The 57,671-nt window shown below is 70.2% G+C and carries 48 protein-coding genes and 1 pseudogene (1 of these 49 cut by a window edge); 35 read left to right on the top strand and 14 right to left on the bottom strand.

Going from position 1 to position 57,671, the window contains the following annotated elements; genetic code table 11:
- The 9 genes from AB0O76_RS14320 to AB0O76_RS14280 form a co-directional block, all read left to right on the top strand.
- On the top strand, positions 1-565 hold the 3' portion of the coding sequence (locus AB0O76_RS14320) for a cytochrome P450 (protein WP_365489599.1). 635 nt of this gene lie to the left of the window's left edge; 565 of the gene's 1,200 nt are visible here — the last part of the coding sequence; its start codon lies beyond the left edge, outside the window; it ends in the stop codon at positions 563-565.
- 38 nt (positions 566-603) lie between these two features.
- Positions 604-1,518, top strand: coding sequence for a putative sugar O-methyltransferase (locus AB0O76_RS14315; RefSeq protein ID WP_365489596.1), 915 nt, complete (start codon positions 604-606; stop codon positions 1,516-1,518).
- Between the two features lie 55 nt (positions 1,519-1,573).
- Positions 1,574-2,830, top strand: a complete 1,257-nt coding sequence (locus AB0O76_RS14310; RefSeq protein WP_365489593.1) for an FAD-dependent oxidoreductase — start codon at positions 1,574-1,576, stop codon at positions 2,828-2,830.
- A 15-nt stretch (positions 2,831-2,845) separates the two neighbouring features.
- Entirely contained in the window at positions 2,846-3,994 is a 1,149-nt protein-coding gene (locus AB0O76_RS14305; protein WP_365489590.1) for a nucleotide disphospho-sugar-binding domain-containing protein, read from the top strand.
- A 10-nt stretch (positions 3,995-4,004) separates the two neighbouring features.
- Complete coding sequence (locus AB0O76_RS14300; protein ID WP_365489587.1) at positions 4,005-4,823, top strand: class I SAM-dependent methyltransferase; 819 nt, start codon at positions 4,005-4,007, stop codon at positions 4,821-4,823.
- Positions 4,810-5,424 (top strand): dTDP-4-dehydrorhamnose 3,5-epimerase family protein, encoded by a 615-nt coding sequence (locus AB0O76_RS14295; protein ID WP_365489585.1) that lies wholly within the window; start codon positions 4,810-4,812, stop codon positions 5,422-5,424. The genes AB0O76_RS14300 and AB0O76_RS14295 overlap by 14 nt, the downstream gene beginning before the upstream one ends.
- Positions 5,421-6,467, top strand: a complete 1,047-nt coding sequence (locus tag AB0O76_RS14290; RefSeq protein ID WP_365489584.1) for an NAD-dependent epimerase/dehydratase family protein — start codon at positions 5,421-5,423, stop codon at positions 6,465-6,467. Before AB0O76_RS14295 ends, AB0O76_RS14290 begins: the two co-directional genes overlap by 4 nt.
- Positions 6,460-6,690, top strand: coding sequence for a ferredoxin (locus AB0O76_RS14285; protein WP_365489581.1), 231 nt, complete (start codon positions 6,460-6,462; stop codon positions 6,688-6,690). The genes AB0O76_RS14290 and AB0O76_RS14285 overlap by 8 nt, the downstream gene beginning before the upstream one ends.
- Before the next feature lie 118 nt (positions 6,691-6,808).
- Complete coding sequence (locus tag AB0O76_RS14280) at positions 6,809-7,927, top strand: DegT/DnrJ/EryC1/StrS family aminotransferase (protein WP_365489578.1); 1,119 nt, start codon at positions 6,809-6,811, stop codon at positions 7,925-7,927.
- Positions 7,928-8,018: 91 nt separating this feature from the next.
- Here AB0O76_RS14280 and AB0O76_RS14275 read toward each other — a convergent pair whose 3' ends face one another.
- From AB0O76_RS14275 to AB0O76_RS14245, 7 genes are all read right to left on the bottom strand, one after another.
- Positions 8,019-8,954, bottom strand: a complete 936-nt coding sequence (locus AB0O76_RS14275) for an isocyanide synthase family protein (RefSeq protein ID WP_365489798.1) — start codon at positions 8,952-8,954, stop codon at positions 8,019-8,021.
- A 128-nt stretch (positions 8,955-9,082) separates the two neighbouring features.
- Complete coding sequence (locus AB0O76_RS14270) at positions 9,083-10,402, bottom strand: cytochrome P450 (RefSeq protein WP_365489575.1); 1,320 nt, start codon at positions 10,400-10,402, stop codon at positions 9,083-9,085.
- 116 nt (positions 10,403-10,518) lie between these two features.
- Complete coding sequence (locus AB0O76_RS14265; RefSeq protein ID WP_365489572.1) at positions 10,519-11,502, bottom strand: Gfo/Idh/MocA family oxidoreductase; 984 nt, start codon at positions 11,500-11,502, stop codon at positions 10,519-10,521.
- Positions 11,499-12,896: an NDP-hexose 2,3-dehydratase family protein gene (locus AB0O76_RS14260; protein WP_365489569.1), complete on the bottom strand. Its 1,398-nt coding sequence runs from the start codon at positions 12,894-12,896 to the stop codon at positions 11,499-11,501. The genes AB0O76_RS14265 and AB0O76_RS14260 overlap by 4 nt, the downstream gene beginning before the upstream one ends.
- Positions 12,897-12,974: 78 nt before the next feature.
- Positions 12,975-14,279, bottom strand: a complete 1,305-nt coding sequence (gene rfbH / locus AB0O76_RS14255; RefSeq protein ID WP_365489566.1) for a lipopolysaccharide biosynthesis protein RfbH — start codon at positions 14,277-14,279, stop codon at positions 12,975-12,977.
- A gap of 31 nt (positions 14,280-14,310) precedes the next feature.
- A complete protein-coding gene (rfbB, locus tag AB0O76_RS14250; protein ID WP_365489563.1) occupies positions 14,311-15,294 on the bottom strand; it encodes a dTDP-glucose 4,6-dehydratase in 984 nt (327 codons plus the stop codon).
- Positions 15,295-15,394: 100 nt separating this feature from the next.
- The gene (locus AB0O76_RS14245) at positions 15,395-16,459 is read right to left on the bottom strand and encodes a glucose-1-phosphate thymidylyltransferase (protein WP_365489560.1); all 1,065 of its coding nucleotides are present in this window, start codon (positions 16,457-16,459) and stop codon (positions 15,395-15,397) included.
- A 346-nt stretch (positions 16,460-16,805) separates the two neighbouring features.
- Between AB0O76_RS14245 and AB0O76_RS14240 the strand changes: the two genes are divergently transcribed.
- The 7 genes from AB0O76_RS14240 (at position 16,806) to AB0O76_RS14210 (ending at position 26,910) form a co-directional block, all read left to right on the top strand.
- Complete coding sequence (locus tag AB0O76_RS14240) at positions 16,806-19,811, top strand: BTAD domain-containing putative transcriptional regulator (protein ID WP_365489557.1); 3,006 nt, start codon at positions 16,806-16,808, stop codon at positions 19,809-19,811.
- A 349-nt stretch (positions 19,812-20,160) separates the two neighbouring features.
- Positions 20,161-21,477 (top strand): NAD(P)/FAD-dependent oxidoreductase, encoded by a 1,317-nt coding sequence (locus tag AB0O76_RS14235; protein WP_365489555.1) that lies wholly within the window; start codon positions 20,161-20,163, stop codon positions 21,475-21,477.
- A gap of 8 nt (positions 21,478-21,485) precedes the next feature.
- Positions 21,486-22,679 carry a Glu/Leu/Phe/Val dehydrogenase dimerization domain-containing protein gene (locus AB0O76_RS14230; RefSeq protein ID WP_365489552.1) on the top strand — a complete coding sequence of 398 codons (1,194 nt, stop codon included), beginning with the start codon at positions 21,486-21,488 and terminating at the stop codon, positions 22,677-22,679.
- Complete coding sequence (locus AB0O76_RS14225) at positions 22,657-23,517, top strand: aldolase/citrate lyase family protein (protein WP_365489549.1); 861 nt, start codon at positions 22,657-22,659, stop codon at positions 23,515-23,517. The genes AB0O76_RS14230 and AB0O76_RS14225 overlap by 23 nt, the downstream gene beginning before the upstream one ends.
- A gap of 34 nt (positions 23,518-23,551) precedes the next feature.
- A complete protein-coding gene (locus tag AB0O76_RS14220) occupies positions 23,552-25,102 on the top strand; it encodes a tryptophan halogenase family protein (RefSeq protein WP_365489547.1) in 1,551 nt (516 codons plus the stop codon).
- A gap of 93 nt (positions 25,103-25,195) precedes the next feature.
- Positions 25,196-25,714, top strand: coding sequence for a flavin reductase family protein (locus AB0O76_RS14215; protein ID WP_365489544.1), 519 nt, complete (start codon positions 25,196-25,198; stop codon positions 25,712-25,714).
- Positions 25,711-26,910, top strand: a complete 1,200-nt coding sequence (locus AB0O76_RS14210) for a DegT/DnrJ/EryC1/StrS family aminotransferase (protein ID WP_365489541.1) — start codon at positions 25,711-25,713, stop codon at positions 26,908-26,910. Before AB0O76_RS14215 ends, AB0O76_RS14210 begins: the two co-directional genes overlap by 4 nt.
- A gap of 44 nt (positions 26,911-26,954) precedes the next feature.
- Here AB0O76_RS14210 and AB0O76_RS14205 read toward each other — a convergent pair whose 3' ends face one another.
- Positions 26,955-28,262, bottom strand: a complete 1,308-nt coding sequence (locus AB0O76_RS14205; RefSeq protein ID WP_365489537.1) for a glycosyltransferase — start codon at positions 28,260-28,262, stop codon at positions 26,955-26,957.
- Between the two features lie 253 nt (positions 28,263-28,515).
- On the opposite strand from AB0O76_RS14205, the gene AB0O76_RS14200 reads away from it, so the two are divergent.
- The 6 genes and pseudogenes from AB0O76_RS14200 to AB0O76_RS14175 form a co-directional block, all read left to right on the top strand.
- A complete protein-coding gene (locus AB0O76_RS14200; protein ID WP_365489534.1) occupies positions 28,516-29,811 on the top strand; it encodes an FAD-binding oxidoreductase in 1,296 nt (431 codons plus the stop codon).
- A gap of 215 nt (positions 29,812-30,026) precedes the next feature.
- Positions 30,027-30,812, top strand: coding sequence for a hypothetical protein (locus tag AB0O76_RS14195; protein WP_365489531.1), 786 nt, complete (start codon positions 30,027-30,029; stop codon positions 30,810-30,812).
- The gene (locus AB0O76_RS14190; protein ID WP_365489528.1) at positions 30,809-31,513 is read left to right on the top strand and encodes an HAD-IA family hydrolase; all 705 of its coding nucleotides are present in this window, start codon (positions 30,809-30,811) and stop codon (positions 31,511-31,513) included. The genes AB0O76_RS14195 and AB0O76_RS14190 overlap by 4 nt, the downstream gene beginning before the upstream one ends.
- A gap of 343 nt (positions 31,514-31,856) precedes the next feature.
- Positions 31,857-33,311, top strand: coding sequence for a cation:proton antiporter (locus AB0O76_RS14185; RefSeq protein ID WP_365489525.1), 1,455 nt, complete (start codon positions 31,857-31,859; stop codon positions 33,309-33,311).
- 160 nt (positions 33,312-33,471) lie between these two features.
- Positions 33,472-33,987 carry a lytic polysaccharide monooxygenase auxiliary activity family 9 protein gene (locus tag AB0O76_RS14180; RefSeq protein ID WP_365489522.1) on the top strand — a complete coding sequence of 172 codons (516 nt, stop codon included), beginning with the start codon at positions 33,472-33,474 and terminating at the stop codon, positions 33,985-33,987.
- Positions 33,988-34,170: 183 nt separating this feature from the next.
- Positions 34,171-34,386: pseudogene (locus tag AB0O76_RS14175) on the top strand (carboxymuconolactone decarboxylase family protein); the annotation flags it as partial.
- Between the two features lie 10 nt (positions 34,387-34,396).
- On the opposite strand, the gene AB0O76_RS14170 reads toward AB0O76_RS14175, so the two are convergent.
- Entirely contained in the window at positions 34,397-35,227 is an 831-nt protein-coding gene (locus tag AB0O76_RS14170; protein WP_365489795.1) for a PPK2 family polyphosphate kinase, read from the bottom strand.
- Positions 35,228-35,522: 295 nt separating this feature from the next.
- Here AB0O76_RS14170 and AB0O76_RS14165 point away from each other — a divergent pair, with 295 nt between their 5' ends.
- From AB0O76_RS14165 to AB0O76_RS14125, 9 genes are read left to right on the top strand one after another with little or no spacing between them, the layout of a single operon-like run.
- Positions 35,523-35,855, top strand: coding sequence for a hypothetical protein (locus AB0O76_RS14165; protein ID WP_365489519.1), 333 nt, complete (start codon positions 35,523-35,525; stop codon positions 35,853-35,855).
- Between the two features lie 40 nt (positions 35,856-35,895).
- Positions 35,896-36,738 (top strand): caspase family protein, encoded by an 843-nt coding sequence (locus tag AB0O76_RS14160; RefSeq protein ID WP_365489516.1) that lies wholly within the window; start codon positions 35,896-35,898, stop codon positions 36,736-36,738.
- 11 nt (positions 36,739-36,749) lie between these two features.
- Complete coding sequence (locus AB0O76_RS14155; RefSeq protein WP_365489513.1) at positions 36,750-38,075, top strand: ABC transporter substrate-binding protein; 1,326 nt, start codon at positions 36,750-36,752, stop codon at positions 38,073-38,075.
- The gene (locus tag AB0O76_RS14150; protein WP_365489510.1) at positions 38,072-39,052 is read left to right on the top strand and encodes a sugar ABC transporter permease; all 981 of its coding nucleotides are present in this window, start codon (positions 38,072-38,074) and stop codon (positions 39,050-39,052) included. Before AB0O76_RS14155 ends, AB0O76_RS14150 begins: the two co-directional genes overlap by 4 nt.
- 24 nt (positions 39,053-39,076) lie before the next feature.
- On the top strand, positions 39,077-39,889 hold the full coding sequence (locus AB0O76_RS14145) for a carbohydrate ABC transporter permease (protein ID WP_365489507.1): 813 nt from the start codon (positions 39,077-39,079) through the stop codon (positions 39,887-39,889).
- A 28-nt stretch (positions 39,890-39,917) separates the two neighbouring features.
- Complete coding sequence (locus AB0O76_RS14140; RefSeq protein WP_365489504.1) at positions 39,918-43,187, top strand: alpha-mannosidase; 3,270 nt, start codon at positions 39,918-39,920, stop codon at positions 43,185-43,187.
- A 14-nt stretch (positions 43,188-43,201) separates the two neighbouring features.
- On the top strand, positions 43,202-44,899 hold the full coding sequence (locus AB0O76_RS14135; RefSeq protein WP_365489792.1) for a hypothetical protein: 1,698 nt from the start codon (positions 43,202-43,204) through the stop codon (positions 44,897-44,899).
- Entirely contained in the window at positions 44,896-45,753 is an 858-nt protein-coding gene (locus AB0O76_RS14130) for an ROK family protein (RefSeq protein ID WP_365489501.1), read from the top strand. Before AB0O76_RS14135 ends, AB0O76_RS14130 begins: the two co-directional genes overlap by 4 nt.
- A gap of 42 nt (positions 45,754-45,795) precedes the next feature.
- Positions 45,796-46,821, top strand: coding sequence for a LacI family DNA-binding transcriptional regulator (locus AB0O76_RS14125; RefSeq protein WP_365489498.1), 1,026 nt, complete (start codon positions 45,796-45,798; stop codon positions 46,819-46,821).
- A gap of 27 nt (positions 46,822-46,848) precedes the next feature.
- Here the strand turns inward: AB0O76_RS14125 and AB0O76_RS14120 are convergent, their stop codons facing one another.
- The 4 genes from AB0O76_RS14120 to AB0O76_RS14105 all read right to left on the bottom strand — a co-directional run bounded on the left by AB0O76_RS14120 (position 46,849) and on the right by AB0O76_RS14105 (position 51,898).
- On the bottom strand, positions 46,849-47,658 hold the full coding sequence (locus tag AB0O76_RS14120) for a transglutaminase domain-containing protein (protein ID WP_365489495.1): 810 nt from the start codon (positions 47,656-47,658) through the stop codon (positions 46,849-46,851).
- Positions 47,659-47,767: 109 nt separating this feature from the next.
- Positions 47,768-49,564, bottom strand: a complete 1,797-nt coding sequence (locus AB0O76_RS14115; protein ID WP_365489492.1) for an acyl-CoA dehydrogenase — start codon at positions 49,562-49,564, stop codon at positions 47,768-47,770.
- 75 nt (positions 49,565-49,639) lie between these two features.
- On the bottom strand, positions 49,640-50,578 hold the full coding sequence (locus AB0O76_RS14110; protein WP_365489490.1) for a carbohydrate kinase: 939 nt from the start codon (positions 50,576-50,578) through the stop codon (positions 49,640-49,642).
- Positions 50,579-50,614: 36 nt separating this feature from the next.
- Positions 50,615-51,898 (bottom strand): oligosaccharide MFS transporter, encoded by a 1,284-nt coding sequence (locus AB0O76_RS14105; RefSeq protein WP_365489487.1) that lies wholly within the window; start codon positions 51,896-51,898, stop codon positions 50,615-50,617.
- A 105-nt stretch (positions 51,899-52,003) separates the two neighbouring features.
- On the opposite strand from AB0O76_RS14105, the gene AB0O76_RS14100 reads away from it, so the two are divergent.
- The 3 genes from AB0O76_RS14100 (at position 52,004) to AB0O76_RS14090 (ending at position 54,990) form a co-directional block, all read left to right on the top strand.
- A complete protein-coding gene (locus AB0O76_RS14100) occupies positions 52,004-53,389 on the top strand; it encodes a glycoside hydrolase family 32 protein (protein WP_365489484.1) in 1,386 nt (461 codons plus the stop codon).
- A 171-nt stretch (positions 53,390-53,560) separates the two neighbouring features.
- On the top strand, positions 53,561-53,968 hold the full coding sequence (locus AB0O76_RS14095; RefSeq protein ID WP_365489481.1) for a hypothetical protein: 408 nt from the start codon (positions 53,561-53,563) through the stop codon (positions 53,966-53,968).
- A gap of 20 nt (positions 53,969-53,988) precedes the next feature.
- Positions 53,989-54,990 carry a hypothetical protein gene (locus AB0O76_RS14090; RefSeq protein WP_365489478.1) on the top strand — a complete coding sequence of 334 codons (1,002 nt, stop codon included), beginning with the start codon at positions 53,989-53,991 and terminating at the stop codon, positions 54,988-54,990.
- 659 nt (positions 54,991-55,649) lie between these two features.
- Here the strand turns inward: AB0O76_RS14090 and AB0O76_RS14085 are convergent.
- Complete coding sequence (locus AB0O76_RS14085) at positions 55,650-56,249, bottom strand: hypothetical protein (protein ID WP_365489475.1); 600 nt, start codon at positions 56,247-56,249, stop codon at positions 55,650-55,652.
- A gap of 647 nt (positions 56,250-56,896) precedes the next feature.
- Between AB0O76_RS14085 and AB0O76_RS14080 the strand changes: the two genes are divergently transcribed.
- Positions 56,897-57,298, top strand: coding sequence for an NPCBM/NEW2 domain-containing protein (locus tag AB0O76_RS14080; RefSeq protein ID WP_365489472.1), 402 nt, complete (start codon positions 56,897-56,899; stop codon positions 57,296-57,298).
- The last annotated feature ends 373 nt before the right edge of the window (positions 57,299-57,671 follow it).

Genomic DNA, 57,671 nt, shown 5'->3' with positions numbered 1-57,671 from the left:
CATCGAAGCGGTGGACGGGGAACGGCTCTCCGACATGGAGGCGGTGCGCACCGGCATCGGCATCCTCATGGCGGGGCACGAGACCTCGCTGAGCATGATCTCCAACGTCTGCTTCCTCCTCCTCCAACAGCGGGAGCTGTACGAGGAGTTGTGCGCCCACCCGGAGCGCATCGACGCGGCGATCGAGGAGATGCTGCGCATCGTCCCGCTCCGGTCGGTGGGCAGCTTCCCCCGGCGGGCGACCGAGGACGTCGAGATCGGCGGCGTACTCATCAGGACGGGCGACACCGTCATCTTCCAGCGCGCGGCCGGCGACCGTGACGAGCGCGTCTTCGACGACCCGGAGACCATCAGGTTCGACCGGGGCCGCAATCCGCACCTGGGCTTCGGCCACGGCATGCACTACTGCCTCGGCTCGGCCCTCGCCCGCTCCGAGCTGCGGGTGGTGCTCGAAGGGCTCACCGACCGGCTCCCCACGCTGCGCCTTGCCGTACCCGCCGAGGACGTCCCGTGGAAGCCCGGCCTGATCGCGCGTGCGCCGGAGGCCCTGCGCGTCGACTGGTGAACCGTCCCGGAAGCCCACACCCCCCGAAGAGGAATGACATGACTACGCACCCACGCGTCAACGAGCTCTGGAAGTACATCGGCGAGAACCAGGTCAACGGCCAACTGGTCGACGACCTCACCGACTTCAAGACCAGCCAGGTCAACTACCGGCTTACCTCCTTCGACGTGCAGACCAACGGCGTCCGGTACCTCAAGACCCTCATCTACAACCTCGCGTCCCAGCTGAGTCCGGAGAACTGGGACCGGCTGCGCCGAATCGAGAACCGCGAGGTGGGAAACCCGTTCTCGGTCACCTACGACGGCGAGATGGTCTGCCTCGACTACCTGCGTGCGGTACTCGATCTCGAATTCATCGAGAAGAACGTGGACTTGGCGGGCGCGGACGTTCTCGAGATCGGGGCGGGGTACGGCCGTACGTGTCATTCGTTCCTCTCGAACCACAAAATTTCGTCATACACGATCATTGACCTAGAGACCACGATGGAGGTATCCCAGCGCTATCTGCGGACCGTCCTTGACGACGCGGACTTCGCGAAGATCACGTTTATTCCGGTAGGTGAAATCGAAGGCGCCCTCGATGACGCCACCTTCGATCTGGCCATCAATATCGACTCGCTCGCCGAGATGGACGCCGATACCGTCCGGTACTACCTGGGACTCATCGACCGGCACTGCCGGAACTTCTATGTGAACAACCCGGTCGGCAAGTACATGGACAAGAGCCTGGACGGCCACGCGCGCGGCGAGCAGGCCATCGCCAGGGCGATGAGCCCGGGACTCCTGACGGACGTCATCGACGTCAACGACAACCGTGCCGTGGCGGCGAAGGCCCCCGAGTTCACGGCCGCCTACCGCCCCCATGACGGCTGGACGTGCGCCGCCGACGAATGGGCCGTTCCCTACACCTGGTACTGGCAGGCGCTGTTCCAGAAGCAGCAGCCGAAGCACTGAAGGCGCATCGCGCAAGGGGAGTTGACCGGTGACGAACGATTCGAGCGGAGGCGATATGGAGGCACGTCGGACGACCTGCGCGATCGCGGGTGCCGGGCCTGCCGGGATGATGCTGGGGATGCTGCTCGCCCGGGCGGGCGTGGAGACCGTGGTCCTGGAGAAGCACGCGGACTTCCTGCGGGACTTCCGCGGGGACACCGTGCACGCGTCGACATGGCGGCTCATGGAGGAGCTCGGACTCCACGACGCGTTCGTGAAGTTGGCGCACCAGCGGATCCATCACATTCAAGTCGAGACCGACGACGGCACGTACAAGCTCATGGACTTCCGCAGGCTGCCGGGCAAATTCAAGTACATCACCTTCCTGCCGCAGTGGGACTTCCTCAACTTCCTTGTGGAAGAGGCGGAGAAGTATCCGAACTTCCGGATCCTGCGCAACAGCGAAGTGACGAGCGTTATCGAGGACGGTGACCGGGTCACCGGGCTTCGCTACCGCGACGCCGAGGGTGAGCACAAGCTGCGTGCGGACCTCACCGTGGCCGCCGACGGCCGACGGTCGGCGCTGCGCGAGACCGCGGGCCTGAAGTCACGCGTCTTCGGCTCGGGCATGGACATCCTGTGGTTCCAGCTGTCCAAGAAGCCCGGCGACCCGGGCGGCATGGTGGGCAGGCTCTCCGACGGTCAGCTGGTCGTGCGCATCGAACGGCAGACCCACTGGACGGTCGCGTACACGGTCCGCAAGGACGGATACGACGAGGTGCGGGGGCGCGGTCTCGACTGGTTCCGCAAGAATCTGGCCGAACTCACCCCGTTCCTGGCCGACCGGGTCCACGAAGTGGAGTCCTGGGACGACATCAAGGTCCTCGACGTACAGATCGACCGCCTCGACCGCTGGTGGCGTCCCGGACTGCTCTGCATCGGAGACGCCGCCCACACGATGTCGCCGATCATGGGCGTCGGGATCAACCTCGCCCTGCAGGACGCCGTTGCCGCCGCCAACCGGATCGCCGAGCCGCTGCGCGACGGCAAGCTGACGGACGAGCACCTGGAGAGCGTGCAAAAGCGCCGCACCATGCCGACCGTGGGCACCCAGCGCATGCAGCGCTTTCTGCAGGGCCGCTTCCTCGAGCCGTGGGTCCGCGGCGAAGGCAAGTCCACCACCCCCCGCCTGCTGCGCATCCTCAAGCGCCTGCCCGCCCTCCAGGCGGGACCCGCGCGGACCATGGCGATCGGCATGCGCCCCGAACACCCCATTCCGGCGCTTCGCAAGCAGCCGGCCCTTCACCGCCCCACCGCCACGAACGGAGAGTGACACATCGTGCGTGTAATGATGACGATTACCCCTGGTACCGGGCACACCTACCCCATGGTCCCGCTGGCCTGGGCCCTGCAGATGGCGGGCCACGAAGTGCTCGTCGTCTCGTGCGGCCCCGGTCTCGAGATGGGCAAGGCCGGTGTGCGCACCGTGGACGTCTCCCCGGGGCTGTCCCTGGGGCAGATGCAGGGCAAACTCGCCGCGAACCACCCCGAGTTGGGCGCCAAGCTGGCCCAGGAGGCCCTGGACGCCAACTATCTGGACATCATCGGCGCCGCGGTCGCCGCAGCGCTCAGGCTGCAGCCGCAGATGGTCGAAGGGATGATCCGCACCGCCGAACAGTGGCGGCCGGACGTCATCGTGCATTCCCCGCTGCTCGCCCCCGGCCTGGTCGCCGCGGCCAAGCTCGGCATCCCCGCGGTGCAGCACGAGTTCGGCTTCGTACGGCCCTCCGGAAAGATCATGCGCAACGCCTACCCGGACCTCTTCGAGAAGCACGGTGTGGAGCTGCCCGAGGTGCAGGCCACCATCGACATCACACCGCCGAGCATCCAGGCGCCCGAGCCCGACTCCTGGATGATGGGATTCGTCCCGTACAACGGCAGCGGTGCCCTGCCCGAGCCCATCTTCGACTTCCTCACCAACGCGCCCGCCAAGCCGCGCATCGCCATCACGCTCGGCAGCGGACCCGCCCCCGAGGAAGCCGCGCTGATCTTCCGTCAGGTCCTGGAGATGGCGCCGAAGACGGACGCCGAGTTCGTCATGGTCGTGCCCACGGTCGACCTGGAGCCGTTCGGGCCGCTGCCCGACAACGTCCGCTCCTTCGGCTGGGCGCCGTACAGCTCGCTGATGGCCCACTGCTCGGCGGTCATCCACCACGGCGGCCCCGGCTCGGCGCTCGGCGCGATCGCCAACGGCGTCCCGCAGGTCATCCCCGACTTCAAGGGCCTGGCCCGGCCGCTCATCGCGGACACGATGGTCCAGCGCGGCATCGCCCGCGTCGTGCCCCCGGAGGAGATCGGCAAGGACCTCGTGGAGTCGCTGCTCGCGGACAAGGCGCTGCCCGCCGCCACCGACGAAGTACGCGAAGAGATCAAGAACATGCCGAAGCCGCACGAGATCGTCGACCGACTGGCCGCGCTCGTCGAGGCGGGGAAGTAGGGCGCACCGGATGACGATGTACACGACCGGGACCGAGTGGCAGCGTGCGGTGGAGTCCGCACGCACCATCTACGACATATCGCCGCTGTACGAGGCGATCTATCTGGGCCGGGGCAAGGACTACGAGGCCGAGGCCGGCACCGTCGCCGAGCTCGTCAGGGCCCGCAACCCCGAGGCGCGGGACCTGCTCGACGTGGGCTGCGGGCCCGGCAACCACCTGCAGTACTTCGCCGCGGCGTTCGACCACGTGGAGGGGGCCGACCTCGCCGATGCGCAGCTCGCATCCGCGCGCAGCCGCCTGCCGGACGTGCCGGTGCACCGGGCTGACATGCGGACCTTCGACCTGGGCCGTCAATTCTCGGCAGTGACCTGCCTGTTCAGCGCCATCGGCAACATCAGCGGCACGGACGAACTGCGGGCCGCCGTGCGCAGCATGGCGCGGCATCTGCGGCCCGGCGGCGTCCTGGTGATCGAGCCGTGGTGGTTCCCGGAGACCTTCACCGCGGGACACATCGGCAGCGACACCTTCGAGCACGAGGGGACGACGATCTCGCGCGTTTCGCACTCCGTGCGGCGCGGGGACAGCAGCCACATGGAGGTCCACTACGTCTTCGCCCGGCCGGGCGAGGGCATCTGGCACTTCGCCGACGAGCACACCATGGCCCTGTTCCCGCGCACCGAGTACGAGACGGCGTTCGCCGACGCGGGGCTGAAGGCCGAGTTCCTCGACCTGGGCAACTCGGGTCCAGGAGTCTTCGTCGGCACGCTCGAATCCGGCACCCTCGAATCCGGCACGCTCGAAGGGAGCTCCCGTGATGGACGTTCGTGAGCTGAAGATCGCCGGCGCCTTCCACTTCGTGCCGCAGAACTTCGCCGACGCCCGGGGCCATCTGGCCTCGCCGTACCAGGAGGCCGCCTTCAAGGAGGCGACGGGCCACGCGCTGTTCCCGATCCGCCAGACCAACCACAGCCAGTCACGCCGGGGCGTGGCCCGCGGCGTCCACTTCACGACGACACCGCCGGGCATGGCCAAGTACGTCCACTGCTCGCAGGGCAGCACCCTCGACATGGTGGTGGACGTGCGGGTCGGCTCCCCGACGTTCGGGCAGTGGGAGTCCATCGTGCTCAACGCCGAGCACCCCAGCGGGATTTACCTCCCCGTCGGCGTCGGGCATGCCTTCGTCGCCCTGGAGGACACGGTCATCACGTACCTGCTGTCCGAGGGATACAAGGCGGAGAACGAAAAGGCGGTCTCCGTGCTCGACCCGGCCCTCGGCCTGCCCGTCTCGGACGACGAGAACCTCATCCTCTCCGAACGGGACCGGGTGGCACCCACGTTGGCCGAGGCGGCCGAGCAGGGGCTGCTTCCCGACTACGAGACCTCGCTGAGGGTGGAGAGGTCGCTGTACGAGAAAGGAGCGGACGCATGACCGCAGGACACGACGAACAGGCGCAGCAGCGGCCGCTGGTGACCGTCCTCGGCGCTTCCGGATTCGTCGGCGCGGCGGTGACCCGTGAGTTCGCGCGCAGGCCGGTGCGGCTGCGCCTTGTGTCCAGGAGCCGCGCGGTGGTCCCGCGGGACGCCGTCGCCGACATCGAGGTGCGCACGGGGGATCTGACCGAACAGGCGGCGCTCGCCGACGCGGTCGAGGGATCCGACGTGGTGATCCATCTGCTCGCGCACATGTCGACCGACGCCAACTGGCGTGGCGCGGGCTCCGCCGCCGAGAAGGTCAACGTCGGCACGATGCGCCGCCTTACGGAGATCCTGCGCCCGGGTCCTGACGGCCGTCCGGTCACCGTGATCTACGCGGGGACGGCGAGCCAGGTCGGCCTGTCCGCCACGACCCGCGTCGACGGCTCCGAGCCGGACGAGCCGCAGAGCTCGTACGACCGTCAGAAGCTGGCCGCCCAGCGGGAGTTGGAGGCGGCGACCAGGGCGGGGCACGTGCACGGATTCACCCTGCGCCTGCCGACCGTGATCGGCTGCGTGCCCGGCCGTGAGGGGTCCAAGGGTGTGGTGGCCGCGATGATCGGGCGGGCGCTCGCGGGCGAGTCGATCACGATGTGGCACGACGGATCCGTACGCCGTGACCTGCTGCACGTCGAGGACGTGGCCCGGGCCTTCGCCGCGGCCGTCGACCACGGACACGAACTGGTCGGCCGCCACTGGATGATCGGCAGCGGCCGTGGCGAGCCGCTCGGCGCGGTCTTCGACCGGGTCGCCAAGCTCGTGTCGGTCCGCACCGGCCGGCCCCCGGTGGACGTCCTGACGGTGCCGCCGCCGGAGTACGCCGAGCTCGGCGACTTCCACAGCATGGAGATCGACTCCTCGGCCTTTCGCGGCGTGACCGGCTGGCTCCCGCGACTGACCCTGGAGGAGGGCCTGGAACGCACGGTCGACGATCTGCACCGGTCGGCGCCGAGCGCGCCCGCGGCCGCGAACAGCGCGGGGGGAAGCGGAGATGACTGACCGGACCTGGCGGATCGAGGTGAACCGGCGGGCCTGCGCGGGCACCGGGCTCTGCCTGGGCACGGCGTCCGGGCACATGCGCCTCGTCGGGGGGCGGGCCCGTCCCGTCGAGGCGCTCGTCGCCCCGGACCAGAGCGTGGCGGACGCCGCCGCGACCTGCCCGATGGAGGCGATCACCCTGCGCGACGCAGCGACCGGCGAGCTTCTCGCCCCGGTGCGTTGATCGTGCGACCGACCGGAGCACGGCGGCCCGGCCGCCGTGCTCCGCACCGCCGGCCACCGAGGGCGTCCCGGCGAACACACATCACCGGCCCACAGGGCGAGTGCGGAGGCGAAAACTCATGACCATGTCCGTCTGGGCTTACCAGGACGAGTACGCGGCCGAACGCGACGACATCCTCGAAGCGGTCGACTCGGTGTTCTCGTCCGGGCGTCTGGTGCTCGGCCCGAGCGTGGAGAACTTCGAGGCGGAGTTCGCAGGCCATCACGGCGCCGCGCACTGCGTCGGCGTCGACAACGGAACCAACGCGGTGAAGCTGGCGCTCGAGGCGCTGGGCATCGGCGCGGGCGACGAGGTGATCACCGTGTCCAACACGGCCGCGCCCACCGTCGTCGCGATCGCGAGCACCGGGGCCACCGCGAAGTTCGTGGACATCGACCCGGCGACGTACTTGATGGACACCACGCAGATCGCGTCGGCGATCACCGAGCGAACGCGGTGCATCGTGCCGGTCCACCTGTACGGGCAGTGCGTGCCGATGGCGCCGGTCGCGGAACTGGCCGCGGCCCACGGCCTTGCGGTCGTGGAGGACTGCGCGCAGGCCCACGGCGCACGCCAGGGCGGCAGGATGGCGGGCACCTTCGGCGACGCCGCCGCGTACTCCTTCTACCCGACGAAGGTCCTCGGCGCGTACGGCGACGGGGGAGCGGTGCTGACCTCACGGGCGGACGTCGACCGCAACCTGCGGCGGCTTCGCTACTACGGGATGGAGGAGCGCTACTACGTCGAGGCGCTGCCCGGCCACAACAGCAGGCTCGACGAGGTCCAGGCGGAGATCCTGCGCCGCAAGCTGCGGCGGCTCGACGGCTACATCGCCGCCCGGCGCGCGGTGGCCGACCGCTATGCCGATGCGCTTGCCGACACCTCGCTCGTCCTGCCGGCCACGGCCGAGGGCAACGACCACGTGTACTACGTGTACGTGGTCCGCCACCCCCGGCGCGACCTCGTCATCGAGCGGCTGCGCGAGCACGACATCGAGCTCAACGTGAGCTACCCGTGGCCGGTGCACACCATGGCCGGGTTCGCGGGCACCGAGTCGGCGGACGTCTCGCTGCCGGTCACCGAGCGGTACGCCAAGGAGATCTTCTCGCTCCCGATGTACCCCTCGCTCGGCGTCGAGCGGCAGGACCAGGTCATCGACGCCCTGCGCAAGGTCCTCGACGAGGTGGACTCCATCTGACCCGGCAGGCCGCCCGAAGCCCGAAGAGCGGGTGCCCTGTTCACCACGGTGAACAGGGCACCCGCTCTTTGTCGTCCCGAGGGCGCTCGCGTCACACGGCGACGGGCACGTCGTCGGCCCCGTCGAGGGCCTCGAAGTGGCTCGGGCGCCCGTCCCGCTGGACCTCACGGCCGATCTGCTCCGCCTCCGTGCGGTGCATCAACTCCCAGCCGCCGTCCGCCCGGCGCAGCGGCACCGAATGCCACGGCGTGGTCCACGCGTCGGCCGCCCCGAGCAGCCGGATACCGAACTTGGCCTCGCCTCGGTTCTGCGGGTGGATGGAGAGACGCACCGTACGCGGGTGGTGCTCGGCGATCAGCTCGCCCCAGGCCCGGCTGCGCCGGATGACCTCGTAGGCGCGCTTGCGGGCGTCGCGCTGCAGGGCGGAACGCGTCCCCTCCCAGCCCGCGGTGTCCTCGACCATGAAGCGGGTGATGCCGCGATACATCCGCAGCGTCGAGTCGTCGACCTTGACCTCGGCCCGCAGGTCCTCGATCGTCGGCGCGTAGCGGTCGGTGGTGGCCATGCGCTTCTCGTCGTACGAAAGGGTCGTGCCGTAGACGTCGCGCAGGTCGAAGGTGGCCAGGTGCTCGGCCATTCCCTCACTGCTGATCATGTCGCGCAGCGCGTCGCCGTACGCGTCGATGTGCTCGTCGGGGACGCCGATGACATCGCCGAAGATGTGCCCGTCGGAGCAGATCAGGACGCGGGCGCCCGGTGCGTACACCTTCTCGATCCGGGCGCACAGCGAGTCCAGGAAGCGCAGGGCGAGCAACTCCCCTTGGTCCGGGAGGTGGTTGAAGACCTTCGCGGTGTTGGGTGATTTGCACGGGAAGCCCGGCAGGGTGAACAGCACCGGTTCACCTCGGCCGACGAGGCCCGATATCTGAAGGAGCTGTTCGGGGAACGCGTCGGTGGTGTCGAGGTCGGCGTCGGCCTCGACGGTACGCCGGTGCGGAAGCAGCAGGGACAGGATCTCGTGGGTGATCCGCCGGGTCTCGGCGGATTCGGACTCGAAGAGGGAAGAGGACGTAGAGGACGTAGAGGACGCAGAGGACACTGTGTGCTCGCTTTCTGGGGCTTGTGTGCTGGCTGAGAGGAGCGGTGCGGATCCGGTCAATGCCGCACCGGGCAGCCAGCGGCGGGCGGCGGATCCTGCGGCCCGTAGGCGACGGGAAGTTCGTTGACGCCGCGGGCCAGTACGGCGGAGATCCAGACCAGCGAGTCGTCGTCGACGGCGAACCGCAGCTGCGGAAGGCGGGTCAGCAACGCCTTGATGGCGATCTGGAGTTCGATCCGGGCCAGTGAGGCGCCCGGGCAGAAGTGGATGCCGTGGCCGAAGGCCAGATGGGGGTTGGGGCTGCGGTCGAGGTCGAGGGTGTCGGCGTCGGGGAAGCGCTCCGGGTCGCGGTTGGCGGCGCTCAGCGAGACGATCACCGAGTCGCCTGCCGGGATGCCGGTGCCGTGCAGGTCCGAGTCCTCGGCGAAGAACCGCCAGGTGGTCAGCTCGAACGCGCTGTCGTAGCGGAGGAGTTCCTCCACGGCACGCGTCGGCAGGCCCGGGTCGTCCTGCGCAGAGCCGTCGAACGCGGCGCGCAGCCGCCGGAGTTGCTCGGGGTGGCGCAGCAGGGCGATGAGCGAGGTGGTGATCTGGTTGGTGACCGGCTCCTGTCCCGCGACCAGGAGCTGGAAGACGATCGAGTCCGTCTCCTCCTTGCTGATCGTGCCCTCGTCGCGCGCCGTGACCAGCGCGGTGAGCAGGTCGTCGCCGGGGTTGCGGAGCTTCTCCTCGGTCACCTCCGCGATATAGGCCTGCAGACCGCGCAGCCGCCCCTCGTAGGCGGGGCGCCCGGGGTCGGAAGGACCGACGGGCTGCACGACCTTGCCCCAGTCGCGGTCGAAGCGCCGCGCCAGGTCGGCCGGAAGGCCGATGACCTCGGCGAGCACCCGGAAGGGGAAGTGGGCGGCGAACGCGTCGACCACGTCGACGACACCGCTCACCGGCGCGTCGGCATCGGGGCTTTTGACCGCCGCGTCGAGCAGTTCCGCCGCGATCTCCTCGATCCGGCCGCGCATCCGCTCCATGGCACGCGGCGCGAAGGCCTCGGTGACCAGGCGCCGCATCACGGTGTGCTTCGGCGGGTCCTGGTGCAGCAGATGCGCCTGGAGCTGCGAGTGCTGCGGCTCGGGCATGATCGCCGCGCGTGACCGCCAGGCGTCGTTGCCGAGGTCGTGGTTCTTGCCGAGACGGTCGTCGTTGAGCGCTTGGTGGGCCGCCGCGTAGCCGGTGACCAGCCATGCGTCGACGCCGCTGGGGAAGTGCACCCGGTGCACGGGGCCCTCGTCGCGCAATTTCCTGTAAAGGGGATAGGGGTCGGTCTTGTACTCCGGGCCGTAGAGGGGCAACGGCTCGGGCAATGGCTCGGGAAGAGACATGGGTGTGCTGGTTCCTTCCGGGTGGGGCGACCTGCCGCGGACGTGCGGCGGCCGAGACTGTGTGTGGGGGGAAGGAGGGTTGAACGGGGAAGCAGGGGAGGGCAGCTGACGGACCCTCAACCGCCGGCGTGCCGCCTGATCTCGTCGAGGAGTTCGGCCTGCCGGAGGGTGCCGTCGTCCGGCGTGGTTCCTGAACGCACCGCCGCCACCCACGCGCGCAACGTGCCGACGACCTGGTCCTCCGCGTCGAGCCGTACCCCCTCGTTGCCGGAGGCGTGCTGCAGGCGCACCAGCGGGCGATGGTCCGCGGGCGGGGTGAACGCCTGGTCAAGGACGATGCGGCCCTCGCTGCCCCAGAGTTCGTACGTCGACGCGTACGCCTGCTCCAGGCCGAACGACAGATGGGCGAAGACCCCGTTCGACGTACGAAGGAGCGCGGCACCGGAGGTGTCGACCTCGTACCCGGCGGCCCGCGTCAGTGCCGCGCCGCACACGGTCAGAGCGTCACCGAGCAGATGCAGCGCGGCACGCACGGGGTAGACGCCCACGTCCCACAGCGCCCCGCCGCCCAGGTCCGCCCGGTAGCGGATGTCGTCGGCGGGCCGCGGCGGCACCGCGAACACCGCGCGCAGAAACCGGAGTTCACCGATGGACCGCTCGGTGTGCACGAGTCTGCGCACCGCCGCGTGCTGGCCGTGGTGGAGGAACATCACGTTCTCCATGAGCACCAGGCGGCGGTCGCGGGCCTCTGCGAGCAGCTGCGCGGTCCGCTGCGCACTCGTGGTCAGCGGCTTCTCCGCGAGGACATGCTTGCCCGCACGCAGCGCCGCGGCGATCCACTCCCCGTGCAGGGCGGCGGGCAGCGGGACGTACACCGCGTCGATGTCGTCGCGGGCGAGCAGCGCCGCGTACCCGTGCACGGGTACGCATCCGTGCAGGGCCGCGAACTCCCGTGCGCGGCCCGCGTCCCTGCTGGCGACCGCGGTCAACTCGGTCTCGGGCAGGGCCGCCAGAGCGGGCATGAGGCGTCGGCGTGCGACGGAGGCGCAGCCGAGCACACCGACCCGTAGCGGAGCCGCCCCGGTGGGGGCGGCCGTCATGCGGTGGGCGCGATCGTACGGAGACAGGCGAGCAACGTGCGTGCCTGTACGTTGAGGTAGTGGCCGTGCTGCACGAGCGACGCCAGCTGATCGGGCGTCACCCAGTGGAACCCGGCGGGGGGATCCGTCGGCGCCTGGGTCTCGTCGGCAAGCACGACCCGGTAGCGGCTCTCGGCGTTGAGGAACCGCCCGCCCTCCTCGGAGTGCACCGCCTCGTACAGCACATCGGACGCGGTGGCGGTGACGACGGTGCCGAGGAACGCGGGGCGCTGCTCCTCGGGCAGGTGCGCCACATTGCCGGGGATGCACTGCACCGTCGGCCCGAGCTCTACGGTGTCGAGGAACCCGCCCTCGACCCGGGCCGCCACAAGCACGTGCAGCACACCGCCGAACCGGCGGGCCACGAACGCGATCTCCCCGGTGTCCACGGGCTCGAACAGCGGCTGCGTCCAGCGCGCCACCTCACGGTTGCCGGCCTCCACCGAGAGCGCCACCACCCGGAAGAACCGCTGCTCGGCATGGGATATCGCCCACTCCGAGCGCTGCCACCCGGGAACGTCGCGCAGCGCGCCCCGCTCCGCGGTGACGACGTGCCGGCTGCGCTCCGAGCAGAACCAGGACATCAGGTCGGCGTCCGGGCGCAGTGCGCTGCTCTCCGCGCCCGCGCTGCCCGGCATGCAGGCGAGCACGGTGCGCGAGTCCATGTTGACGACGTTGTCCCACCGCAGCAGCTCGTTGAGCTGGCCCAGGCTGAGCCAGCAGAAGTCCTCGTGGTCGGGGACGTCGCCGATGGCCTCGACGATCACATTGCGGTTGCTCTTGCGGTAGAACCAGGAACCGTGCTCCGACTGCAGCACGTCGGTGAGGACCCGGCCCCGGTCGGGCTGGGTGAAGTACTCCAGGTACCGCACGTCCGAACCCTGGTGCACCTTGGTGTAGTTGCTGCGGGTGGCCTGGACGGTGGGGGAGAGCTGGAGCAGGTTCGGGTTGCCCGGCTCCATCTTGGCCTGCATGAGGAAGTGCAGGACTCCGTCGAACTCCTTGGCGAGGATGCCGAGGATGCCGACCTCGGGCTGCCGGATGATCGGCTGGTGCCACTCTTCGGTGCCCTCGTCGCCGGACACCGTGACGTGCAGCCCTTCCACGCTGAAGAAGCGGCCGCTGCGGTGCACGAGATTGCCCGTACCCTCCTGGAACGTCCAGGCGTCGAGCGCGGAGAACGGGATGCGCTCGGTCCGGAAGGCGTGCGCCGCGCGCCGCCCGCCGAGCCAGTGCGCGAAATCGCCCGTGGGCAGCATCGTGCCCGGCGATGCCGTCGAGAGCGCGAGGCGGTCGGCGAGGGTGTGGTCGATCCGCCGGACCAGGGGAGGGCCGGAAATCTGTAGGGATTGCATGGGGAGGACTCCTGACGTCCCTGGCAGATGGAGCGCGGCACGGGGCCTGCGCGGGTCGCGTGGTCGTGTGGTCGCGGGTCAGCCGTGCGTCGCGGTGAACTCCCGGATCGACTGGACGACGTACGCGAGCATCTCCTCGGTCAGACCGGGATAGACCCCGATCCAGAACGTCTGCTCGGTGATGATGTCGCTGTTGGTGAGGTCCCCCGAGATGCGGTGCTCGGCGCCGATGTAGGCGGGGTGGCGGGTGAGGTTGCCAGCGAAGAGCCGCCGGGTGCCGATCTTCCGGCCTTCCAGGAAGTCGACAAGATCGGCACGGCTGTAGGGCGCGTCGGGTTCGACGGTGAGGGCGAAGCCGAACCAGCTCGGGTCGGATCCCTCGGTGGCGCGGGGCAGCACCAGATGGGGCACGCCGTCCAGGCCGTCGCGCAGCTGGCGCCAGTTACGGCGCCGCGCGGCGCAGAACTCGTCGAGCCGGCCGAGCTGGCTAAGACCCAGGGCCGCCTGGAGATCGGTGCCCTTCAGGTTGTAACCGACGTGCGAGAAAATGTACTTGTGGTCGTAGCCGGCCGGCAGCGTCCCCATCTGGTAGTCGAACCGCTTGAGGCAGCGGTTGGTCTCCCCGGGCTCGCACCAGCAGTCCCGCCCCCAGTCGCGCAGTGACTCGACGAGCCGCGCGAGGACGAGGTTCGACGTCAGTACGCAGCCGCCCTCGCCGGTCGTCAGATGGTGGGCCGGGTAGAAACTGACGGTGGACAGATCACCGAAGGTGCCGGTGAGCCGCCCGTGGTGGAGGGAGCCGACCGCGTCGCAGTTGTCCTCGATCAGGAACAGGTCCCGCTCTTCGGCCAGTTGGGCGAGCTCGGCGGCCTCGAAGGGGTTGCCGAGCGCGTGGGCGATGAGGATGGCCCGGGTCTTGGGGCTGATGGCCTGCCGCACCCGGTCCGCGGTGGTGTTGTACGTGCCGAGGTCCACGTCGACGAAGACCGGGACCAGACCGTTCTGCAGGATCGGGTTCACGGTGGTGGGGAAGCCCGCGGCGACCGTGATGACCTCGTCGCCAGGACGCAGCCGGCTCTCCTCCAGCTGCGGCGACATCAGGGCGGCCACCGACAACAGGTTCGCGGACGAGCCGGAGTTGACCAGGTGCGCCTTGCGCCGGCCCATCCAACGGGCGAAGGACGACTCGAACTTGCGGGAGCTGCGCCCCGCCGCGATCCGCATGTCGAGCGCGGCCTCCACAAGGGCTTCCCGGTCCTCCGCGGCGAGGACGGCGCCGGACGGCCAGATCTCGGTGACGCCCGGGACGAACGGCTTCAGGTCCTGGGCCTCCTGGTGGTACTTGCGCACCGACTCCAGGATGAGTTTCTTGTGCTGACCCATGGGATCGTCCTCTCGTGGCGTGCGGGGCATGTCAGCGGCCTTCCGTATCGCCGTACTTGGACGCCTTCCACCAGGCCGGGTTCTCGCGGTACCAGGCGACGGTGGCGGCCATGCCCTCCTCGAAGCCGATGCGCGGGGCGTACCCGAGCTCCTCGCGGATCTTGGTGTCGTCGAGGGCGTAGCGGGCGTCGTGGCCCTTGCGGTCCGTGACGTGCCGGATGGCGGAGCGGTCGGCGCCGCACAGTTCGAGCAGCAGGTCGGTCACCGCGAGGTTGGTGCGTTCGTCGCCGCCCCCGACGTTGTAGATCTCGCCCGCCCTGCCGCCCTGAAGGACGAGGTGCACGGCCCGGCAGTGGTCGTCGACGTGCAGCCACTCCCGCACGTTCAGGCCGTCCCCGTACACCGGCACCTGCAGGCCCTCCAGGAGATTGGTGACGAAGAGGGGGACGAGCTTCTCCGGATGCTGGTGGGGCCCGAAGTTGTTGGAGCACCGCGTGATCGACAGGTCCAGGCCGTGGGTGTGCCAGTACGCGCGGGCGATCAGGTCGGACGCGGCCTTTGACGCCGCGTACGGGGAGTTGGGCTGAAGGGGCCACTCCTCGGTCCAGGAGCCCTCGGTGATGGAGCCGTACACCTCGTCGGTCGACACATGCACGACCCGCTCGACCTTGCTGGCGATGCAGGCCTCCAGCAGGGTCTGGGTGCCGCCCACGTTGGTGCGGACGAACGGGGCGCCGGACTCCACGGAACGGTCGACGTGCGACTCGGCGGCGAAGTGCACCACCGCGTCATGCCCGGGCAGCACGTCCATCAGGGTGTCCCGGTCGCAGATGTCGCCGTGGACGAAGTCCAGACGCGGGTCGTGCGGGGGGAGGTTGTCGCGGTTTCCCGCATAGGAGAGGGCGTCGAGGGCGGTCACGCGGGCGCCCTCCCAGCCGGCGTAGCCATCGTTCAGGAGAGTGCGTACGAAGTGCGAGCCGATGAATCCGGCCGCGCCGGTCACCAGGATCCTCATGCCGTCCTGCCTTCTTGAGTGGGTCGTCGCGGTCGTCGCGGTCGTCGCGGTCGTCGCGGTCGTGGCGCTCGTCGCGGTCGTCGCGAGGTGCGGCAAGGCATCAGACGGCCACCTCGACCCCGGCGTGGTCGCCGATGACGATCCGGTGGCGCGGGTTCTTGTCCGCGGCGGTCACCGACGCCGCACGCCCGATCAGCGAACCCCCGATGCCGTGCACGCCGGTGACGCTCGAACCGTCGAGGACGATGGAGTCGCGCAGGCCGGTGTCCCGCAGTACGCAGCCGCTGCCGACCGAGGTGCAGGGCCCGATGCTGCTGTCCTCGACCAGGGTGCCCGCGCCGATGACGACGGGTCCCTCGATACGGGAGCGCACCACGCGGGCGCCGCTCTCCAGGACGACGGCGCCGATCAGTTCGCTGTCGACCACGTCCGCGTCGCCGGTGTCGGGCCGCAGGCCTTCGAGCACCTTGCGGTGGCATTCGAGGACCTCCTCGACGTCCCCGGTGTCCTTCCAGTAGCCGTCGTACTCGATCGCCTGGACCGAGGTGCCGCGCCCGACGAGCTCCTGGACGGCGTCGGTGATCTCCAGCTCGCCGCGCGGGCTCGGCCCGATGGCGGCGATCGCGTCGTGGATGACGGAGGTGAAGAAGTAGACGCCGATCATCGCGAGGTCGCTGCACGGCTCCTGCGGTTTCTCGACAAGCGCCAACACCCGTCCGTCCTCGTCGAGTTGGGCCACTCCGAAGGCGCGCGGGTCGGGCACCTTGTGGACCAGGATCTGGGCGGCGGGGCGCCGGGCGCGGAATCGGGCGGCGGCGTCCGCGATCCCGTTCAGCAGCATGTTGTCCCCGAGGTACATCACGAAGTCGTCGTCGCCGAGGAAGTCGCGTGCCGTCGTGACGGCGTGCGCGAGACCCCGGGGCGCGTCCTGGCGCAGATAGGTGATGCGGACGCCGAACCGGGAGCCGTCACCGATGGCCGCGGCGATCTGCTCGCCGCGATCGCCGGTCACGATCCCGATCTCGGTCACGCCCAGGTCGCGGATGTTCTCCAGGACATAGGCGAGTACGGGCTTGTTGGCGATGGGAATGAGCTGCTTGGGCATGGAGTGGCTGAACGGCCTGAGGCGAGTACCGGACCCGCCCGAAAGCACCAGTGCCTTCATGAGAGATTCTCCCGGCTTTCGGCGATCTTGCGTAGGGCGGTGGCGCATGCCGCATCGACCTCGGCGCGGAGGTGGGCGGGAGCGCTGCGGAGGGTGTCGGCCGGGGGGTGGGGCAGCGAAGGAAGCGCGTGCCCGCCCGGGATGCTCATGCGGCGTGGAGGCGAGGATTCTCGTCCACGGCTGGGCGCAGATCACCGACGATGGCCGAGTATTCTTGGCGGCCCGCTTCTCCGTCAAGAACGTTCAAGTTCAGCCCGGAGCGGCCCCAACAGCCTTGAACGGCAGGCCAGTTGGTTGTTCGACCTTCATCTTCCCGGGCCGCGCCCTTCCCGTAGGGTGATCGACCATGATGGCCGCACGGGGGGGTGCCGTCCGGTTCGGTGTCCTGGGGACGCTCGAGGTGTGGGACGGGGAAGACAAGCTGCGCCTTGGCGGCCAGCGGTCGCACGGTGTGCTGGCCGCTCTGCTGCTCGAGGCCAACCGGATCGTTCCGATGTCCAGGCTCGTGGACGCCGTGTGGGAGTGGGCACCGCCCGCGACGGCCGAGCACCAGATCCGCAAGGTCGTCGCCGACCTGCGCGCCCGCATTCCGGGCGGACAGCACTTCCTGATCACCGACGGACCCGGCTACCGGATCGTCGTCGATGACGATCAGCTCGACCTCACCCGCTTCGACAAGTACCTGGCCCTCGCGCGCCGTTGCGAGGACATCGACGACGAGGTCGCCGTCCTGGAAGCGGCCCTGAGCCTGCACCGGGGCCGGGTGCTCCCGGACAGCCGCACCCCGTTGCTCGAGTCCGCCGCGACCGCGGTGGAGGAGCGGCTCCTGGGCGCGCGCGAGCGGCTCCTCGAGCTGCGCCTCGAACAGGGCCGCGCGCACGACGCCGTGGGCGAGCTGCGGAACCTGGTCGCCGAGCATCCGCTGCGGGAGTCCCTGAGCGCCCTGCTCATGGTGGCGCTGTACCGGGTGGGCCGGCAGGCCGACGCCCTGCGCGTCTACCACGACCTGCGTACGCTCCTTGCCGAACAGCTCGGCATCGACCCCGGGCCCGAGGCCGACCTGCGCCATCAGCAGATCCTGCGCAACGAACCCGACCTCTACGACCCGGCGCCCCAGGCCCCGCGGCCGCCGATCTCCGAGGCGCCGCTCAAGGAGCCGCGGTCCCTGCCGCACGACCTGTCCGACTTCACCGGCAGGCAGGCGGAGATGAGGTGGCTGCTCTCCAACGTCCCCGACGGCGTCGACGAGCCCACGAAGGTCATCACCATCGACGGGATGGGCGGCAGCGGAAAGAGCACCCTGGCCGTGCACGCCGGGCACCGCCTGGCAGGACGCTTCCCGGACGGCCAGCTCTTCCTCGACCTGCACGGCTTCACCCCGGGCTTCGAACCGGTGACGCCGCGCACCGCCCTCGCCACCCTGCTCCGGGCGATCGGAGTGCCGGGGGAGCGGATCCCGGACGACCTCGCCGACCGGGAGAGCCTGTGGCGGGGCATGACCGCGGGGCGGCGGCTGCTGCTCCTGTTCGACAACGCCGCGACCTCGCATCAGGTACGCCCGTTGATGCCCGGCGGCCCCGGCTGCCTGGTGCTCGTCACCAGCCGCTCCCGCCTCGCCGGGCTCGACGGGGCGGTGCCGCTGCCGTTGCCGCTGCCGACACCGGCCGACGGGCTCGCGCTCCTGAGCGGGGTGCTCGGCCGTGAGCGGGTGCTCGCCGAACCGGAGCCCGCGGCGGAGCTCGTCGCCCTGTGCGGGCAGCTTCCGCTGGCCCTGCGGATCGCCGCGTCCCGGCTGCGCAACCGCCCCCAGTGGACGATCGCCTCCATGGTCGGACGGCTTGCGGGCGAAGTGCCCCGGCTCGGCGAGCTGGTGGCCGAGCACCGCAGCGTCCGCGCGGTCCTCGAGCTGTCGCGCGCCTCGATGCCCGCGCGCCACCAGCAGCTCTTCGGGCTCCTCGGGGTGCACCCGGGCACGGACTTCGACGGACACACGGTCGCCGCGCTCGCCGAACTGCCGCTGGGGTCGGCCGAGTTGCTCCTCGAAGATCTGCTCGACGCCCGGCTGCTCATCCAGCGCACCCCGGGCCGCTACGTCTTCCACGACCTGGTGCGCTCACTGGCCCGCGACGTGGCGCAGGTGGACTCCGCGACGGCCCATCGTGCACGGAACAGGCTGCTCGACTACTACCTGTGCGCCGCCGACGAGGCCGCATCGGTGATTCAGCCGGACCGTGAGCGTCTTGGCGTCGAGCTCGCCCGCCGTCCCGATGTGCTGCCGCCGCTGCCGGACCGGGAGGCCGCCCTCGCCTGGTTCCAGACGGAACGCGCCAACCTCCTCGCGGCGTTGGTCCACGCGGAGGAGGCAGGGTTCGACGCGCACGTGGCACGGCTGCCCCAGGCGCTCACCCCCTACCTGCGCGTACGCGGGCACGCCGAGGACGAACTCGACGTACTGCACCGGGCGGTGGCCGCCGCCCGCCGCATGGGCGACGCGGAGCTGGAGGGCGAGGCGCTGACCAACCTGGCCACGCCGTACTGGTACTTGGGGCGCGTCAAGGAAGGCCTTGCGTGCGCGCAGGAGGCTTTGGCGATCGCCGAGCGCCTTGGCGACAGGCTGCGTATCGCGTTCTGCCTCAGCAGGATCAGCATGTTCTACAACACGATGGGCCAGTACGAGAACGCCATCCTGTTCCTGCACCGGTCCCTGGTGATCTTCAGCCGGGCGGGCGCGCGCAGGGAGGAGGGCGCGGCCCTCGCCTCCCTGGGCGAGGCCCAGTTCGCCCTCGGCCGGCACGGCGAGGCGCTGCAGACCAGCCGGCTGATGATCCTCAACAGCCGACGGATCGGCGACCCGTACGGCGAGATCGTCGGTCTGACCGGCGAGGCCGCATCGCATGCGGAGGGCGGCGAGTACGAGGTCGCGCTCGACCGCCTCGCCGAGGCGTCGGTCCTGGCCCGGCGCTATGCGACGCCGTACGGCCAGGCATCGGTCCTCGCCCGGTACGCGGACGTCTACCGCCGTCAGCGCCGGCACGCGGAGGCGCTGGTGGCCGGACATGCCGCACTCGAACTCCTGCGCAATCTCAGCCGCCCTGCCGTCACGGCCTTCGTCCACAACGCCATCGGCGCGGTACACCGCGACCGGGGCGAGTACGCCCTGGGGCAGGCCCACCATCAGCAGGCCCGGCAGCTCGCCCAACGGATCGGCCTGCGGCGGGAGTTGCTCATCGCCCTGGACGGCATCGCGCACGCCAGGGAGGGCGAAGGCGGCCCGGATCCGGCCGACGGCGGGGCCGCCGGCACGCCGAGCAGCGTGCCCGGCACGGGCAATTGCCCCAGCCGCGCGGGCTGAATCGGCTCTCGTCGTTCAACCGGGTATCAGCCGCAGTCGAACGCGCGACTCGGCGGCCATATCGGGGCGTCCCCGCAGGCGTTCTCTTCACGCTCGAACGCACCGGGGGAAGAAGGTGTCGGGTTAGGGTCGAGACGTTGGTGAGAATGAGTCCCGAGAGGCGGATGACGACCTTAGCCGGGTTCTATCAGCATTTCCCGGCCGGGCCGGTCGGAGTTCCGTACACATCCGCTTCGTTGCTTTCTTCCGGACAGTCATTCTCAGTCCGATCACACCCCGGATCCAAAAGCTCCGCCTGAGAATCCGGCGGACATCGGACAGAAGAGCTTGGTGACCCACATTGTCTTCATTGACGAATACACGCATGCCCGCCCGCAGGGCGGTGGTGGTCGGCGCGGGACCGGTGGGCTGTCTGGCCGCCCAGGTCCTGGCGGCGCGCGGCTACACCGTCGAGGTGTACGAGAAGCGTCCGCACTATGTGGCGAGCGGACTGCGCTACGACGGCCGCACGATCAACCTCTCGCTGTCGCCGAGGGGCGTCGACGCCCTTGACGGCAAGTGCTCCCGGGCCGAACTGGCCGGGCTCGTGGTGCCGATGGACAGCCGCGCGCGGCACGGCCTCGACGGCGACGTCAGCGTCGCGGGCTACGGACGTGACGACTGGCAGACCCTGTCGATCGACCGCAACGACCTGAATCTGCTGCTGATGAAGAACGCGGACGCCGCGCCCACGGTCCGGTTCACCTTCGAAACGGAGTGCACGGGCGTCGACTTCGACGCACGGCGGGTCTCCTTCGCCGACCGGAGTGGCCAGGCGCACCACGCCGACTACGACCTGCTCGTCGGCGCCGACGGGACCCACTCCGCGGTCCGCGGGCGGCTCGCGGAGCAGGGCCTCACCCAGAGCAGGCAGCAGCAGGTGGGGGCCGAGTACCGGGAGGTCACGATCCTCGCCGAGGGCGCCGAGGGTGCCGAGGGCGCCGAGGACAACGCGGCTGCCGACCGGCGGCCCTCGTCGGCCATCCACATCTGGCCCCGCGAGGGCTACTTCATGGTGGGCCTGCCGAACCGCGACGGCTCCCTGCGCTGCACGCTCGTACTGCCGAGGGACGGCGCCCTGACCTTCGCCGACCTCGCTACGGACGAGGCCGTCCTTGCCCTCCTGCGGCGCGACTTCCCCGAGGAGGCCGACCGGATCCGGCTCGCCGAGCCCGATCCCTCGCGGGCGCCGGTGAGTTCGATCTCCGTCGTGAGCTGCTCCCCGGTGGTCCACGACGGCTCGGTCCTGCTGCTCGGCGACGCGGCGCACACGGTGGCGCCGTTCCTCGGGCAGGGCGTCAATCTCGGCCTGGAGGACTGCGCGGTCCTGGAGCGGCTCCTGGAGAAATGGCCGGACGACCAAGGCGCGGTCCTTGCCGAGTTCCAGCGCGAACGCGTACCGGAGCACGAGGCGGCGTCAGCCCTCTCGCTGGCCAACTACGTGGAGCTGAGCGGGACAGGACCGGCCCCCGGCCGTTCCGACGTCCCCCCGCTGCCCGCCCTGGTCAACTTCGTCAGCCCCAGCTACCAGGAAGCACTCGACATCTACTCAGGCGACCGCCGCGCACCCGGGGCGATCGCACAGCAGCAGCCGACCATCGCACAGCAGCAGCCGACCGGAGGGTGAATCACGACGTGAGCACGACTCAACGCTTCGCGAAGGTGTTCCACTGGCGGGACGACGAGACCGAGGCACAGGGCTGGCTCGTCATCCACAGCCTGGAGGGAGGGGTCTCCGGCGGGGGCCTCTTCATGCACCCGAACGTCACGCTGTCGGAAGTGGCCGACCTCGCGGCCACCATGACCCTGAAGAACACCTTGCAGCGCCCGCGGTTCGGCGGCGGCAAGGGGGGAATCCGGTTCGACCCCACCTCGCCGGAGGCCGAAGGCGTCCTGCGCCGGTTCATGATCGCGCACCGTGACGTCATCGCGGAGGAGTGGAGCACCGGGGCCGACCTCTACACCAGCAGGGAGGCGATCGAGCGCATCGCGCGGGAGGATCTCGCCCTGCCGACGGCGTTCGTCGCGATGGCCCACACCCTGGCCCGGCACGCCGGAATCCCCTCGCAGGCACAGGTCGTTCCGCAGCGCCTCGCGCTGCCCTGGAACGACCACGCCACGGTCGACGAGGCCGCCACAGGACACTCCGTCGCCGAGGCGATCCGCCTGTCGGCCGGCGGAACACCGCGCGTCGCCATCCAAGGGTTCGGCAGCGTCGGATCGAACGCGGCGCACTCACTGACCTCGCGCGGCATCGGTCTTGTCACGGGCATCTGCGAGAAGGACGGCTTCCTGATCGATCCCGACGGGATCGACGTCGAGGAGCTGCTCCGCCGCAGGGCCGACCAGGGAGACGAGAAGGCCTTCGGTGATCTCGTACAGGACAGCCCGCTCCGCGGCTGGAAATGGGTTCCGCGAGGTGCCGGTCAGCCGGACGAGGAATTGCTCGTCGATTTCGTCGCCGCCGCCGCACCCGAAGTCCTCACACCCTGCGCGACCCGGTACGCACTCACCGATTCGGTCATGCAGGAGTTCGTGAAGAGTTCCGGGCAGGTGGTGGTCTGCGGGGCCAACAATGCCTTCGCCACCGACGAAGTCCGTTCGTACTGGACCCGACAGGGCATCACCATCATTCCGGAATGGGTGTCCAATGCGGGCGCCGCGATTCTGTTCGGTGAACTGATGAAGACAGAACGAACCGATCAGGAGACGATGCAGTCGATATTCGCGTCGATCACCGAGCGGATCGAAGAATTTCTTATCTCTCATGGCCTGCACGTGAACAACCGGAAGAGGACACAGGCTGATGCGCAAGAACAAGACGCTTGAGCTGATCCGCCAGGGCAGCCCTGCGGTCGGCACCTGGCTCCAGCTGCAGAACGTGAACTCGACCAGACTCCTGGTCGCACAGGGCTCGTTCCGCTGGATGCTCGTGGACTTCGAGCACACGCCCATCGACCACACCACGGCAAGCCACATCTTCGGCGTGATCTCCGACCTGAGCGGCGGCGAGATCACCCCGATCGCGCGGGTCGCCGCGGGCACCGTCGAGCACATCAAGCACGCGCTCGACGCGGGCGCCCAGGGTGTGATCGTGCCGATGGTCAACTCCGCGAAGGAGGCGGCGGACGCGGTGCGCTTCGCCCGGTTCCCGCCCAAGGGCGAGCGCGGTGGCGGCGGCATGGTTCCGCACGTCGGCTTCGCCACGAGCGGCCCGGGCTACATCGCAGAGGCCAACGACGAGATTCTCGTAGGCGTCCAGATCGAGACCACCGAGGGCCTGGCGAACATCAAGGAGATCCTCGCCGTCGACGGCATCGACCTGGTCTTCATCGGCCCCAACGACCTCCATCTGTCGCTCGGCCTTCCGGCGAAGTTCTGGAGCGAGGAGCCGGCGTTCCAGGACGCCGTGCGCACGGTGGCCGACGCCTGCCGCGAGGCCGGTGTGCCGCTGGGCACCCTCTGCCGTGACGCCGCCAGCGTACGGAACCGGATCGACGGCGGATTCACCTTCCTCGGCCACGCAAGCGATCTGCATTTCATGCTGACCAAGGCGGGCGAGGAATACGGCGCACTCCACGACATCAGTGAGCCGGCGAGCACCTGGTGCAACATGGTGAACCTCGACCGTCTGCCCGATTCACTGCGCGGCCTGCCGCGTGACTGAAACCCGACCGGAAAACAACAGGAAGGCGACGAGCATGGTCAACAGGGTTGTAGTAGTGGGCGGCGGCACCTCCGGCTGGATGAGCGCCAGTTATCTCAAGGCCGCGTTCGGCGACCGAATATCGGTGACCGTCGTGGAATCCGACCGGGTGCCCACGATCGGCGTGGGCGAGGCCACGTTCAGCACGGTGCGCCATTTCTTCGAGTACCTGGGACTCAAGGAAACCGACTGGATGCCGGCGTGCAACGCCACGTACAAACTCGGCATTCGTTTCGAGAACTGGGCCGAGCAGGGCAAGCACTTCTACCACCCCTTCGAGCGGCTCCGCGTCGTGGACGGGTTCCCGCTGACGGACTGGTGGCTCAAGCAGCGTCCTTCGGAGCGGTTCGACGTCGACAACTTCGTGATGGCGCAGATGGGCGACAACCTGCGCTCGCCGCGCCTGCTCGACGGCACGCTCTTCGAGCAGAGCAACGGTGACCTGGGCCCCGACGGTTCCGTCTTCAAGTCCACGCTCTCCGAGCAGGACACGCAGTTCCCGTACGCCTACCAGTTCGACGCCGCGCTGCTCGCGAAGTACCTGACCGAGTACGGCGTGAGCCGCGGTGTCCGCCACGTCGTCGACGACGTCGTCGAGACCAAGCTCGACGACCGCGGCTGGATCAGCGCCGTCGCCACGAAGGACCACGGCGACCTGGAGGCCGACCTCTTCATCGACTGCACCGGGTTCAAGGGCCTGCTCCTGAACGAGAAGCTGGGCGAGCCCTTCGTCTCGTTCCAGGACACCCTGCCCAACGACCGTGCCGTCGCGCTGCGCGTCCCGCAGGACACGGCCAAGACGGGCATCCGTCCCTACACCACCGCCACCGCCCAGGAGGCCGGCTGGATCTGGACGATCCCGCTCTTCGACCGCATCGGCACGGGCTACGTCTACTCGAGCGACTACTGCGAGCCCGAGGAAGCCGAGCGCACGCTGCGCGAGTTCGTCGGCCCGGACGCGGCGGACCTCGAGGCGAACCACATCCGCATGCGGATCGGCCGCAGCCGTAACTCCTGGACGAAGAACTGCGTGGCCATCGGCCTGTCCAGCGGCTTCGTCGAGCCGCTGGAGTCGACCGGGATCTTCTTCATCCAGCACGGCATCGAGCAGCTGGTGAAGCACTTCCCGCAGGAGGACTGGGCGTCCCAGCTCCGCGAGTCCTACAACAGCGCGGTCAACCACTGCATCGACGGCGTCCGGGAGTTCCTGGTGATGCACTACTGCGCCGCGAAGCGGAACGACACCAAGTACTGGCAGGACGCCAAGACCCGCACGGTGCCCGACGCGCTGGCCGCGCGCATCGAGCAGTGGAAGACCAAGATGCCCGACGCGGAGACCATCTACCCGCACTACCACGGCTTCGAGTCGTACTCCTACGTCTCGATGCTCCTCGGTCTGAAGGGCATCCCGCTGCGCGCGCCCGGCGCGCTCGACCTGATGGACGGCTCGGCCGCGGCCGAGGAGTTCGAGCGGGTGCGCGCCACGTCGCGCGAGCTGGTGCAGAACCTGCCCAGCCAGTACGAGTACCTCGCCCAGGCCCACTGACGCGCGGACCCGGCCTTCGGCCCCGCGGCACCCGACCGGTGCCGCGGGGCCGGTCATCGACTTATCGACGGAAGGGAACCCGGTGATGCCGGGATGATCGCACACAACGCCCAACCGGCAGCCTCACTCGCCCCCGAGGAACTGCGCGCGCTGATGGCCGGATTCCCGACCGGCGTCACGGTGATCACGGCCTTCGACGCGGCGGGGCGGCCCTGGGGGATGACGTGCTCGTCCCTGTGCAGCGTCACGCTGCGGCCGCCGACGCTCCTGGTCTGCGTCAGGAACGGGAGCCCGACCCTCGCCGCCGTACTGGAGGGAGGCCGGTTCTCGGTCAACCTCCTCGGTGACGCGGGACGTCCGGCCGCCGAGCTGTTCGCATCGGGCGCCGCGGACCGTTTCGACCGCGTGAAGTGGGAGGACGCACCCGGTGGCGGCGGTCCTCATCTGCCGCACGACGCGCACGCGGTGGCCGACTGCCGCGTCCTGAAGACCGAGACGATCGGCGATCACACCGTGGTCTACGGGCACGTGGAGCAGTCGGTGACATTCTCGCCCGCCCCGCAGCCGTTGATCTACGGCATGCGCAGCTATGCAGTCTGGCCGGCTCCATGACCGGCCGAGCCGACCGGGAGGTGGCCGTGCAGTTCAAGAAGGTCCGGACCGACCTGGCCATCTTCGGGGGTGAGCCCGCCTTCGCCGATGACGTCAGGGTGGGAACGCCGAACGTGCCCGCCAAGGACCGCTACCTCGAGCTGGTCGGCGAGGCCATCGACCGCCGCTGGCTGAGCAATCTCGGCCCGCTTGTCCAGGAGTTCGAGGGTCTGACGGCGGAGCGGACCCTGCGGCGGCACAACACGGCGACGGGCAACGCCACCGCCGCGCTGCAGGTCGCGGCGAAGGCGTGCGGCGTCACCGGGGAAGTCATCATGCCGTCGTTCACCTTCGCGGCGACGGCCCTCGCGATGAGCTGGATCGGCCTCACGCCGGTGTTCTGCGACATCGACCCGGAGACGGGCACCCTGGACCCCCTCTCGGTCGCCAAGGCGGTGACCCCCCGCACGGGCGGCATCCTCGGCGTCCATCTCTGGGGCAACCTCTGCGACTTGACCGGACTCGACGACGTGGCCCGGGACGCGGGCGTGCCGCTCCTGTACGACTCGGCCCAGGCGTTCGGCTGCCAGCCACTGGCGCCGGCGCCCCAGGGAATGGCCGAGGTGTTCAGCTTCCATGCGACGAAGATCCTGAACACCTTCGAGGGCGGGCTCGTCGCCACCGACGACGACGAGATCCACGCGCGCGTGCGGTCGATGCACAACTTCGGCTTCGACGACGCGATGAACGTGATCGGCCCGGGGACGAACGCGAAAATGAGCGAGTCGTCGGCGGCGATGGGCATCGCGTCCGTCGAGCGTCTCGACGACACCCTGAGCACCTACAGGTCGCTCTACCTGCGCTACCGGGAGGGCCTGGACGAGGTGCCGGGCGTCACCCTGATCGAGGCCCCGGCGGGCCAGACCCACAACCACCAGTACATCGTCGTACGGGTGGAACCGGGCGCGGCCGGCCTCGACCGCGACCGTCTCTTCGACGTCCTCGGCGCGGAGAACATCCGCACCAAGAAGTACTTCGCACCGGGCTGCCACCGCATGCGGCCCTACCGCGACGACGCCGTGCACACACCGCTCGACCTGCCGGCGACCGAGGAGCTCGCGGAGCGGGTGCTCGCCCTGCCCATCGGGCTCTCGGTGTCGCCGGACGACGTGGACCGGATCTGCGACGTGATCGCGGCCGCGGTCCGCCACGCTTAGGGCCTGACCCATCGGACAGGCCCTAGCGGACCGCGGCCGCCGGGTCACCGCGACTGCCGCTGCCCGGCGGAGCCGACGTCGGCCCCCGCACCCTCGATGAGCTCGGCAGCACGGCGGGGCCCGTTCTGCGCGCGGTACTCCTCGCCGAGCTGCCGGGCCCGCTCGCGGAACGTGGGCTCGGTGAGCACGCGCCGCACCGCCGCCCGCAGTTGGGTCTCCAGGTCGTCGCCCTCCTTGAGGTGCACCCCGGCGCCCGACCATCCGACGTGGGCGCCGACCTCGTTCTTGTCCTCGGTGGCGGAGGCCACGACGAGCGGTACGCCGTTGCTCAGGGCCGCGGTGACACCGCCGTACCCACCGTTGGTGACCAGGAGGTCGGCGTGCGGCAGGAGATGGTGGTACGGCACGAACCGCTCCACACGTACGTTCTTCGGCAGCGGGCCCAGGTCGAGCTGCTCGGGCGGCACACCGGTGGTGGTGACGATCAGGGCGTCGAGATCGGAGAGCGCGCGGATCGCGGGCAGCAGCAGCCGCTCCGGCTCATTGGCGACGGTGCCCTGCGTCAGGTGCACCACGGTGTCGTACGCCTTCAAGTCGTCCCACCAGTGCGGAGCCTGGAACTCATCGGTGGGCTCGCCGGTGATGGGGCCGACGAAGCGGGTCTGCGGGAGCAGGTCGCTGCGGGGGTACTCGAAGGACGGCACCGTCCCGAGGAGGTACAGGGACGGCATGCGAATGATGTTCTCGAAGGCGCCGGCGTCGATGCGCTCAAGGCCCACCTGGGCACGCGTCTTGTCGGCCTCCCGGCGCAGCTCGCGCATGATGATGTGGTCCCCGGTCCACTTCAGCATCCGGTTGCGCAGCCGCCCGAGGAAGGTGGCGCTCGGCGGCAGACCCATGCCGAACGGCGCGGTGTCCCGGCTGCTGAGGGTGTAGATCGACGTGGCCATCCAGACCAGCGGAATGCCCGTCTTCTCGCTGAGGAATCCGCCCGCGTACGTGGTCTCGTCGGTGACCACCACGTCGGGGCGCAATTCCTCGGCCAGCGCCGTCAGATCCCGGAGTTGGTCGGGTGCGGTGCCGAAAAAGACGTCACGGAAGACCGCGACCATTCCCTTGGTTCCGGTGAGACCCGCGTGGTGGGGGAATGCCTCGTCGTGCGTCATTCCTCCGTAGTCGAATCCGGAGACGATCGGAGAGAACCGGGCGCCGGTCTTTTTGACACGCGCCTCAAATGCCTTTCCGGTGTACCAGGTCACCTCGTTCCCGCGGCGCACGAGTTCCTTCACCACATGCATCATCACATTGACGTGTCCTTCGGCCGGCGCCGTCGCCACGAGAATATTCACCACGGTTTTGCCCCCACTTTTCCTCGGCCGATCGTCACTACGTGCGGAACGTTAACCCAGCGGGCGATCGCTCAGGACTGTTCGTTCAGCGGGTGCCCGCGGACCGCACTGGCCGGAAAGAGCAGGCGGTCTGCCCAGGTCTTGCCGGATGTGCTACCAATAGGTTGGCAGCCAACACATTGCCAGCCAATGCTGAGGCCGTGACAGGAACCGGTAGACCCCGACCCACCGAGCGCAGTCGAGGACAAGGACAAGCATGACTATCTCGAACGAAGCATCCCGCCTGGCCGGAGCGCTGACCCGCTCCGTGGCGGGACCGGTGCTGCAGCCCCACGACGCGGGATTCGCCGATGAGTTGGCGAGTTTCCAGCTCGGTCTGCGACACCGTCCCGACCTCGTGGTCGGGGCGCGGGATGCCGCCGACGTGCGGGCCGTCGTGCGCTTCGCCGCCGAGAACGGGGTCCCGCTCACCGTGCACAGCACCGGACACGGAATGTGCTCCGCCGCGGACAGAGGGATCGTGCTGACGGTGCGTCGGCTGAACGGCGTCGTCGTCGACCCCGTCGACCGCACCGCCCGCGTCGAAGGCGGCACGACCTGGGGCGAGGTCGCGGCGGCCGCCGCGCCGCACGGCCTGGTGCCGCCCAGCGGCAGCATGGGCAGCGTCGGCGCCGTCGGCTACACCTTCGGCGGCGGGATCAGCCTGCTCGGCCGATCGGACGGCTGGGCCAGCGACTTCGTCCGTTCGTTCATGGTCGTGACCGAGGACGGCGAGGAGCGGCGGGTCGACGAGAGCGACACCGAGCGCTTCACCCGGCTGCGCGGCACAGGACCCCTTCCGGGCGAGGTCGTCACCGCGATGACCATCGGTCTGCTGCCCGAGGGCACCCTGCAGGGCGGCGGCCTCACCTTCGACATCGGGGCGTCGGACGCCGACGGCGACTCCGCGGTGCTCCACGCGTTCCGCGAATGGACGGCGGGCGCGCCCGACGAACTCACCTCCACGCTACGGGTGATGGCCTTCCCCGACGGCGACTTCCTGCCCCCGCCGCTGCGCGGCCGGCGCATCGCACGCGTCGCGATCGCGATGCGCGGCACGGCCGATGACGCCGACCGTCTGGTGGCTCCGCTGCGCAAGGCGGCTCAGACGATCGAGGACACCCTGGCCCCGATGCCGTTCACCCAGTCGGCCCGTGTGCACGCCGAACCGGACACGCCCGGCCCGTACATCGGCGAGAACGTCCTGATCGACACGCTCGACCCGACGGCGCTCGAGACCCTGGCGCGGCCGAACGGCCACACCATGGTGATCACGAACATCCGGCACCTCGGCGGCGCGCTCTCCCGTACGCCCAAGGTCCCGGACACCGTGCGCGGCCGCAACGCCCGCTACCTCGTCGCGGCGGTGTCCCCGGTGGACCCGGAGGTGTCGGTCTCCGACCCGTCCGCCGCCCACGAACAGGCGAGCCCCGCATGGGCACTTGAACCGTTCGTCCCGGCACAGGTCGGCGTCAGCCCGGGCTTCAGCGTCGGGCCGCGCGGCAAGAACTGACACCGCGGACCGCAGGAAGAAGCTCCGGTCGGAGTGGGTGATCCCGAACGACACCCTCCCCGGCCGGAGCTTCGTCGTGTCCGCCGCGGCGGGTGCGGTACCGGGGCGGGAGAGCGCGCGGTACCGGGGCGGGAACGGATGGGGAACGGCCTGGTAGCGGGGCCCGGCAGGGTGTCCGTACAGCACCGGAACCACTGCCAGGGGGATGTTCGCTCATGCTCTCCACACCCGTTGCGCCCGCCCGCACATCCACCGCCGCACGCGGCACGTCCAAGTCCTCCCAGCGGATCGCCCAGAACCTGGTGGCGCTCGGACTGCTCTACGACGAGCTGGCCAACACCCTCACACACGCGCCGTCCCGCAGGACCGCGGGGAAGGTGCGGGAGCGGGGCACGCCCGGCATCCCGCTCAACACCCAGGTCCTCGACATCAGGAGCGACATCCGTACGGTCCTGGCGAGTTGGGCCGCGCTCGTCTGCGAGCAGCGCAGCGTCCCGGCCCCGGCCCGCGACACCTCGGCGCTCACCGCCTTCCTCGTCGGCCACGCCGACTGGCTGACCGGGCACGAGGCGGCGCAGGACATCGCCGCCGAGACGGACGACCTGGTGCGGCTCGCCTGGTCGGCGCTGTCCGACCGCCGCGACGGCAGCGTGCCCGTCGGCTCCTGCGTACGACCCGGCTGCGAGGGGGAGCTGGTGGCACACCTCTCCCCGCGCACGCCCACCGGGCGGGCCGCCGTCGTCTGCTCCGCGGACCCCGCCCATTCCTGGCGGCCGGACGCCTGGCACACCCTGACCTCGCCCCCTCCGCGTACCGCCCGGAGCGCGGGGCTCACCGCGCAGGACATCGCAGCGGGCTGGCAGATCGCGTCCGGCACCGTGTACTGGCTGGCCAACACGCATCAGTGGCGGCGCCGCAAGGACGGGCGGCGCGTCCTCTACGACCGCGACGACGTCCTGACCACCATGCGGTCCCGCGACAAGGTGGTGACCGCCCCATGACGTACTCCACGACGGCACGAGAGCCGCGGCAGATCGACACCGTCCTCTTCGACCTCGACGGCACGCTGGTGGACACCCTCAGCGACATCGAGGAGGTCGTCAATCGCGCACTGGGCGAATACCGGCTGCCCGCCCTGACCCGCTCCGAGGTGAGCGACCGGGTCGGGGAAGGAGGGACGGCACTCGTCGAGGCGTCGATCCGCAAGACCCGACGCGACCACGACCCCGAGCTCGTGGCGCGCGTGTACCAGGCCTACCTCGCCGGCTACGCGCGTCAACCGGCCGCCAGGGCGCGCCTGTACCCGGGCGCCGAGGCGGTCCTGCGCCGGCTGCGAGCGGCCGGCGTCCGGGTCGCCCTGTGCACCAACAAGTCCCGCCACGTGACGGCACCACTCCTTGTTGCCCTCGGTCTCGACACCTGCTTCGACGCGGTGGTGACCGGCGACGGCCCCGAGCGCCGCAAACCCGCCCCCGACCCGCTGCTCAGCGCGCTGCGGCTGGTCGGCGGCTCGTCCGCGCTGATGGTCGGCGACAGCGTCTACGACCTGCGCGCCGCACAGGCGGCAGGCATGCCCGTTGCCTGGGTCCGGTTCGGCTACGGCACACACCACGGCGCCGCACCGCCGGACCTGGAACTCGACGGCCTCGACGACCTGGAGACGGCCGCACACGCGGCCGGCCTCCACGTCCGCCCCGCCTGACGCCCCCCGAGGCATCACACCTCGCACCCGCCCTGCACCGACCGCCGCGCATCGGGCGCCCTGCACTGGCCGGCGTGTATCGGGCGCCGCGTACCGGGCGTCCTGCACCGCCGTTCCGCACTGGGTGTCCTGCATCGGGCGCCCTGCATCGGGCGTCTTGCACTGACCGTCCTGCACCGGCCGTCCTGCACCGGCCGCCCCGCACCGACCGCCCTGCACCTGCCATCCCGCACCGACCGCCCCGCACCTGCCATCCCGCACCGACCGCCCCGCACTGGCCACCCCGCACCCGCACCCCACACCCGCCACCCCACACCCGCCACACACAGGATCGGCTATCGACGTGAGACTCACAGAAGAGACCGAGGAGGCACGTGATGTGTCTCCCCAGACGCTCCCCGCACCCGCCGATGACGACGCGCCCGTCGGTCCGACGGTCCGTCGTCGTCGGCGTATCGGGTACGGACTGCTTGTCGTGGTGCCGGTCATCGCCGGTGTCCTCGCGCTGGCCGAGGCGGGGCGGGGCGGGGACGCGGGTGGCGGGAGCGCGCACGGGCCCGGGGGCTCCAGCACCGCTGTGTTGCTGCTCGCCGCCGCGGCCGTGCTCGTCGTGGCACGCGGCGCCGGAGCGCTTGCGGAGCGGCTCGGCCAGCCCCGCGTCATCGGTGAGATCTGCGCGGGACTCGCCCTGGGGCCCACGCTGCTGGGGCGCCTTGCCCCGGACGTGTTCTCGTGGATCTTCCCGAAGCCGGTCGTCACGGGGCTCGACGCGCTGGCCCAACTCGGCCTCGTCCTCTTCATGTTCGGCGTGGGACAGGAACTGTCCCAGGCACGCAGGACGGCCCGCGAGGCGCAGGGCGCGCTGCTCGTGACCCTCGCGTCCTTCCTGGTCCCGTTCGCGACCGGAGCCGCGCTGGCCCTGTGGCTGTTCCCGCGCTACGAGGGGGTCTCCTCCGAGCCGACCGCCTTCGCCCTGTTCCTGGGTTGCGCGCTCAGCGTTACGGCCTTCCCCGTCCTTGCCCGCATCCTCGCCGACCTCGGACTGCTGGGGAGCAAGACGGGCCGGCTCAGCCTCTACGCCGCGGCGGTCGGGGACGGCGTCTGCTGGCTGGTGCTCACCGTCGCCCTCGCGTTGGCCCAGGGCGACGGGCCGGGTACGACATGGCAGACGCTGCTGCTCTCGCTCCTGGCCACGGCGGTCCTGCTCGGTCCGGTTCGGGCCGGGCTCAAGAGGGTGCTCGAAGGCCCCTTGGGCCGATCGCCCGCCGCGGTCCTCACGCTGTGCACCGCGGGCGTGGCCGCCTCGGCCGGTCTCACGGCTCAGCTCGGCATCCACCAGCTCATCGGGGCGTTCGTCTTCGGGCTCGCCTGGCCGACCACCTTCCGCGGACAGTCCGGCGAGGCGCAGTCGGCCGCCGTCCACACGCTGGCGCAGCTCCTTCTCCCGTTCTTCTTCCTGGGGTTCGGCCTCTCCCTCGACCTCGGCGAACTCTCCCTCGACATGGGGAACGCGCTGCTCCTGGGCGGGATGCTCGTCGCCGCCATGGTCTCCAAGATCCTCGGCGCGGGCCTTGCGGGATGGCTGTCCGGCCTCACGCGTACGGACTCGCTGGTGCTCGGCGTGCTGATGAACACGCGCGGCCTGACCGAACTGGTCGTGCTCGGCATCGGTCACCAGGCGGGAGTGATCGACGACCAGCTGTTCGCTGTGCTCGTGCTCGTCACCCTCGTCACCACGGCCATGACGGGGCCGGGACTGCGGCTGATACAGGCGGCGGTGGCGGCACGCCGCAAGTGAGAAGCGCCCTGCGGCGGTAGTCCGAAAGTCAACCTTGACCGAGACTCGCCGAAGTCTATGGTCTGGACTAATCGGCAGCCGTGAACATCCGGCCCCGGCCGCCCCACGAGAGCACTTCACGCCGCACACCCCCACGAAGCCACGCCGTGAAGGAGTACGCATGGACAGAAAGCGGAAGACCGCTGCCGCGATCGGCGCGGGCCTGGCACCGGTCCTCGCCCTCACACTGCCGACCGGTTCGGCCAGCGCGCACGGGTACGTCAACGCGCCGGCGAGCCGTCAGGCGCAGTGCGCCGCGGGCACGGTGGAGTGCGGCGAGATCAAGTACGAACCGCAGAGCGTCGAGGGGCCCAAGGGCCTGCGCAGCTGCAGCGGCGGCAACGCCAGGTTCGCGGAGCTCGACGACGACAGCAAGGGCTGGAAGGTCAGCGACGTCAGCAGGACGCAGACCTTCACCTGGACGTTCACCGCGCGCCACCGCACCGCGAACTACGAGTACTTCGTCGACGGCACGAAGGTCGCCACGATCGACGGCGGCAACCAGCAGCCCCCCGCCACCGTCTCCCACCAGGTCAATCTGGGCAGCGCGACGGGCAGGCACAAGGTGCTCGCCGTGTGGAACATCGGCGACACGTCGAACGCCTTCTACGCCTGCATCGACGTCAACATCCGCTAGGAGAAGGGGTCATGACAGGAAGGGGTGTCCGGCGACGCCCCGCCCGCCGGACACCTTTTCCTGTCATGGCCCTATAAACCGACACCCCCGGTCGTTACCCTCTGCCGCATGATTTCCACGGTGGTCTGGGGTACCGGCAACGTCGGCCGCGCGGCCATCCGTGCCGTCGACGCCCACCCGGCGCTGAAGCAGATCAACGGCTGCTTCTTCTGCCTCGACTGGCGCACCGAACGCGACGGCCGAAAGGTCGAGAAGGATTTCCCCGAAGCGGTCACCCACTGGCGCACCACGACCGCCTTCGACACCCGCACCCGCCTCGCAGCCGAGTACGCCGAGCGCTATGCCCTGGACCACCACGGCCTCGACGACGATTTCTGGACACGCATGACCGCGCACTACTGAGGCGGCCTCAGGTCATGAGTAGTTGCTTCCTCGCCAGAGCCACATCGAAGTCCCCCTTCGGGTACTGCGGATCCAGCGCGTTCAGATGCTCCAGGAGCAGCTTGCTGATGGCCCAGTTGCGGTACCACTTGCGGTCCGCCGGGATGAGGTACCACGGGGCGTGCGTCGTGGAGCAGCGCTCCAGGGCGATCTCGTACGCCTCCTGGTAGGCGGGCCACAGGGCCCGATCCTCGATGTCGCCCGGGTTGAACTTCCAGTGCTTGTCGGGGTTGTCGACGCGTTCAAGCAGGCGGCGGCGCTGCTGTTCGTACGAGATGTGCAGGAAGCACTTGATGACCGTGACGCCGTCGTCGGCCAGGGAGCGCTCGAAGCGGTTGATCTGGCCGTAGCGGCGGCCCAGTTGGCTGCGCGGGACCAGGTCGCGTACCCGGGCGATGAGGACGTCCTCGTAGTGCGAGCGGTCGAAGATGCCCATCTCGCCAGGGTGGGGGAGCGCCTGCATGATGCGCCACAGGAAGGGGTGGTTCAGCTCCTCGGGCGTGGGCGTCTTGAACGCCTTGATGCGGCAGCCGGACGGGTTGAACAGGCCGATGACGTGCTTGACGGTGCCGCCCTTGCCGCTGGTGTCCATGCCCTGGAGGACGAGCAGGACGCGGCGGCGGTCGCCCGCGGTGCTCGCCGCGTAGAGCCGCTCCTGGAGGCCCGCGAGGCGCTCACCCATCTGGGCGGTCGCCAGGACCCCCGCGGCCTTGTCCGCCGGACCTGCCGGGGTCGCGGACGCGTCGTACGCGGAGAGGTCCACGCGCTCGCCGTCGGGGATCCGCAACAGCTCGCGCAGCTGGGCGGGCGGCTTGCTCGCTCCCTTGCCCTGCTTCTTCTCCGTGTTCTTCGTGTTCTTCGTGCCCTTCTTGATCTTGGCCACTGAGCGGTCCCTTCCGGTGGTGTACCCCGATCGTGCGACGGCGGAGCCGGGGCCCGCCACTCAGCTTGAGCCTTGTCGGGCAATCCTGGGCCCAGGAAGCAGCCGACCCCGGAAGCAGCCGGGCCCCGCAAAACCCGGTGCTCAAGTCAACGTCACGTTCGGCGACGGCACGGCCGACGCGGAAGCGGAAGCGGACGGCGCCGAATCCGCCATGTCGCTGTCCCGCTGGCTCATGGCGGAGCCCGAACTCCGGGGCCACGCAAGGGTTTCCACCGGGGCGGCCGGTTCGGCGCCGGGCCACATGGGCGACGGACTGGAACTCGTCAACGTCGTACTCGCCAACAGCATCGCCCTCGGCAGCCTGATCACCGCGGTCGCCGCCTGGCGCGGCTCGCGTCCGCGCCCTCCGCAGGTGCGCCTCGAACGGGACGGCGTCGTAGTCACGTTGCGGGACAGCTCCCCGGAGCAGGTCGAGCAGATCCTGCGGATGTGGAACGCGACCGCCGCGCCCGCACCCGTCGCGTCGGACGGGGACAGCGAGTAGCCGTGGCCCTGCTGTCGACCCGGCCCGCTCCGACCCCGGCGTGTGGGGCCTTGCCGGCGACGCCTGCACGGTGATCGCGCAGCCGGACGGCGTCGGCGACATCCTCGACACCGTCCGGGAGAAGGCGCGCCGGGCCGAGGACACCCTGCTCGTCTACTACGCGGGGCACGGTCTGACGGACCCGCACACCGACGAGCTGTATCTCGCCCTGCCCGGATCCGACCGCGAACGCGAGTACACCTCACTTCGCTACGAGTACCTGCGCCGGGCCGTCCTCGACCAACAGGCCAACGCCCGGCGCACGGTGGTGATCCTCGACTGCTGCTACAGCGGACGTGCCCTCCTCGGCAAGATGAGCGCCAGCACCCACATCGCCGACCAGGCCGTGGTCGAGGGCACCTGCCTGCTCACGGCATCCGCGGAGACCCGCCCCGCCCTGTCCCCGCCCGGCGAGCGCTACACCGCGTTCACCGGCGAGCTCATCGCCACCCTGACCGAGGGCGTCCCCGACCGGCCCGACCCGCTCGACATGGACACCCTCTACCGGCATGTGCACCGCACGCTGGCCGGCAAGTCCCGCCCGCTGCCGCAGCAGCGCAACCGCAACCTCGGCGGCTTCATCGCGATCGCCCGCAACCGCGCGGCGACGCCGACGCCACCACCGCCCCTCATCGGCCTGAGCGAGGCCGAGAAGCGACTGGCCCAGATGGAGCAGCGCTCGGAACAACTGCGCCTGGAGAACGAGCGGTCGCGCAGTTCCCCGCGCCCCTTACGGGGCCCGGCCCGGCGGTGTCTCTTGCGTTGCCCATTGACATCCCGGCCCCGCGCCTCGAAGCTCCAAGACGCCCGTGGTAACGCTAACACCGGGCTGACACACACCTGAGGGAGCCACCCATGTCAGGTAGTCGTCAGGGCGGTCAAGACCGTCAGAGCCGTCGTCCCGCGCCGAGAGCCGCCGTCGACCGGCGCACCCTCCTCGCCGCGGCCGCCGCCGGTGCGCTCGCCACGGCCTGTGGAACCGCCGAGGGCAAGCCCCCGGGCAAGGTCGCCGTGCACGGGGACAACGCCACCTGGGCCGAGCCGATGGCCGCCGCGGGCAAGGCCATGAAGTCGGTCGCGGGCATTGAGCTCGTGCCCGAGGTGATCGCGTCCCTGGAGTCGTTCGAGCAGGTCGTACGGTCCTCGCTGCGGACGAACAAGACGCCCGACATGCTCAAGTACTGGTCCGGGTACCGGCTCCAGGACCTCGCCCGCACCGGCGGTGTCGTCGACCTGACCGAGCAGTGGGACCGCGCGGTCGGCAAGGGCTGGGTCGAGCCGTCCCTGCGCCCCGCGTTCACCTACCGGGACCGCGTCTACGCCCTGCCGATGAACCTCGCGTACTGGGTGTTCTTCTACAACCCCGAGGTGTTCAAGAAGCATGACCTGGAAGTCCCCGAGACCTGGGACGACTTCCTCGCCGCCTGCGCCCGCCTGAAGAAGAACGGCATCACACCCCTGCACGGCACGGCCGACGGACGGTGGCCCTCCTTCATCTGGTTCCAGGAGGTGTTGAGCCGTCAGGACCCGTCCTTCTACCAGGACTTGATGAACGGCCGCGAGCGCTACACCGACCCGCGCGCCGAGCGGGCCCTGCGCACCATCGCGTCCTTCTTCGACAAGGACTGGTTCACGCCCATGGACCTGAACCACAACGACGCGGCCGCACAGGTCGTCCAGGGCAAGATCGGCATGGTTCCCTGCGGCACCTGGCTGGGCTCGACCCTCGTCGGAGCGGGCGGCAAGCCCGGCAAGAACGTCGACGCCTTCGTGCTGCCGATGGCGACGCCGCGCGCCCGCCCCAGCGTGATCTTCGAGTCGAGCGCGTTCGTCTCCACGGTCAAGGGTCCCGACCACGAGGAGGCGCGGAAGGCCGCCGGTGCCTGGCTGCATCCCACGGTCATGAAGGCCTTCTCGCACACCCTCCAGGACGGCTGCCCCAACCCGGAGGTCGCGCCCGCGAACCCGATCATCGACGGCCTGGCCCGCAAGGTACGCGGCGACAAGCTCTGGCTGCTCAACCGCTTCTGGGAACAGGGGCCTCCGGAGCTGGTCGAGGCGACCGTCGACGATCTGGCGGGGTTCCTGCTGAACCCGCCCTCGTACCGCAAGGTGCTTCGGACCATGCAGGACCGCGCCGACGAGGCATGGAAGGTGTGGTGGGAGGCGGAAGAGACATGACCGAGATCGTGACCACCGCGAAGGCCGCGGGAAAGCCCTCCGGGAAAGCGGGGCGGACCCGTCGCCGAGTGCCCACGCGTACGCCCCACCAGGCTGCCGCCGACAGCGGCAGGTACGGCAGGCCGCTCGCCGCACTGCCCTGGGCGCTTCCCGCCTTCGCGCTCGTCGGCGTCCTGCTGGTCTACCCCTTCTTCCGCAGCGTCTACGGCAGCTTCTTCGAGGACAACGGCTTCACGAGCAGCTTCACCGGCTTCGACAACTACGCGCGGCTCGCCGACGACCCGATCTTCGGGCGTTCCCTGCTCAACACCGTGCTGTGGGTGGCCGGAACGCTGCTGCTGCCCGTCCTTGCCGGACTCCTCATCGCCGTCGCCACCCACCGGATGCGCTTCGGCGGCCTCGCCCAGCTCGTCATCGTCCTGCCGTACGCGATCTCGGGCGCCGCCACCGGCGTCCTCTGGTACTTCATGCTGAACAGCCAGGGCGGGGTCAACCAGATCCTTCGCGCGGTGGGCCTCGACTCGTGGGCGCAGGCCTGGCTGCTCGAATGGCCGCAGAACACCCTCGCGATGATCGTGGCGAGCACCTGGCAGGCCACCGGGCTCAACGTCGTGCTCTTCGCCATCGGTCTTCGCGCCATCCCCAAGGACACCGTGGAAGCAGCCGAGTTGGACGGCGCGACCGGCTGGCGGATGTTCTGGTTCGTGACGCTGCCGCAGTTGCGGGCCGTGACGGTCGTGGTGGTCGGGATGGCCATCGTGAACAGCCTCAAGGCCTTCGACATGATCTGGCTGCTCACCAAGGGCGGCCCGTCCCGCTCCTCCGAGACCCTCGCCCTGAGCATGTACCGCGAGGCGTTCCGGCTCTTCCACGTGGGCTACGGCTCCGCGATCGCGCTCGTCCTCTCGGTGATCGTCGTCGCCTCGTCCTGGATGTATCTGCGCCGCCAGATGCCCGAGTCCGCCGCCCGGGCCTGACCCGGCCCCGAAGAGGAGACCCTCATGGGACGCACGGTGCGCAATCTCTTCGTCATCGGCTGTGTGGTGTTCTGGCTGATCCCGCTCTATCTGCTCATCGTCAACGCGCTGACCCCGGCCGCCGAATACGCGGGCAAGCCCGCGTGGACCCCGCAGGGCTTCGACATCGCCGAGAACTTCAGGACCGCCTGGAGCGACGCGGGCATCGGCGACAGCTTCCAGTCCTCGCTCCTGTACGCCGTGGTGTGCGGGGCGGCGGCGGTGCTCGTCGCGGCCATGGCCGCGTTCGCCGTGGTCGTGCTGCCGATCCCCAGGCCCGCCTTCTGGTTCTGGCTGGTCTACTCCGGCACGCTCTTCCCGCTGCAGATGTTCCTCGCCCCGCTCTTCGGCCTGTACGCCGACGCCCATCTGTACGACACCCGGCTCGGCCTGATGATGGTGTACGTCGCCTGGGCCATACCGTTCGCGTTCTTCCTGATCCGCAATCAGATGACCACGATGCCGCCCGAGATCACCGAGGCGGCGCTGATCGACGGCGCCTCGATGGGCCGCATCTTCTGGCGCATCCACGTACCGCTGATGAAGGCAGGGCTCGGCGCCGCCTTCATCTTCCAGTTCACCGCCGTCTGGAACGACCTGCTGCTCGGCATCACCCTCAGCCGCAGCCCCGAGGTCCAGCCGGTGATGGCGTCCCTGAACGCGCTCTACAACGCCTACAGCTCGGCGGGGCCGCCCGTCATCCTGGCCGGCGCACTGATCGTGTCGCTGCCCACGCTCCTCGTCTTCCTGGTGTTCCGCGGCCTGTTCCTGCGCGGCGTCACCGCATCAGCCCGCTGACCCCGACCACCCTCCGGGAGAGATCCGCATGACGACACGGGCCCTCGTCCGCACCACCGACTGGGACAACGACCGGATACGCGACAGCCTGCGCTCCAGTGTGGTCAGCGCCGAAGGCCCCCTGGCCGGGGGCGTGTTCAGGCTGACGGAGGAACCGCTGATGCGGCGCGCGGGCGACGGATCCCTCCTTCAGTCCCTGCGTGTGGAGCCGGTCAACGGGGCCGCGATTCCTGCCGAGTTGAGCGTGCGCACGGAGTCGGGAGCCGCGCTGCGAGTGGAGCGCGTCCCCGGGCCCGGCCGTTCGGTGCGGCTTCTCGTCCCCGCCGTAGAGACGGCGACCCGCGTCACCGTCGGCCTCCCGCAGGGGCAGGGCAGCATCGACGTACGACTCACCCCGCAACGCCAGTGGACCATCCACCTCGTCCACCACTCCCACCTCGACATCGGCTACACCGACCCGCAGGGCCACGTCCTCGCCGAGCATCTCTCCTTCCTCGACTCCTGTCTGGAGCTCACCCGGGCCACCGACGACTGGCCCGCCGAGTCCCAATTCCGGTGGTGCGTCGAGTCGTTGTGGTCCTTCCGGCAGTGGGCGGACGCCCGGCCCGCCGAACAGGTCGAGGAGTTCGTACGCAGGGTGCGCGAGGGACGCATCGAGCTGACCGCCCTGCCCTTCAACCTGCACACCGAGACCTGCTCCACGGACGAGCTGCACGAACTCCTGCGCCTGGCCCACGACATACGCGACGAGCACGGCGTCGACTTCACCTCCGCGATGCAGACCGACGTGCCCGGAGCGGTCGTCGGCCTCGTCGACGCCCTCTCCTCCGCCGGGGTCAAGTACCTCTCCGTGGCGCACAATTGGGCCGGACGCTCCGTGCCCCACCTGGTCGGCGGGGAGAAGCTGCCCCGGCTCTTCCGGTGGCGCGCCCCCAGTGGCAACAGCGTCCTGGTCTGGGTCACCGACACCCCGCACGGCCTCGCCTACATGGAGGGCCCGCTGCTCGGCTTCGACACCGACTACGCCGACGTGGACGATCTGCTGCCCGCCTATCTGACCTCCCTGGCCACCCACCCGTACCCCTATCGGGGCGGCATCTTCGGCTGGGCGATGGACCAGGCGGAGATCAAGCGCGAGCCCTACCCCTGGGACGTCCTCCATCTGCGCGTCCAGGGCAAGTTCGGCGACAACGCGCCGCCCCGCCGCATCATCGCCGACACCGTCCGCCGCTGGAACGAAACCTGGGCGTACCCGCAGCTGCGGCTCTCCCGCAACGAGGACTTCTTCACCGACGCCGAGGCCAGGCTCGGCGATGCCATCCAGACCTTCGACGGCGACTGGACCGACTGGTGGGTCGACGGCGTCGGCTCGGGAGCGCGGCCGCTCTCGCTGGCCCGCACCGCCCAATCCGTGGTCGCCGACGCCCAGACCATCGGCACGTTCGCGGGAATCCTCGGCGCCACGGGGGCCGAGGAAGACACCCGCGACGCCGCCGGGGTCTACGAGGCGGTGTCGCTCTTCGACGAGCACACCTGGGGCGCCGGCGACCCGTGGACCCACGGCGACGAGGGCGGCCACTCCGGCGAGCACCAGTGGCACTGGAAGTACGGGCAGGCGATGCGCGCCCACGACGACGGCCACGCACTCCTCGCCCGTGCGAGCGCACGCCTCGGGCAGCGGCTCGCGGTGTCGCCGGGTGCCATGGCGACGTACCACGTGATCAACACCTGCTCCTGGCCGCGCACCGACGTCGTCAGCGTGTTCCTGCCGGAGAGCAGCGTGCCCCTGGACCGCCCGGTGGCCGTGCACGACGCGCGGACCGGCCGCAGGATCGTGCACGAGGAGCAGCCGCAGACCAACGACGACCACCGGGACGCCGGACGGTTCCTGGTGCTGCGGGTGGACGAGGTGCCGCCTGCCGGGTCCGTGCGCCTGGACATCACAGCCGAAGCGGCACGGGACGTCGGGGCGGGGCAGACCGGCGTGGCGCAGGCCGCCGGTGCGAAGGTGGCGTCTTGGCGGGGTCGTGCGGGTGGTTCGGCGCGGGAGGGTTGGGCCGCCGATGGGGCGCAACCCGCCGTCGTGAAGGCCGCCACCGGCTGGAATCCCACCGGCGGTTCGGAGCGGGATGACCCCGCCGAGAGTGCCGCCGCCGCTCTCGCCCGCGTCGACCCGACGCTCCTGGAGAACGAACACCTCGCCGTCCGCGTCGACCTCGCGCACGCCTGCATCGCCTCCGTCATCGACAAGTCGACCGGCCGTGAACTCGTCCGGCAGGATGCCGTGGTCGGCTTCAACGGCTACATCCACGACAGCTACACCACCGCGGGCGCCTTCAACCACAACTCCAGCCGCACCACGGCATCCGACCGCCTCGAACACCTCGGAAGCCGCGCCGTCGCCCCGCCCGCCGCCCTCATCGCCCGCCGCTCCACCGCGACCGCCGAATCGATCACGTACGAGACCCGCCCGGCCGGGGCCAACCGGCTGCGCACCACCCTCACCCTGCCCGTCGGCGTGCCCCGCATCGACATCGAGAACCGCCTGGACAAGGACGCGACCCTGGGCAAGGAGAGCGCCTACTTCGCCTTCCCCTTCTCCTTCGACGACCCTGCCGTACGCATGGAGGCCTCCGGCGGTCTCACGGGCAACTCCCTTCCCGTGGTGCCGGGTTCGGCGCTGCACATGCGGGCCGTGCGCCGCTGGGTGACCCTCGCGGAGGACGGGCTCGCGGTGGCCTGGTCCACGCAGGACGCGCCGCTGGTGCAGTTCGGCAACATCGCCCTGCCGTACGCGCCCTTCCCCAAGACGATGGGCCACGACGAACCCGCCACCGTCTTCTCCTGGATCCACAACAACCTCTGGGACACCAACTTCCCCAGCGAGCAGGGCTTCGAGTTCACCTACCGCTACAGCCTGGCCTGCGCCACGTCCGGCGCCTCCGCCGGTGGTCTTGGCCCCGCCACGGCGGCGGCCTGGAGCCGCCCGCTGCGTGCCGTGCGGGCCAGGGGAGCGGAAGGCGGCGGGCAGGCGTCCCTCGCCTTCGCCGACCTCGGCGACCCGAGGGTCCGCCTGGTCGGCGCCACCGCACCGGGCCCCGGCGAAGTACTGCTGCGGCTGCAGTCCTTCGCCGAGGAGCCGGTGGACTGCCCGGTCCGCGTCCACTTCCCGGTCGCCGCGGCGCACCGGGCGGACTACTTGGGGGCGGCAGGCGAGGAACTGCCGCAGACGGACGGTGAGTTGACCATAACCATTCCCGCACTCGGCACCACCGCCGTGCTTTTCGTACGTCCGTGAACGAAGGAGCATGCGTGTACCGGCTCGACCCGCGTTACGCCCCGGCACCGGGGGCCGTGCTGGCCGCCGGCTGGCAGGCCGTGGCGGACCAGCTGCCGCCAGGACCCGCGATCGTCGCCGTCGAAGGTCCACCGACCGCCGACTGGGCGGCCATCGCGGCACGGCTCACCGCCGACTGCCCCGCCCCCGTCCGCACCCTCGACATCCGTACGCACTACGCGCCGCCCGCCGATGTGCGGTGCCGCACCATGAACCCGGCCGACACCGCCGACCCGTACTACTGCCGCCTTGCCGAGAACCCCCTGGGTGACCTCTTCGACCAACTGCCGCACATATCAAGGCCCTTGGAGGAGGCGCTCCTGCTCGTCTACGGCCCCGGTGCCTCGCTCGTCGCGCACGACGTGCTCTGGTACGCCGATCTGCCCAAGCGGTACGCGGAGTCGGCGGTGACCGCAGGGACGGGCGCCCATCTCGGACTGCCGGGTGAACACGCCGAGTTGAAGCGGCTCTTCTACGTGGACTGGCCGATGCTCGACCGCCACCGTGACGGCATCGCGGACCGCCTTGACGGCTGGCTCGACGTGCAGGACCCCGGGCATCCCGTTTTCCTCGACGGCGACGGCCTCCGGGCTTGCTACGCCGACCTCGCACACCGCCCCGTACGCACCCGTCCCTTCTTCAACTCGACGCCCTGGGGCGGTCATTGGGGCCGACGGGAACTCGGCTTCAACCCTGGCGCGCGCAACACCGCCCTCGGCTACGAACTGATCGCCCCCGAAGCGGGCATCCTCATCGGGCACGGCCCCGACACCCAGGCGGAGGTGCCCTTCCAGCTGATGTGCGTGCTCCACCCCGAGCAGGTGCTCGGCCAGGACGTGCACGCCCGCTTCGGCACCTCCTTCCCGATCCGCTTCGACTACCTGGACACGGTGGGCGGCGGCAACCTCTCGGTGCACTGCCACCCCAAGGAGCCGTATATGCGGGAGCGGTTCGGCTGGGCGTACACACAGCACGAGACGTACTACATGACGCTCGGCAGTCCGGAGACCCGCGTCTTTCTCGGCCTGCGCGAGGACGCCGACCTCGACCTCTTCCGCAAGGAGATCGAGGAGGCGGCGAACGACGGCGTGCCGATGGATCCCGAGGACCACGTCCTGACGTTCCCCGCCGAGCGGGGCCGTCTCTTCATGATCCCCGCGGGCACCCCGCACGCAAGCGGCGCGGGCAATCTCGTACTGGAGATCAGCGCCACCCCCTACCTCTACAGCCTGCGCTTCTACGACTGGCTCCGCCCGGACGCGGACGGCAACCCGCGCCAACTCCCTTACGAACACGGCCTCGCCAACCTGGAGACCGAACGGCGCGGCGACGCCGTGGCACGCGACCTGGTGCAGGAGCCGCGCGTCCTGCGGCGTGGCGACGGCTGGCACGAGGAGCTGCTCGGCGCGCTGGACGAGATGTTCTACGAGGTGCGCCGCCACACCCTGGACGCGGGCGCCGCCGTGGACGAGCACACGCGGGGCCGCTTCCATGTGCTGAACGTGGTGGCGGGGGATGGGATCGTCGTCGAGACGGAGGCGGGGGACCGGCACGCGCTGTCGTACGCCGAGACGCTGACGGTTCCCGCGGCGGTCGGCGCCTACCGGCTTGTGGCGCCGGGCGGCCCGGCGAAGGTGGTGAAGGCGCTCGTGCGGGAGCGCAACGGTTCATGACGGCTGTTCTGGAGATCGGCGGCACCCATGTCACCGCCGCGCTGGTGGAACAGGACGGGCTGCGGGTGAGCCGCCGGATCAGCCGCCCGGTCGACGCGCGCGCCTCTGCGGAGAACGTGCTCGGCGCGGTCATCCGCTGCGCCGAGGAACTCGGGGCGCCTGCGGGCGGGGTGTGGGGCGTCGCCGTGCCCGGCCCCTTCGACTACGGGAAGGGGATCGCGCGCTTCGAGGGCGTCGGGAAGTTCGACGACCTGTACGGCATCGATGTGCGCGCGGTGCTGCTCGACGGCGTCCGGCCGCGGCCGACGGACGTGGTCTTCCTGAACGACGCGCACGCATTCCTCCTCGGGGAGTGGCGCGCGGGCGCGGCGCGCGGCGAGCGGCGCTGTGCCGGGATCACGCTGGGGACGGGCGTCGGGTCGGCCTTCCTCGCCGACGGCGAAGTCCGTCGCGACGGACCGGGGGTGCCGCCCGAGGGACGCGTCGACCTGCTGAAGTGGGCGGGCGCACCGCTGGAGGACACGGTGTCGCGGCGGGCCATCCTCGCCCGGTACCGGGACGGTGACGCGGACGTGCACGATGTCGCCGCGCGGGCACGGGAGGGCGATCGGCGGGCCCGGCGGGTCCTGGACGAGGCGCTCACCGCCCTGGGCGTGGTCCTGGCCCCGTGCCTGCGCGACTTCCGCGCCTCGGTGCTCGTCGTCGGTGGTTCCATGGCCCGGTCCTGGGACCTGGTCCGCCCGTCGCTCCGGTCCGGACTGGGGGATACTCCGGTGAGGGTACGCAGGGGCCTCCTTGCCGGGGACGCGGCGCTTGTGGGGGCTGCGGGGTATGCGGTCGCGTCTCGCAGCTGACGCTCCCCGTAGCGGAGCAGACGGAGAGAGGAACCACGACCGATGCCCGAGCCGCAGGCGCAAAGGGGAGGCAAGCCCACGCTGCGGGACGTCGCGGAACGCGCGGAGGTCAGCGCGATGACCGCCTCCCGCGTCCTGCGGGACGACCCCCGCGTCCTGCCCGCCACCCGCGCAAGGGTCCGCGCCGCCGCCACCGAGCTCGGCTACCGCCCCAACGAAGTGGCCCGCAGTCTCCGCCTCGGCAGAGGCACCGGACTGGTCGGCCTCGTCGTCACGAACCTCGCCAACCCCTTCTACTCACGCTTCGCCCTCGGTGTCGACTCCGTGGTCGCGGGCGACGGCCTGAAGACCGTCATCGGCAACACCGGACAGAACCTGGACAGCGAACGCGACCTCGTCGCCGACCTCGTCGCCCGCCGCGTCGACGGCATCATCGCCGTGCCCGCGGCCGCCGATCAGCGGCATCTCGCCGCTGCGGCGGCCGAGGGCGTACCGGTGGTGCTCGCGAGCCGCCCGCCCGAGGGTTTCGCCGCCGACTGCGTCCTGGTCGACGACTTCGGTGGCGCCCGCGATGCCACCGCCCGTCTTGTCGCCAAGGGCCACCGCCGGATCGGGTTCCTCGGCTCCCCGCCCGCCGTCTACACGGGCACCGAACGCCTGCGCGGATACGCCGACGCCCTCGCGGACGCGGGACTCCCGCTCGACGAGAGCCGCGTACGAGCGGGCCAGACCGAACCGCGCGAGGCCGAGCGCGCCGCGGCCGAGCTGCTCGCGCTGCCCGAACCGCCCACCGCGCTGTTCTGCTCCAACAACCGCAACACGATAGGGGCGTTCCGCGCGATCCGCGCGAGCGGCACCGACACCGCGCTTGCCGGCTTCGACGACTTCGAACTGGCCGACGCGCTGGGCCTTCCCCTCACCCTCGTCGCGTACGACAGCGACGAACTCGGCCGCGCGGCGGGCCGCCTCCTCACCGACCGCATGCGGGAGAAGAAGCCGGGCGCCGCGCCCCCCGGCCCGGCGCGGCGCGTCGTGACGCCGACCAGCCTGGTGGAGTACGGAAGCTGAGTCGGCGGGGTCGGCGGTGTCGGCGCCTCAGCCGAGAATCTGCCGCGCGCCCGCCGCACGGCGGCCGAGGACCGGCTCGGCCATCAGCCGGGCAGGACCGCACAGCGTCTGGCCGTGCAGGGCGAAGAGCTCGTCGCGCGACGCGAAGTGCCCCAGGTCGGCGAGGACGTGCGCCGACAGGTCGCAGGACACCGCGTCGGCCGCGCAGACCGTTGCCCCGTCCCAGTCGACCGCGGTCCTGGACAGTGCCTCGAAGAGGGTCTCCGTGCCCGCGTTGGTGAAACCGTCGCCGCGCCGCTCGCTCAGCTCGTCCAGACCCCCGAAGAGTTCGGACACGGGCAGCCAGGACGCGTCGGCGGTGTGCCCGTCCGAAGGGGCACCCCCGAAGCGGAACTCCGGCCATGCGAGCAGTACTTGATCGGGGACGATGCGGCGCAGCCGGGGGAAGCGCGGGTACCAGAACGCCCCGTCCACCAGGAGGCCGCGCACCCGCGTGGCCACGCCGGACGACCGGGCCACGGCTTCGAGCACGGCGAGACGCTGGCTGCACGAGCCGCGGCCGCGACGCAGGGTCTCCGAGACCGGCCGCTCGTCCTGCACCGAGTACACGGGCCGGACGGTCGCGGCGATCCGCCCGTGCGCCCGGCGCAGCGTGTCCAGCTGCCGTGCGGGGTCCGCCGCGCCGTCCGGCCCCGGCCCCAGGCTCCGGATCAGCTCGGCGACGCGCGGATTCTCCCAGTCGAGAATCCGGGTGGGCGCCGTGCTCCCCGCGGCCGTGCTCTTTCGGGTCGCGCTCGCGCGGCCGCGGCCTCGCGGCCTCAGCAGTGAACTGGTCATCGTCGTCTCTCCTGAGGTGCCGGCTCCGCGTCCGCGCGGGTTCGCGGCGTTCCCGCGGTCGCGGGCGGAAGCGATCGTAGCCCGGGTCCCGTCGTCCTGCTGCTCCGGGTCAGAAGGCGTCGTCCGCCAGCTCGACGGCCGTCCGGTCAAGGCTTTCAAGGAGCGTGAACTGGGCCTCGGTCCTGGGCAGTTCATGGCGGAAGAAGTAGCGGCACGCGCCGCGCTTGCCCTCGTGGAAGGCCTCCGTGCCGGGCGCGGCCGCGAGGAACTGCTCCAGCCACATCCAGGCGACGACGACATGCCCGACGGCTTCGAGGTAGACGCTCGCGTTGGCGAGGGCCGTCCGGGGATCGCCGGTCGACCACAGGCGCTGGGTCACGTCCACCGCACGCGCCACGGACGCGTCGAGCGCACGCCCGTACCCGGCCGCGGAACCACCCGCGGCGGCGGCGCGGGCGGTCGTCCGCGAGATCCGCTCGACGAGCAGCCGCAGCCCTGCGCCGCCGTCCATGACGACCTTGCGGCCGAGCAGATCGAGGCCGTGGATGCCGTGCGTGCCCTCGTGGATGGGGTTGAGGCGGTTGTCGCGGTAGAACTGCTCGACGTTGTACTCGCGGGTGTAGCCGTAGCCGCCGTGCACCTGGATCGCCAGGCTGTTGGCCTCCAGGCACCACTGCGACGGCCAGCTCTTGGCGATGGGGGTGAGCACGTCGAGCAGCAGCTCGGCGTCGGCCCGCGCCTGCGGCGAGGTGCCGGTCTGCTGCTCGTCGAGCAGCCGCCCGCAGTACAGATTGAGCGCCATCGCGCCCTCCACGTACGTCTTCTGCGCGAGCAGCATCCTGCGTACGTCGGCGTGCGCGATGATCGGGACCTGCGGCGACGCCGGGTCCTTGGCGGTGATCGGCCGGCCCTGCGGGCGGCTGCGGGCGTAGTCGAGCGCGTGCAGATAGCCGGTGTAGCCGAGGGCGGTCGCGCCGAGTCCGACGCCGATCCTGGCCTCGTTCATCATGTGGAACATATAGGCGAGGCCGTGGTTCGCCTCGCCGATGAGGTGGCCGACGGCGCCGGGCTCGCCGGCAGGCCGATGGGCGCCCTCACCGAAGTTGAGCAGCGTGTTGGTGGTCCCGCGGTAGCCCATCTTGTGGTTGAGGCCCGCGAGCACGACGTCGTTGCGCTCACCGAGCGAACCGTCGGCGCCGACAACGAACTTGGGCACGATGAACAGCGAGAGCCCCTTCACGCCGGGCGGCCCGCCGGGGATCCGGGCGAGCACCAGATGCACGATGTTCTCGGACAGCTCGTGCTCGCCGCCGGAGATCCACATCTTGTTCCCGAAGAGGCGGTACGTCCCGTCCTCCTGGGCCTCGGCCCGCGTGCGCACATCGGCGAGGGACGAACCGGCCTGCGGCTCCGACAGACACATCGTCCCCAGGAAACGGCCATCGACCATGGGGCGTACGAAGGTGTCGATCTGCTCCTTGGAGGCGTGCGCAAGCAGCAGATTGGCGTTGCCCATGGTCAGGAAGGGATACGCCGCCGTGCCCACGTTCGCCGCCTGGAACCAGGCGAAGCAGGCCTGGGAGACCACGGCGGGCAGCTGGCCGCCGCCGATCTCGTGGTCCATGGCGCTCGCGAGGAGCCCCGAATCCCCGAAGACCCGCAGGGCCTCCTTCACCTCGGGGATGATGTGCACCCGCTCGCCGTCGAAGGTGGGCTCCTGGGCGTCGTTCTTCTTGTTGTGCGGGGCGAAGTGCCGCGTCGCGATCTGCTCGCTCAGTTCCAGGGCGGCGTCGAAGGTCTCGCGGGAGTGGTCCGCGTACCGCTCCCGGCCGGTGAGCGCGGGCACGTCAAGCCACTCGTACAGCAGGAAGTCGAGATCGCGACGGGACAGGAGCAGGGATGCCATGCGGTTTCTCCATGCGGTGACGGCGGTACCGATGCCGGGGCAGGAAGCCCCGCACCCCCGATACTAAGCGCTTGCTTATGGGATCTGTCGAGGGGCGCCGGCGCCAGTCCGTACTTCACTCGCGTACGGCGGCTCCGCCCCCGCCCGTGAGCAGGTGATCGCCGCCGCGCGGGCGGCGAAGGCGAGCACCTCCCTCCAGGTGCGGCCGGGGAGTGAGGCAAGGGCCCGCGCCGAAAGGAGGTCCCGCTCGGACAGTGCGTACAGCAGCGCGGCGTTCACGGTGTCACCGGCGCCGATCGTGTCCACGATGTCGACGCGTTCGCCGGGGACGGAGATCTTCCGGCCGTCCCCCGTGAAGACCGTGAGGCCGTCGCCGCCCCGGGTGATCACGACGGCGGCGGGCCCGGCCGCGAGCCACCCATCGACATCGGGCCCCAGCCAGTCCGCGTCCTCCTCGCTCAGCTTCAGCAGGGAGACATACGGCAGCCAGCTCATGAAACGGGCCCGGTAGGCGTCCGCGTCCGGGATGAGTCCTGCCCTGATGTTCGGGTCGAGCGCGATGAAGACCCCGCGCCCCGCCTCGCGCCGCATCAGCTCCTCGTACGCGCTCGCCCCCGGTTCGAGGACGAGTGAACACGTCCCGAGCGACAACGCCCTGGTGTCGGCGGCCAGTTCACCCGGCAGTTCGAAGAGCCGGTCCGCGCTGCCCTCGACGTAGAAGCTGTACGCGGCCGAACCACCTGCGTCGATCGAGGCGATGGCGAGCGTGGTCGGCTCGGGGCCGCGCTGGATGAGCCCGGTGCCGACCCGCTCGGCGCGCAGCCTGTCGACGAGCGAGGTGCCGAACGCGTCCGTCGAGATCCGTGAGCAGAAGGCGACCCCCGCCCCGAGCCGCCCGAGCGCGATGGCCGTGTTGTACGGGCCACCACCGCGCGCGGGCAGCAGGGGCGCGGTCACGGCACCCTGGGCCTGCGGCACCAAGTCGATCAGTGCCTCACCGGCGACGACGATCACAGGGGTGTTCCTTTCGAGGGGGCGGGGCGGGGCAGGTCAGACCTTGGCGGGTTCCGGATCGGGCTCCGCGGCCACGGGTGCCTCGGCCTCCGGCAGTCCCTTCTCGTCGGTCCGCAGCGTGCGCACCGAGATCAGGGTGAACGCGGCCACGAAGCCCGACATGATCAGGTACGTGTGGGCGTAGCCGATGCTGTCGTAGCCGATGCCCGCGAGCGGGGAGATGACGGCCGCGCCGATCTGCGTCGCCAGCTGGAAGCCGACGAGGTAGATCGAGGACGAGAGCCGGGGCTCGAAGTGCCGGTTGATGTACTTGAAGATCGCGATCAGCATGATCGGCAGCTCGACCGCGTGGAGCAGCTTCACCGCGGAGATCGCGACCGGGTCCGTGACCAGGCCGGACAGACAGATCCGGGTCGCCATGATGCAGCCGGAGACAAGCAACGACCGCTTCGGCCCGAGCCGGTTGACCAGGAACGGCGCGAGCGCCATGCCGCCCGCCTCCAGGAAGACCTGAACGGAGTTGAGGTCGCTGTACATGCGGTTGCCGTCGGCGGTGGTCGAGAAGAGCGAGGCGAAGTACGAGGGGAACATCGCGTCGTACGTGTTGTACGTCGCCGTCACCGCGACCACGAAGAGCAGCAGCCCCCAGAACGCCGGGTACGTCAGGAGCGACTTCACGTCGGCGACGGAGACCGACGAAGCCGCGTGGTCGACGGCCGTGGCCCGGCGGCCGTCCGTCACGCGGATCGCCACCAGGAGCGCGACGAAGACGGCGGCCGCGCCGGAGGCGGCCCAGAAGTTCAGGTCCGGGTCGATGTTGAACAGGCGCCCCGCGAAGAAGGTCGCCGCGGCCCAGCCGAGCGAGCCGAACATCCTGGCCCGGCCGAACTCGAAGCCGTGGAAGCGGCCGAGCCGCTCGGCGTAGCTCTCCAGGGTGGCGACGGCCACCGCGAACGCCATGGCGAGATAGACGGAGCCGACGATCAGGCCGATCGCGAAATGGGACTTCAGGAGCGGGCCGTAGATGTAGATGTACACCGGGCCGACGAGCAGCATCAGGCCGCCGATCCAGTACAGGAGGTTCTTGCGCAGGCCGAGGCGGTCCTGGATGAAGCCGTAGACCGGCATGGTCACCAGGCAGCCGATGGCGTTGGCGCCGATCACCAGGGAACTGCGGCCCGCGCTCAGGCCGATGTCCTGGGTGAGCCAGATGGAGAACAGCGACCAGGACAGCGACCAGGTCACGAAGAACATGAAGAGTGCCGCGCTGATCAGGGTGAAGTTCAGGCTCCGCCTGCTCGCCGGGCTCTGGGTCGTCATGGGCGCTCCCTCGCGGATCCGTTCCTGAAACGTGCTAGGGCGGGTCAACTATCACGTGTTAGGTTCCGGTTTGCAAGAGGTCGATTTCCAGAAAGTGACATCGCCATGACTGAGGCAGACGACCGGAACATCCCGAGCCACCACGTACGTCCTGCCGCCGGGCAGTGGTGCAACGACCCCAACGGGCCGCTCTTCCACGACGGGCGCTACCACCTCTTCTTCCAGCACAACCCCGGCGCCCCGGTCTGGGGCGACATCCACTGGGGCCATGCGTCGAGCCCCGACCTGGTCACCTGGACCGACCACGGCATCGCGCTCGCCCCGACCATCGGCGGCCGGGACGGACGCGGCGCCTGGTCCGGCTGCGCGGTCGTCGATGACGGGGTGCCCACCGCCGTCTACACGGGCATGGACCGCGACGACGGCATCGGCTCGGTGATGCTGGCCCGCGCCACGGACGACCTGATCACCGAGCTGAAGGCCGAGCCCGAGCCGGTCGTCGCAGGTCCGCCGCCCGGCCTCGACCTCGTCGCCTTCCGCGACCCGTACCTCTTCTCGTACGAGGGACGGCGCTGGGCCCTGATCGGCGCAGGACACCGGGGGAGCGGGACCGGGGACGTGCTGCTCTACCGCGTGGACTCGCTCACCGAGTGGACCTACGCCGGTTCGCTCGTCGACGCCGCCGACCCGGTGGCGGGCCGGATCGCCGGGCCCGCCACGGCGTGGGAGTGCCCGGCACTGCTACCGACGGGGGACGGCCGCTGGGTGCTGCTGCTCTCGCTGTGGATCGACGACATCACGTACTCGACCTCGTATCTCCTCGGCGACCTGCGGGCTGCGGGCGACGGCCTGCGCTTCGTGCCCGCGACCGGCGGAATGCTCGACCACGGCAGGGACTTCTACGCACCCACCGCCCTCGTCGAGGACGACCGCACGCTGCTGTGGGGCTGGAGCTGGGAGTCACGCACCGAGCAGGAGTCCCTGGCCGCGGGCTTGGCGGGCTGCCTCACCCACCCGCGCGAGATCGGCGTGCACCCGGACGGCACCCTGCGCCTTGCCCCCGCCCGCGAGTTGACCGCGCTGCGGGGGAGGCCGCTGCCCGTCGGCGCGGAGCTTCCGGCGGCGTACGACATCGAAGTCGACGTACGGGTCGCGCAGCCCGACAGCGAGATCGTCCTGAGCCTCGGCGCTGCGGTGTCCCTCAGGGTGAACCCGACCAGGGGGACCCTCGTCCTTGACCGCACGGGCACTCCTGCGACGTCGACGCATCCGCTGCCGAGGACCGCGGAGGCGATCGCGACGGTGCCGGGCGGGACCAGGTCCCATCTGCGGGTCCTGGTGGACGGCCCGCTGATCGAGGCGTTCGTCGACGAGCGGGCGATGCTCACGGAGAAGGTGTATCCCGCTCCCGACGGGCGCTACGAGGTGACGGTGGTCCGGGGCTCGGCGGAGGTGGAGACGCGGGCCTGGGAGTGCGGCACCCGGCACTGACCATCCCGCGCCGGACACATCGCGGCCGGGAGCGCTCCGTCATAAGGCGTTGCTGCCGCTCCTCCTCGCGGCTGACGGCTCGTACGCAGTTCACCGGAATTCTGGGCAGGGGCGAGCCCCGGTGGGATCCTGCTGCGTAACGCCGAGATCGAGGGTGAGCGGGGGGTTCTCATGCGGATCCAGCCACGGGCCTCGGCCCTGAGCGGGAGTCTCGTCGCCGTGGCCGTGCTGGTCTTCGGTGCGGCGGGATGCGCTGGTTCGGGAGGAGCCGGTGACCCGCCGCCCGACCCGGTGGTGCCGTCCTCGTCGGTCGGTTCGAGCGAGTCTCAAACGAGTTCGTCCGGTGGCGAAGACGGGGACGACTCGGGCGGGGACGACTCGAATGTGTCCGGTGGCGAAGGCGGCGACGACCTGGCGCCGGTGGGCTCCCCGCCGACGGACACGGGAGGCACCCCGGAGCCTTCCCCCGAGCTCACCGATCCGCCCTCCGAGACTCCCTGCGAGGGCGTTCCCACGCCCGCCCCGACCTGCCCGCCCTCTCCGGAAGTGACGCCGAGCCCCGTGCCTGGTGTGTCCTGACGCGGTCGACGGAAGCGCCGATGGACACCAGGGACACACCGGAGTCACCGGAATCGCCGAGAGGCGGCTCCTCCCGTTCGTCGGTCCCCGGCCAACGCCGCCTTCACCAACGCCGTATCCGCCGACGCCGACAACTCCGGAACACCGCTCGCCCCGCACTTCCCCCGAGTGCGCAGCCCGCGGAGCCGAGCGGCAAGGCCACCGAGATCGCCAACTCCGTCTTCGGCGCGGGCTCGATCGTCCTCGCGCTGATGCTCTACACCGGGTTCGTCCACAGCCGCGCCTACTACGCCTACTTCCACCTCGATGTCTTCTCCGTGGGCTTCGACCCGATCGAGATGGCGCTGCGCAGCCTTCGGCTCGCCACTTTCCCGGTGCTCATCACCTTGAGCCTGGTCGGCATCCTCCCCCGCCTCCCCGGCCTGTTGCCCTCGCTCGGCGTGCCCGGCCGGATCACGAGGCGCGTCGACGGGGCCGCCCGTGCCGTGGCCCGAGCCCATCTGGCGTTCGTCGCGGCGGGCGTGATCCTGTTGCTGGCGTGGCGCTTCGGCCAGCCCTGGTCGTTCCGGTGGGCGGCGCCGCTCCTTGTGGCCGTCGGGCTTCTCCTGGGACAGAGCAGGGCCGCGGGGCGAGCGGGCGGCAGCGGCGGCCGGCCGTGGCACCGCGCCGTTCCCGTGATCACCGCGAGCCTGTTCCTGATGTGGGTAGTCGCCCTCGCCGCCGGGGAGTTGGGCCGACAGGACGCGCGCCACGATGCCGAGCAGCTGGTACGCCGCGTCTCGGTGGTGGTGCTCAGCACCGAGCAGTTGAGCATCCAGGGCCCCGGCCTGAGGGCGGAGGACCTGGGCAAGGACAGGCACTACCGGTACCGGTACAGCGGCCTGCGCCTCCTTGTGGAGCGAGACCGCAGGCACTATCTGCTGCCGCTGAACTGGAATCACGACACGGACGCCACGTACGTCATCGAGGACGACGACAGCATCCGGATCGATCTGTATCCCGGTACCCAGCCTCGCCGTTGACGTACCCGTCGGCACCCTCAGAGCCTGTGTCTGAACTGCTGATGTGGATCTCTGGGCGGTCTAGCCTGGCGATGTGTCCGAGTTCGTCGGGCCGCCACTCCAACGGTGCTGTCCGGTGTGCGACGCCCCGCTGGAGACGGGGGCCGCGCCGCGGGCGGTGTACTGCTCGGCGGCTGTCGGGCCAGGCAGTGGAGGCGCGCACCCCGGATTCGACGCCGTGCAGCGGCTGAACTCGATGGTGTGGGCCGCCGGGTCTGCCCGGTCTGTGGGACGGTGTGGGTGGCTGGAGTGGATCACCGCAGCAACGCGGTGTACTGCTCGGCGAAGTGCCGCGGTGAGGGCCTCGTACCAGCGGAGGAAACCGTTATCGTCGCCGCCAGCTGGCTTCGACGCCGACAACCGGCCCCACTGAATTGGCCATCGCTGGCGCCGACAGACGTTGGATGACGGTCTGCAGTGGCCCCATCTCGTGGCCGTCCCCGCAGGTGGGGTGATTTGCCACTCCCGGGGCCAAGTGGCCAATGTCGAGGGGCCACTGAACGACGTCACAGCCACGCCAGCCTTGGTGCCTGAGGCGCTGGTTCCGTTGGCCGGTACGGCACGCATAGGACCTCCGGCCTGCACCGCACCACGTGGCGGATGGGGAAGCCCCGGCTGGGCTACACCTTGTTGCACAGGGCGAATGCCGTACTACTGCCCTTGAGGAGCTGGACGGCCCAGGTGTTGGGAGTGGACTTGCTGGGAGCGTTGGCGACCTCGGTGTCCTGGATCTCGTCGAGGCCGTTGGCGACGGGGTTGTAGTAGTAGCCGCCGCCCGCGAGTTGTGTGCCCTCCGGACAGGTAGCGTATGAGGGCTTTCCGCTCTTGCCCACGGGCCCGGTGACGACGACGGGCGGCTCCGAGGAAGACTTGTAGCACAGCGCGTAGGCCGAGGCCGTCCCCTTGAGCATTCTCGCGCTCCAGCTGTTGGGAGTGGACTTGCTGGGAGCGTTGGCGATCACGAAATCGAACGTCGGCCAACCGAGGCCGTTGATCACGGGTGAGGAAGAGTACCCGCCGCCGCCGAGCTGTGTGCCCTTCGGACAGGTCGCGCGAGACAGCTTGCCGCCCTTGGCCAGTTCTCCGGAGACGACGATGGGAGGTTCTGGTGCTGCCGCTTCCCGTGGGGACGCAGATGCCGGATTCGCCGTCACCAGCGAGACGACACCGCAGACCGTCACTCCGACCGCAGCAAGGCCGCGCACAGTCAACTTGGACACGACTAGCCCTCCAGCAATGCTTACCAAGCGTAATTGATCTGCGCTTTATGTAATCATCCGGATGCGCTTCACTCACGCCGCCGCACCGGCGATCGGGCCAGGGGTATCCAAACGGGGCTAGACGCGATAGCGCCCGGTTTCGGCGGCACCACTCCACTTTGGCGACTGAGGATCAAAAGCACCCACTCAGTGCCCGTATCTGAACCCACGGATTCTCCGAGGTTCTGACCCGCGAATCCCGGGCTGCTCCTTGTCGGCAGCCGCCCCGCCCAGTCAAAATCTGTGTGTTCCGCACGCAGCAACAACGGCCACAGGCGTGACGATAGGCGGGGGAGTCGCAGATGAGTGCTGGGCAGCCTGGTTCGGGGTTACCTCCGTCGCCGCCAACACCATCACCGGATCCAGCGAGGCCTCCGGGCAGCGGCCGAAGGGCTGAGACAGCAGCGCTCGTGACTGCGGCCACTGGAGTGGTTGGGCTACTGCTCGGATTCTTCGGGGTGCCGTCATTCGTCACACCGCCCACGGCGCGCACCGTCACAACTACGGCGACGGTGACGGCAACTGCGACGGTGACGGCTGCTCCCGCTCCCGGGCCCAGCGGAAGCACAGGCTCAACGCCGAGCCCGCGTGCCAGTGAGAGCAAGGACGTGCCACTGACCGATGTCGACTCTCTCGGCGGGTCGTACGTCAACTGGGCGATCGAGCCCGCAACGATGGGAGGCAAGCGCTTCGACGACGCCATCACCATCCAGAACGGCAACGGCGAGAACCACGGCTACCGCACCAACGAGCGCTACAAGAGCCTCACCGTCACTGTCGGCCTTGACGATGACAGCGCGGCGTATCCCGCCACAGTGACGTTCTTGAGTGGTGGGGGCAGTGAGGACGGCGGGAAAACGCTCAAGACGGTGACCGCACAGATCAACCGGCCGGTGAAGGTGACTGTGGATCTCACGGGGGTCGCCATCCTCACGATCGAGGGCAACGAGAAGGGTGACGCTGAGTACCCCCGAATCGCACTCGGCGATCCAGTGCTTCATCGCCCCTGACGGACGTTGCACGGCTCCAGCCGGACGCGTCGGTGCTGATCGCCTGCGCACGAGGGGGAACTCCCAAAGGCCCTCCTCGGTTTGTACGGTACCCGTATGGCCAGGAGGAGGGCGCCGCGGCTGCGGCCGGCGGCGGCCGTGGACATTGATGTGGGGCCGCGGCTGTGCCGCGGGTGCGGTGAGCGGTTGATGCCGTCATTGAGGTCCTCGGCGGTGTTCTGTTCGTCGGCGTGCCGTTCGCGGTACTGGCGGCGGATGCGGCGTACGCGGGCCAGGACCGAGGCGGTGAAGAACGGCGTGGTTGTCAACTGCTCGGAGTGCGGGGCGTGTTGGACGGTGGGGGTCGAACGTCCTGTCTCGGCGGTGTACTGCT

It is taken from the genome of Streptomyces sp. NPDC086554 (genome assembly GCF_040686095.1).
Taxonomy (GTDB): Bacteria; Actinomycetota; Actinomycetes; order Streptomycetales; family Streptomycetaceae; genus Streptomyces.
The sequence above is the reverse complement of the archived record's forward strand: the minus strand, read 5'-3'. Positions and strand labels throughout refer to the sequence as shown.

Excerpts from the sequence above, each read along its gene's own strand:
- AB0O76_RS14155 (WP_365489513.1), top strand. The coding sequence starts at position 36,750 with ATGTCAGGTAGTCGTCAGGGCGGTCAAGACCGTCAGAGCCGTCGTCCC.
- AB0O76_RS14270 (WP_365489575.1), bottom strand. The coding sequence starts at position 10,402 with ATGTCTCTTCCCGAGCCATTGCCCGAGCCGTTGCCCCTCTACGGCCCG.
- AB0O76_RS14145 (WP_365489507.1), top strand. The coding sequence starts at position 39,077 with ATGGGACGCACGGTGCGCAATCTCTTCGTCATCGGCTGTGTGGTGTTC.
- AB0O76_RS14295 (WP_365489585.1), top strand. The coding sequence starts at position 4,810 with ATGGACGTTCGTGAGCTGAAGATCGCCGGCGCCTTCCACTTCGTGCCG.
- AB0O76_RS14310 (WP_365489593.1), top strand. The coding sequence starts at position 1,574 with ATGGAGGCACGTCGGACGACCTGCGCGATCGCGGGTGCCGGGCCTGCC.
- AB0O76_RS14290 (WP_365489584.1), top strand. The coding sequence starts at position 5,421 with ATGACCGCAGGACACGACGAACAGGCGCAGCAGCGGCCGCTGGTGACC.
- AB0O76_RS14315 (WP_365489596.1), top strand. The coding sequence starts at position 604 with ATGACTACGCACCCACGCGTCAACGAGCTCTGGAAGTACATCGGCGAG.
- AB0O76_RS14105 (WP_365489487.1), bottom strand. The coding sequence starts at position 51,898 with ATGACGACCCAGAGCCCGGCGAGCAGGCGGAGCCTGAACTTCACCCTG.
- AB0O76_RS14285 (WP_365489581.1), top strand. The coding sequence starts at position 6,460 with ATGACTGACCGGACCTGGCGGATCGAGGTGAACCGGCGGGCCTGCGCG.
- AB0O76_RS14265 (WP_365489572.1), bottom strand. The coding sequence starts at position 11,502 with ATGACGGCCGCCCCCACCGGGGCGGCTCCGCTACGGGTCGGTGTGCTC.
- AB0O76_RS14090 (WP_365489478.1), top strand. The coding sequence starts at position 53,989 with ATGGACACCAGGGACACACCGGAGTCACCGGAATCGCCGAGAGGCGGC.
- AB0O76_RS14115 (WP_365489492.1), bottom strand. The coding sequence starts at position 49,564 with ATGGCATCCCTGCTCCTGTCCCGTCGCGATCTCGACTTCCTGCTGTAC.
- AB0O76_RS14125 (WP_365489498.1), top strand. The coding sequence starts at position 45,796 with ATGCCCGAGCCGCAGGCGCAAAGGGGAGGCAAGCCCACGCTGCGGGAC.
- AB0O76_RS14200 (WP_365489534.1), top strand. The coding sequence starts at position 28,516 with ATGACTATCTCGAACGAAGCATCCCGCCTGGCCGGAGCGCTGACCCGC.
- AB0O76_RS14100 (WP_365489484.1), top strand. The coding sequence starts at position 52,004 with ATGACTGAGGCAGACGACCGGAACATCCCGAGCCACCACGTACGTCCT.
- AB0O76_RS14215 (WP_365489544.1), top strand. The coding sequence starts at position 25,196 with ATGATCGCACACAACGCCCAACCGGCAGCCTCACTCGCCCCCGAGGAA.
- rfbH (WP_365489566.1), bottom strand. The coding sequence starts at position 14,279 with ATGGGTCAGCACAAGAAACTCATCCTGGAGTCGGTGCGCAAGTACCAC.
- AB0O76_RS14120 (WP_365489495.1), bottom strand. The coding sequence starts at position 47,658 with ATGACCAGTTCACTGCTGAGGCCGCGAGGCCGCGGCCGCGCGAGCGCG.
- AB0O76_RS14150 (WP_365489510.1), top strand. The coding sequence starts at position 38,072 with ATGACCGAGATCGTGACCACCGCGAAGGCCGCGGGAAAGCCCTCCGGG.
- AB0O76_RS14140 (WP_365489504.1), top strand. The coding sequence starts at position 39,918 with ATGACGACACGGGCCCTCGTCCGCACCACCGACTGGGACAACGACCGG.
- AB0O76_RS14225 (WP_365489549.1), top strand. The coding sequence starts at position 22,657 with ATGCGCAAGAACAAGACGCTTGAGCTGATCCGCCAGGGCAGCCCTGCG.
- AB0O76_RS14130 (WP_365489501.1), top strand. The coding sequence starts at position 44,896 with ATGACGGCTGTTCTGGAGATCGGCGGCACCCATGTCACCGCCGCGCTG.
- AB0O76_RS14305 (WP_365489590.1), top strand. The coding sequence starts at position 2,846 with ATGATGACGATTACCCCTGGTACCGGGCACACCTACCCCATGGTCCCG.
- AB0O76_RS14245 (WP_365489560.1), bottom strand. The coding sequence starts at position 16,459 with ATGAAGGCACTGGTGCTTTCGGGCGGGTCCGGTACTCGCCTCAGGCCG.
- AB0O76_RS14280 (WP_365489578.1), top strand. The coding sequence starts at position 6,809 with ATGACCATGTCCGTCTGGGCTTACCAGGACGAGTACGCGGCCGAACGC.
- AB0O76_RS14300 (WP_365489587.1), top strand. The coding sequence starts at position 4,005 with ATGACGATGTACACGACCGGGACCGAGTGGCAGCGTGCGGTGGAGTCC.
- rfbB (WP_365489563.1), bottom strand. The coding sequence starts at position 15,294 with ATGAGGATCCTGGTGACCGGCGCGGCCGGATTCATCGGCTCGCACTTC.
- AB0O76_RS14220 (WP_365489547.1), top strand. The coding sequence starts at position 23,552 with ATGGTCAACAGGGTTGTAGTAGTGGGCGGCGGCACCTCCGGCTGGATG.
- AB0O76_RS14240 (WP_365489557.1), top strand. The coding sequence starts at position 16,806 with ATGATGGCCGCACGGGGGGGTGCCGTCCGGTTCGGTGTCCTGGGGACG.
- AB0O76_RS14180 (WP_365489522.1), top strand. The coding sequence starts at position 33,472 with ATGGACAGAAAGCGGAAGACCGCTGCCGCGATCGGCGCGGGCCTGGCA.
- AB0O76_RS14165 (WP_365489519.1), top strand. The coding sequence starts at position 35,523 with ATGTCGCTGTCCCGCTGGCTCATGGCGGAGCCCGAACTCCGGGGCCAC.
- AB0O76_RS14195 (WP_365489531.1), top strand. The coding sequence starts at position 30,027 with ATGCTCTCCACACCCGTTGCGCCCGCCCGCACATCCACCGCCGCACGC.
- AB0O76_RS14210 (WP_365489541.1), top strand. The coding sequence starts at position 25,711 with ATGACCGGCCGAGCCGACCGGGAGGTGGCCGTGCAGTTCAAGAAGGTC.
- AB0O76_RS14260 (WP_365489569.1), bottom strand. The coding sequence starts at position 12,896 with ATGCAATCCCTACAGATTTCCGGCCCTCCCCTGGTCCGGCGGATCGAC.
- AB0O76_RS14190 (WP_365489528.1), top strand. The coding sequence starts at position 30,809 with ATGACGTACTCCACGACGGCACGAGAGCCGCGGCAGATCGACACCGTC.
- AB0O76_RS14095 (WP_365489481.1), top strand. The coding sequence starts at position 53,561 with ATGCGGATCCAGCCACGGGCCTCGGCCCTGAGCGGGAGTCTCGTCGCC.